Genomic DNA, 48091 nt, shown 5'->3' with positions numbered 1-48091 from the left:
TCCAGTCTGCGTAGGCGACAGTGTCTCAAACAGCTCTGCCATCAGGAAGGCAGGCTGGTGAAATAATCAGTGTTTCCTTAAAATTGTAAGTCAGGAGACTCAATTGCCATCGAGGATAATGAACGCATGAGCTTGCGCATCTCGGCCGTCGTAAAGACGAAGGTGATATGCGGTGCCACGCTCCACAATACTGATCTGACCAGTTTTGTGACATTGCGGGCCCAACAGACAGGCCGCCATAGATGCTTTGCGGGTGCGCACACTCGCAAACAGCCCGCCTTTGTTGCATTATGTCGGCATCTCGCGCGTAGCTGCCACTGTGGGCATGGACACTGCGTCCTTCATTCTTCTGCCTGACGGTCGTCATCTGGCGTTCAGCACCACTGGCGATCCTTCCAGCACACCAGTGGTGTTCCTTCATGGGGCACCTGGTTCGCGACTTCTGGGTGATCTGAATGCACTCGCGCAGCGTTGTCAGGCATACATCATCGCTCCCGATCGGCCCGGGTACGGAAAATCTGACCCTACCCACGCATCGTCCGTACTCGCCTACATCACCGACCTAATAGCCCTTGTCGATGCGCTCTCGCTTCACACCTTCCATGTGGCAGGTATATCGGCAGGTTGTGCCAGCGCATTAGCCGCCTGCTTCGCTATACCGAACCGTGTACGGTCAGCCACGCTGATTGCGGGCATTGTGCCAACGGACACGAGTCCTTGCACAACGCGACACAGTAGCCTTGAACTCACTATTGCCAGCGCCTGCCTCGCTGTACCCATCACCAGGGCCCTCGTCGACCGGCGTCTGCGGTCTTTCATTGCGCGGCCGGAAGCATTTATCAATACGCTGGCACCAGGGTTGAGCACCTGGGATCGCCAATGGCTCTCCGATCGTGCCGATCCGATCGTCAAGGCCCGCTTCCTCACGCATACGCTGGAAGGATTTCGACAGGGCTCCGCCGGCTTGCGTGGAGATCTGCCACAATTGTGCAAAGGATGGGGATTTGCCCCAGAAGCGGTATCGACATCGGTAACGATCTGGCACGGTACCGCGGATCGCATCGTGCCGCCCCGCAACGCGGAGGCGCTGGCCCGTAAACTGCCAGCGTGCAAACTTCAACTGCTAGACGGAGTCGGCCACTTCGTACTGCTAGATGAAACCCTCCTGGAGGCTGTGCTGCACGATACCGTACGGACACAACCGGACTAACACCCGCCGGAACGCTCAGGCTGCCACGCTCTTCAGCCACGTCAGGGCCGCAAGATAGATGAACACAGAAGCCGCCAGCGCCAGCATGGGGATCATTACCTTCCTCAAAGTGAAACCCTCGGCAATTTGCTTGTCATCAGATTCTCGTCGCCGAATCTCGCGGGCGATCTTGATGATGTCGTCGAGCAGTACTCCACCGACTACGGATAGGAGCACAAACACTTCCAACATCCAAATTTTGTCGAGCTCTGAACCACCCCGCTGAAACGCCGGCAGTAGTAGCTTATCGATGAGCCAAACAACTAGGATCGCCAGGCCCAGCGCGACAGCCGCAATAATGGCATCGTGATATTTCGGATTCATGATTACCCTCAGCCGAACACGATCGACAGCAGGATCAGCAACTCGTACAAAAGCAAGAGCCCCGCAAGATAGAGAAGCACTTTCTGCAAGGCGGAGCGGTTGTTCTTTCTTGATTCGCCAAGTATGGCCTGGATAGAAATGGCACCACAGGCAAGTGCTGCAACAAAAAGGGAATGCCGTGGAAATGCGATTAGCAACTGGGAAACAAGGAAGATGACCAGCGCAACCGCCAGCAAGACTGCCGCAAGCAAGCCGAACGATTCCGAGCCACTGGATTGAGTACATCCGCTCAACAAGCCCAAGCTCATGCAAGATAGTATCCGTTTGCACACTTTGACCTTCCTCCCTTGATCACTCGACAGATGTAGCCGGAGTAGCTTCAGAACGACTCCCATCTTTACACCATGACCACAGATCATTCCAGACGAATGGCGTAAGAAGCTCCATGCCCTAGTCTATCCAGCAGCAAGGGAAGCCATAACCTCTTCACTCTAAAACACTTGCTGAAATATTTCACGAGACTAGGAAAGTAGACCTGCCGCAAGTGATCTTGCCCCCGAATATCGGACTTCACCGCATCGGCAATGGCGGGCATCGCGCGGGCCGAGGACAGCACGCCGTCGAGCTGGCGGCCGCCCTGGTTGGAGACGATGATGCCGTCGGCGCCGAAGCGCACCGCGTCCTTGGCATCTTCGGGGTCGAGGATGCCCTTCTTCTCGGCGGCGACTGCGGCCAGGGTTTCGCCGCGGCGCATATGCTACTGGCGCCGAACTGGCTCAACCGAGCACGCCGGTCACGCCACCTGACCCGGCCCCTGCCCCTGCCCGCAGCATTCGCCCCAGCCGCGATGCTTGCTGGTGTGGCCGATGCCCGGGTTGAAGGTATTGGTGGGATCGAGCTTGCGGTAGAAACCCGCCAGCGCGGGCTTGGCCACATACAGATGGCCAACGTTGTGTTCCGCCGGATACTCGGCGCGGCGCGCGTCCAGCAGTTCCCACATGCGGTGCTCCATCGCCAGCGGATCGACGCCCTTCCTGACGATGTAGTCCTGATGGAAGACGTGGCAGAAGAAATGGCCGTAGTAGAGCTTGTGGAGGATCTCGCCCTCCAACTCGGCCGGCAACTGCTCGACCCAGTCACGATCGTTGCGGCGCAGCGCCACGTCCAGCGCGACGATATCCCCCACGCTGGCGGGGTGCGCCTCGCGGTAGCGGATCGCCGCGCCGGCGATGGCGAAGCGGTGCAGGAAGGCCTTGCGCCCTTCCTCGGCATCGCATTCGAAATAAGCACCCGAAGTCCGGCCGCCGAAATACTCGGCCAGGAAAGCCCGTGTGGCATCGGCGGTGTCGTTGGAGACACGCACCAGCAGATGGTGCTCGAAGCGCTGGCGCCATTCGCGCATTCGCGGCGGCAAGTGGCTGGGCAGCAGATTCATGCATGCCTGGATCACGCGGTCGGAGATGCCGCGCAGACCGAAGCGCTCGAAGAAGCCATCGACACGGCTCTTGAATGCGAACATCTTCGGCACCCTGACCGTGCCGAACCTGTCGATGAACAGGAAGGTGTCCTTGCCGTACTTCTCACCTATGTCGTAGGCGGCGCGGTGGATGTATTCACCGGCAATCGGCAGGCGCGGCAACTCCGTCAGCAGATGCCGGCGCACTGCCGTCAGGTCGTCGGGATCGTTGCTGCCGAGGTAGAACACGGTGCTGGCTTCCTTCGGGAAGGTGTCCAGCCGCACCGCGAACAGGCACAGCTTGCCGGCCGACCCCGAAGCCTCGAACAGCCGCGACGGGTCGGCGTTGAAGCGCGCCGGTGTGTCCGCATCGACGTCGCGCACGTGCGTGCCGTAGCCCGCGTCGGATGCGGCGCGCGCCGGATCGTTGGCGATGTCCGCCGCGCCGTACTCGCCCTTCTGCAAACGCGCGAGGATCTGCTCGGGCGTGTCGCCCAGCGCGATGCCCAGATGGTTGATCAGCTCGATCCGGCCATCCTCGGCCACGCGCGCGTACAGTGCCAGTTCGGTGTAGGCCGGGCCGCGCCGCACCAGCGCACCGCCGGAGTTGTTGCAGATCCCGCCCAGCACGGAAGCGCCGATGCAGGAGGAACCGATCACCGAGTGCGGCTCGCGACCGAACGGCGCCAGGGCCTGCTCGAGCCGGTCCAGCGTGGCGCCGGGCAGGCAGACCACCTGTGCGCCGTCGTTGATGACCCGGATGCCGTCGATGCGCAAGGTGTTGATGAGTACGATCTCGCGGTCGTAGGCATCGCCATCGGGCGTGGAACCGCCGGTCAGGCCCGTGTTGGCAGCCTGCATGATGACGATGCGGCCGGAGGCCACCACCGCCTGCAACACCTGCCATTGCTCCAGCAGCGTGCCCGGCCGCACCACGGCCAGCACCGGCCCTTCGCCGGTGCGGATGCCTTTGCGGAAGCGCCGCGTACTCTGCTCGTCGGTGAGCACATGACCATCGCCCACCAGTTGACGCAATTGCGCCAGCAATGCATCGCTGGTCACGGATGGAGAAGCTGCAGGGATTGCGGCGGCCGTGGTCATTGCTCAACCCTCCTGATCAGGCCTATTGGACCAGCAGATCGCCGGTGATTTCGGAAACGCTCTTGACGCTGGTCAGCGTCATGGCGACACGCATTTCCTTTTCCAGCAGATCGAGCAGGTTGGACACGCCAGCCTGGCCCTGGGCGGCCAGTGCGTAGATGAAGGCGCGGCCGATCATCGTGCAGTCGGCGCCGAGGGCGAGCATGCGCACCACGTCCAGGCCGTTGCGGATGCCGGAGTCGACCAGGATCTTGATCTGGCCTTTCACCGCATCGGCGATGGCGGGCATCGCGCGGGCCGAGGACAGCACGCCGTCGAGCTGGCGGCCGCCGTGGTTGGAGACGATGATGCCATCGGCGCCGAAACGCACCGCGTCCTTGGCGTCTTCGGGGTCGAGGATGCCCTTGATGACCATCGGGCCCTTCCAGAAGTCACGGATCCATTCCAGGTCCTTCCACGAGATCGAGGGGTCGAAGTTGGCCCCCAGATAGCCCATGTAGTCTTCCAGGTTGATGTCCTTGCCCTTGTAGGTGGAGATGTTGCCCAGCGTGTGCGGCTTGCCCTTGAGGCCGACGTCGATGGCCCAGTGCGGGTGCAGCACGGCCTGGATGTAGCGGCGCAGGGCGGCGTTGGGACCGCTCATGCCGGAGTGGGCGTCGCGGTAGCGGGCGCCCGGCACCGGCATGTCGACGGTGAACACCAGCGTCGAGCAGCCTGCGGCCTGGGCGCGCTCGAGCGCGTTCTGCATGAAACCGCGGTCCTTGAGCACATAGAGCTGGAACCACATCGGCCGCTTGAGCTTGGGCGCGACTTCCTCGATCGGGCACACCGACACGGTGGACATCGTGAAGGGGATGCCCTTCTTGTCGGCGGCGACCGCGGCCTGCACTTCGCCGCGGCGCGCGTACATGCCGGTGAGGCCGACCGGCGCCAGCGCGACCGGGATGGAGAGTTTTTCGCCGAACAGCTCGATGCTGGTGTCGAGCTGGCTCATGTCCTTGAGCACGCGCTGGCGCAGCGCGACTTCGGCGAGGTCGTCGACGTTGCGGCGCAGGGTCTTTTCGGCGTAGGCACCGCCGTCGATGTAGTGGAACAGGAAGGGCGGCAGGCGCTTTTGCGCGGCAGCCCGGTAATCACTGGCAGAAGAGATGATCATTGCGTTTGTCTTCCTTGATAGCTGGATCGGGCTGGCGAAGCATCAGCCCGGTTCATCGGGAATCAACGTGGGCACACGCGCTTCCTCGGGCAGGCGGCCGTAGCGGGCGCGCCTGGCGGCGTCGTCGTCGAAACGGCGAACGGTGTCGCGCACGAAATCGAGGTGGTTTTCGATCTGCGCACGCGCCTGCGGTGCGTCTCCGTCGAGGATGGCCTGCATCAGCGCGCGGTGCTGGTCGGTGAGTTCGTTGATGGTTTCCGCCGAACTCAGCGTGAACATGGTGCGCCGGCTGTGCATGACGTTGGAGAACACCAGTTCGAACAGGCTGTGCATCACGCGCAGCAGGACCACGTTGTGCGAGGCTTCGGCGATGGCGAGGTGGAACTGCGCATCGGCGCGCGCGGACAGCTCGGCGTGGCCGCTCTGCTGGTGGCGCACCATGACGTCGTAGCAGCGCCGGATGCGGTCCTTGTCGGCCTGCGTCGCGCGCAGCGCGGCATGCCAGGCAGTGCTGCTTTCGAGCGCATGGCGGGCTTCCAGCACGTCGTAGCGGTATTCGGGGTCCGCGGTGAGCAGGTTGGCCAGAGGCTCGAAGGTGCCCGACAGCAGAAAACCCCGGTTGCGCTCCTGGACGTAGGTGCCCGCGCCCCGCCGGCTGTGGAGCACGCCCTGGCTGACCAGCTTCTGGATGGCTTCCCGCAGGGAAGGCCGGGAAACCCCCAGTTGCTCGGCAAGCTGCCGTTCGGCCGGCAAGCGCTCGCCCGGCTGCCATTTGCCTTGCCGGACGAGGGTATGCAGTTGCTCGGCGATCTGATCAGCCAGGCGCATCACGTGCTTCCTATCCTACTCAGTGCGCCGCATGGACGACCGGGATCATCCACGGGAAGACGTAGGCCTGCAGCGTCGTCATCACACCGATGATGGCGGCGAAGATCAGGCTGTGCTTCACCGTGAAGCGGAACAGGTCGGACTCCTTGCCGGCCAGGCCCACTGCCGCGCACGCGATGGCGATGGATTGCGGCGAGATCATCTTGCCGGTCACGCCGCCCGTCGTGTTGGCCGCCACCGTCAGCACTTCGGGCAGGCCCAGCTGCTGCGCCGTGGTGGCCTGCAGCGCGCCGAACAAGGCGTTGGCGGAGGTGTCGGAACCGGTCAGGAACACGCCGATCCAGCCCAGGAAGGGCGAGAAGAACACGAAGGCATCGCCGGTGTGGGCCAGCGCCAGCGCCAGCGTGGCGGACAGGCCGGAGTAGTTGGCGATGAAGGCGAACGCCAGCACCATGCCGATGGAGTAGATCGGCCACGCCAGGCTCTTCAGCGTGTCGGCGAAGGTCTCGATCGCCTTGGCCGGCTTGAGGCGCAGGAAGATGATGGTCAGCAAGGCGCCGATCATGATCGCGGTACCGGTCGCGGAGAACCAGTTGAACGAGTACACCGCGCCATACGGCGTGGCTGCCCCGACCACCGGCGGCATCTTCTCGACCAGGTTGTGCAGCAGCGGCACCGGGATATTGACCACCCAGTCGGCCAGCGCGCCATTGGCGGCGAACAGCGCCTTGAAGGGCTTCAGGCTCCACAGCGTCACCATCGCGGTCAGGATGATGAAAGGCGACCATGCCTTGAGCACCGTGCCGAGGGTCAGTTGCACCTCGGGCTTGGCCAGGCCGGCTGCGCCGCCTGCCGCGCCCGGGGGCGGCGTGCCGTCCTCGAGTTCGAAGCGGAAGATGCGCTTGGGCTGCCACACCTTGAGGAAGGCGGTCAGCGCCACCAGCGAGACGATCGCCGAGGTGATGTCCGGCAGTTCGGGGCCGATGTAGTTGGCGGTCAGGAACTGCACGATCGCGAACGAACCGCCGCCCACCAGCACCGCGGGCCAGGTTTCCTTGATGCCGCGCCAGCCGTCCATGATGGCCATCAGCCAGAACAGCACGATGATGGTCATGAACGGCAGCTGGCGGCCGGCCATCTGGCCGATCGCGAACGCATCCACGCCCGACACCTGCCCGGCGACGATGATCGGAATGCCCATCGCGCCGAAAGCCACCGGCGCGGTGTTGCCGATCAGGCACAGGCCGGCGGCGTACAGCGGCTTGAAGCCCAGGCCGACCAGCAGCGCGGCGGTGATCGCCACCGGCGCGCCGAAACCGGCCGCACCTTCCAGGAAGGCACCGAAGCAGAAACCGACCAGGATCATCTGCAGGCGCTGGTCAGGGGTGACCGACAGGATCGAGGAACGGACGACGTCGAACTGTCCGGTCGCGATCGAGACCTTGTACAGGAACACCGCGGCAACGATGATCCAAGCGATCGGCCACAGGCCGTAGAAGAAGCCGTAAACGGCCGAGGCCAGCGCCGCCGAGACCGGCATCTGGTAGAAGATCAGGGCTACCGCCAGCGCCAGCAGCACGGTGATGGTGCCGGCCACATAGCCTTTCAATCGCAACTTCGTCAATGCCAGAAAGAAGAAGATGATCGGTATCAGCGCGATCAGCGCCGAAACCCATACGTTCCCGGCGGGATCGTAGTTTTGTTGCCAGATGTGTTCCATTTTTGCCTTGCCTTCCTTGGTCGATGAACACGGCCTCTGAAGTTATTGCTCTTCAGCTTGGCCCTTCTGCGCGCCAGCTACCGAGGGCAGTTCGCCGCATTGGGCAAAACCCGCTCCCGCGCCGATCATATTGGTCATACCAAAATCATGCCTATCGCGCTGCGCGATTATATGGAGCCAGTTCCCTGGCAGGCATATCGGCAAGGTCGAAAAATACAGTTATTGGCACCCATTAGCAATTATTATCGAATTGGTCTGACCAAACAGCTTACTGATTCGCCTTCTCATCACACTGGAGGCTGAAAAACGCAGGGCCGGCGCCGCTCGGTTCGAGCGGGCCGGCCCTGGTGGTCAGGCTGGCGGTGAAGCGGGAAGCGGGTGGTCAGCCCACCAGCGCGCGTCCGATCACCAGGCGCTGGATGTCGCTGGCGCCCTCATAGATCTGGCATACCCGCACGTCGCGGTAGATGCGCTCGACCGGGAAGTCGGTGACGTAGCCGTAGCCCCCATGCACCTGGATGGCGTCGGAGCACACGCGCTCGGCCATTTCCGAGGCGAACAGCTTGGCCATCGAGGCCTCCTTGAGGCAGGGCCGGCCGGCGTCCTTCAGGCTGGCGGCATGCCATACCAGTTGGCGCGCCGCTTCCAGCTGCGTCGCCATGTCGGCGAGGCGGAAGTTGACCGCCTGGTGCTCGAAGATCGGCTTGCCGAAGGTCTCGCGCTCCTGCGCGTACTTGATCGCCGCTTCCAGCGCGGCCCGCGCCATGCCGAGGCACTGGGCGGCGATGCCGATGCGGCCGGCTTCCAGATTGGACAGGGCAATCCTGTAACCTTCTCCTTCAGCGCCGATCACCGAGCCGGCCGGGATGCGGCAGTTCTCGAACAGGATCTGCGTGGTGTCCGAGGCCCGCTGGCCCATCTTCTCCTCGATGCGCCCGACCTGATAACCCGGCGCATCGGCCGGCACCAGGAAGCAGGTGATGCCTTTCTTGCCCGCCGCCTTGTCGGTGACGGCGAAGACGATGGCGACGTCGGCGTGCTTGCCGGTGGTGATGAACTGCTTGACGCCGTTCAGCACCCATTCATCCCCCTCCCGCACCGCGGTCGTGCGGATGGCGGCGGCGTCGGAACCGACATGCGGCTCGGTGAGGCAGAAGCAGCCGAGCTTTTCGCCGCGGGCCAGCGGCCTGAGCCAGGCTTCCTTCTGCGCCTCGGTGCCGAAGCGGTTGAGGATGCCGCAGGGCAGCGAGTTCTGCACACTGAGGATGGTCGAGGTGGCGCCGTCGCCGGCGGCGACTTCCTCCAGCGTCAGCACCAGGCTCATGTAGTCCATGCCAGCGCCGCCCCACTCCTCCGGCACCACCATGCCGAGCGCGCCGAGTTCGGCCAGCTCCTTCAGCGCCTCGCGCGGGAAGGTGTGCTTGCGGTCCCATTCGGCAGCGAAAGGCGCCAGGCGCTCCTGGGCAAAGGCGCGCATCGAGTCGCGGACGAGTTCCTGTTCCTGGGTCAGAATCATGGTCGATGCTCCTTTCAGCCGCCGCAGCCGACGGCCGCGTCGACTTCGATCGCAACCGCCGTCGCCTCGCCGCCGCCGATGCACAGGCTGGCGACGCCGCGCTTCAGCCCGCGCTTGCGCAGCGCGCCGATCAGCGTCACCAGGATGCGGGCGCCGGACGCGCCGATCGGGTGGCCCAGCGCGCAGGCGCCGCCATTGACGTTGACCCTGTCGTGCGGCAGCTTCATCTCGTGCATCGCCGCCATCGTCACCACGGCGAAGGCTTCGTTGATCTCCCACAGGTCGACTTCGTCGCTGCGCCAGCCGGCCTTGTCCAGCACTTTCTGCATCGCGCCCACCGGCGCGGTGGTGAACCAGGCCGGTTCCTGCGCATGGGTGGCATGACCGACGATGGTGGCGACCGGCTTCAGGCCGAGCCGGTCGGCAGTCGATCTGCGCATCAGCACCAGCGCCGCGGCGCCGTCCGAGATCGAGCTGGAGTTGGCCGGCGTGACCGTGCCGTCCTTGCGGAAAGCCGGCTTCAGCGACGCAATCTTGTCGATCTGCGCCTTCAGCGGCTGCTCGTCCTTGTCGACGACGACCTCGCCCTTGCGCCCGGACACCGTCACCGGCGCGACTTCCCAACTGAAATCGCCGTTGTTGATCGCGGCCTGGGCGCGAGTGGTCGAGGCGATGGCGAACTCGTCCTGCGCCTGGCGGCTGAAGCCGAAGTGGCCGGCGCAGTCCTCGGCGAACGTGCCCATCAGGCGGCCCTTGTTTTCCTTCGAATAGCTGTCTTCCAGGCCGTCGAGGAACATGTGGTCCAGCGTCTGGCCATGGCCGAGGCGGTAGCCGGCGCGCGCCTTGGGCAGCAGGTAGGGGGCGTTGGACATCGACTCCATGCCGCCCGCGACCATCACCTCGTTGGTACCGGCGAGGATCAGGTCGTGCGCCAGCATCGTGGCCTTCATGCCCGAGCCGCACACCTTGTTGATCGTGGTGCAGCCGGCCGACAGCGGCAGGCCGGCGCCGAGCGCGGCCTGGCGGGCCGGCGCCTGGCCTAGGCCGGCGGGCAGCACGCAGCCCATGATCACTTCCTGCACCTGCTCCGGCGCCAGGCCGGCGCGCGCGACCGCCGAGCTGATGGCGACGGCGCCGAGCTGCGGTGCGCTCAGGCCGGACAGATCGCCCTGGAAACCGCCCAGCGGCGTGCGGGCGACGGAAACGATGACGACGGGATCGGACATGCTGTTCTCCTCATTGATGTTTTGTTGCCGGCCGCGCTCAGTGGCGGAGCGCGTCGAGCGCCGCCATGTAGCGCGGCATCAGATCCTGCGGGCGACCGACGTTGAGGCCGAGATCGCGGATCAGGCCGTTCTTCAGGCCGTAGATCCAGCCATGCACGGTGAGCGGCTGGCCCTTGCTCCAGGCGTCCTGCACGACCACGGTCTGGGCGACGTTGACCACCTGTTCGAGCACGTTCAGTTCGCACAGGCGGTCATGGCGCAATTCGGGCGGCAGCGTATCGACCGCCTGCAAGTGGCGCAAATGCACGTCCTGCACGTGGCGCAGCCACAGGTCGACGAGGCCGACGCGGGCGCGGTCGAGCGCCGCCTTGACACCGCCGCAGCCGTAGTGGCCGACCACCATGATGTGCTTCACCTTCAGCACATCCACCGCGTACTGGATCACCGCCAGGCAGTTCAGGTCGGTGTGCACGACGACGTTGGCGACATTGCGGTGGACGAAGACTTCGCCCGGCAGCAGGCCGACGATCTGGTTGGCCGGCACACGCGAATCGGAACAACCGATCCACAGGTATTCCGGGCTCTGCAGATGGGACAGCTTCTCGAAGAAGCTCGGATCGAGCTGCTGCATCTGGCGCGACCAGGCCTGGTTGTAGTCGAACAGGTGCAGCAGGCTTTCGTTGTTCCCCTGCTCCTCGGACCACTGCGCGAGGTCGAGCGTCAGGAAGATCGTGCCTTCGATCGGGCTGGGGTAGTAGGCCGGCGCTTCGGTGAAGCCCAGCTCGCGGTACAGCTTCACGGCGATGCGCATCGCCGGCAGGGTGTCGAGCAGGATGCGGCGGTAGCCCAGCGCCTGCGCCGCCTTGATCGCCGCCAGCGCCAGCTTGCGGCCCACTCCGTGGCCGCGCGCCTCGGGGTCGACGTACAGCCGCTTCATCTCGCAGACACCGTCGGAAAAGCGCCGCACGCCGACACAGCCAGCCGGACGGCCGTCGAGTTCGGCGAAGAACAGGCGCCCGTCGGCCTCGCCGTAGGCACCCGGCAGGTTGGCGACTTCGTCGGCAAAGCCCTGATAGCTGAGATCGACGCCCAGCCAGGCGGCGTAGTTGCGGAAGAACTGGCGCACCTGCTCCAGTTCGGCCGTGTCGGACGGCGTCAATGCGCGCAGGCTCAGAGACATGTGAGTTCCTCGGGTCGTGGTGGCATCAGTCTTCGGACCCTCGACCCTGGCGCTCGTTCTTGCCCTGCATGGCCATGATGGTCTGCTGCATGATCGCGCACAGCGTCCAGCGCTCGTCGCGGATCGCGAACACTTCGGCCTTGGTGATGATCAGCGTGCGGCCGGGCTTGATGACTTCGCCGCGCGCCACCAGGCGCTGGCCGTCGGCAGGGGCGACGAGGTTGAGCTTGTACTCCACCGTCAGCACGCTGGTGTCGGCGGGCGTGAGCGTGTTGGCCGCATAGCCGGCAGCGGAATCCGCGATCATGCCGACCACGCCGCCGTGGATGTAGCCGTGCTGCTGGGTGATTTCCGGCTTGCTGGGCAGGTGGATCTCGGTATAGCCCGGCTCGATCACCGCCAGTTGCGCACCGATCAGGGCCATGGCCTGCTGCAGCTCGAAACTCGCCCGCACGCGGGCGGCGTAGCCGGGGTCCTTGGGCTGAAACTGCGGCATTTCCGGGCGCATGGCGGTCTCCTTGGCAGGGCTCTTGTGTTCCGGCGCGTATTTTCTTTGTTTTTACGTTTACGTCAACGTAATATTAAACCCGATGGAGCGGAAGCGCGGCATACCACTCAGTCGGCATCGGCACCGACACCGCCAGTACCGACACCGTCGATGTGCCTAACCAGCTTCGCCCTTGCCGCCGCGGCACCTGCGGCATTGTGGCCGAGCAGGGCATGGCATTGCTGTTCGAGCATGTCGATCTCGAGCAGCACCGCCTCGATGTCGAGCCGCTGCTGTTCCAGCGCCGCACGGCGCTCCTTCAGCACGTCGAGAAAGAGTTCGAGCTGCGAAGCGGAATTGTGCACGCCGCCGTACATGTCGAGCAGTTCGCGGATCTCGGCAAGCGACAGGCCCAGGCGCTTGCCGCGCAGCGTGAGCTTGAGGCGGGTGCGATCGGCCTTGGTGTAGATGCGGGCACGCCCGGCGCGGGCCGGGGTCAGCAAGCCCTGGTCTTCGTAGAAGCGAATCGCGCGGGGTGTGATGTCGAATTCGCGTGCGAGCTCGGTGATGGTGTAGGTTTGTTCGTCGCCCATGGGTCGTCCGGGTGGCCGCTGACACCGCATGAGGCGCGGCACAAACAGCAAGATATTGTTTTATAAACAAAAAATTATACAAAACAGCGAAAGTTAAGCAGATTTCGGCAGTTTGAGCAACGCCAGGCCGCCGCAAGCCGCTAAAGCACGAGCCCAACAGGAAGACAGACCGATGTCCCCACTGCACTACCCCTTTCCCGACCTCCCTGCCGCCACCCATGCCACCGAAGTCGCCCCCGGCGTGCACTGGGTGCGAATGCCCTTGCCCTTTGCGCTCGACCACATCAACCTGTGGCTGCTGGACGACGGCGACGAACGCGTGATCGTCGACTGCGGCTACGGCTCGGACGACACGCGTCAGGCCTGGACCGCCGTGCTCGATGCCGATCCGCGCCCGGTCACGCGCGTCGTCGTCACCCATCACCATCCGGATCACGTCGGCCTGGCGACCTGGCTGGCCGCGCGCAATGGCGCCAGCATACACATGACGCTGGGGGAGTATCTCCTCGGCCACGCCATCTGGCACCAGTTGCCGGGATACAACGTGCAGGACATGGTGGCCCAGTTCCGCGCCCACGGCCTCGACGATGCCCCGGCGACGGCCCTGGCAACGCGCGGCAACGCCTACCGCCGCGGCATCCCCGAATTGCCTTCGCGCTACGAGCGCCTGCGCCACGGCAGCATCCTACCGATCGACGGCCGGGAATGGCGCGTCATCGTCGGCTACGGCCACGCTCCCGAGCACGCCAGCCTGTACTGCGCCGAGCTCGGCGTGCTCATCTCCGGCGACATGCTGCTGCCGCGCATCTCGACCAACGTCAGCGTCCATGCTGCAACGCCGCATGACGACGCCCTCGGCTATTTTCTCGACTCGATTCAGGAACTTTGCAACTTGCCCGATGACACGCTCGTGCTACCATCGCACGGCAGGCCTTTCAAGGGTATCCGGTCAAGAGTGGAGCAACTCGTCGCCCACCACCGTGAGCGCTGCGCAGCACTGCAGGCCGAGTGCCGCAGCGCACGAACGGCGGGCGAAGTGCTGACGACACTGTTTCCGCGCGAGCTGGACACCCATCAGGTCATGTTCGCCATGGGGGAGGCCATTGCCCACCTCAACTACCTGGAGGAGCGGGGAGAGCTCCGCCGGGAAGTCGGCGCGGACGGCCTGATCCGTTTCATCGACAGCAAACAATGAAGAAACCAGCCGGAGAGACATTCCGGTCGCCAACCAGGAGTTCAAACTAAGATGGCTGCACCTTCCACCGAAACCCCTCGCGCCGAATTGCCCGATCCGCAGGAGGTCGCCAAGACCTACGCCGACGTTGCCCGCCGTGCCTCGCACCTGATCAGCGATCACGTGAACCGCCAGTTGAAGAAGGGCATCACCGCCCCCGCCGACGAACTGGGCATCGCCCAGGCCTTCATGGACATGATGGCCAAGCTGCTGTCGAACCCGTACAAGCTCGCCCAGGCCCAGATGAACCTGGTGTGGGACTACTTCTCGCTGTGGCAGCACTCGATGATGCGCTTCGCCGGCCTCAACGCCTCGCCGATCGCCGCCCCCGAGAAGACCGACAAGCGCTTCAAGGACGAGGAATGGGAGCAGCACTTCCTGTTCGACTTCATCAAGCAGTCCTACCTGATCGCCGCCCGCCACATCCATGACACCGTGTGCTGCGTCGACGGCCTGGACGAGCAGACCCAGAAGAAGGTCAACTTCTACACCCGCCAGTACATCGACGCGCTGTCGCCGTCGAACTTCGCCGTCACCAACCCCGAAGTCTTCCGCGAAACCGTCAAGAGCGGCGGCCAGAACCTGCTGAAGGGCCTGAACAACCTGCTGCGCGACGTCGAGGACGGCGGCGGCCAGTTGCGCGTCAAGATGACCGACACCACGGCCTTCGAGCTGGGCAAGAACGTCGCCACGACGCCGGGCAAGGTCGTGTTCCAGACCGACATGATGCAGCTGGTCCAGTACACGCCTAGCACCGACAAGGTGCTGAAGAAGCCGCTGCTGATCGTGCCGCCCTGGATCAACAAGTTCTACATCCTCGACCTGCGCGAGAAGAACTCCTACATCAAGTGGTGTGTCGACCAGGGCCACACCGTGTTCGTCATCTCGTGGGTGAACCCGGACGAGCGCCATGTGGACAAGCTGTTCGATTCCTACCTGCTCGAAGGCACGCTCGCCGCGCTCGACGCCATCGAGCAGCAGACCGGCGAGAAGTCGGTCAACGCCGCCGGCTACTGCCTGGGCGGCACCCTGCTCGCCACCACGCTGGCCTACCTGGCCGCCAAGAAGCAGTCCAGCCGGATCTCGGCCGCGACCTTCTTCACCACCATGACCGACTTCTCCGATCCGGGCGAACTCGGTGTCTTCATCGACGAAGGCCAGATCTCCAGCCTCGAGAAGAAGATGTTCGAACGCGGCTACCTGGAAGGCTCGGAAATGGCCGGCACCTTCAACATGCTGCGCGCCAACGACCTGATCTGGTCCTTCGTGGTCAACAACTACCTGCTCGGCAAGGACCCGTTCCCGTTCGACCTGCTGTACTGGAACTCGGACTCCACCCGCATGCCGGCCAAGATGCACAGCTTCTACCTGCGCAAGCTGTACATGGAAAACCGCCTCGTCGAGCCGGGCGGCATCAGCGTCGACGGCGTGCCGATCGACCTCGGCAAGATCAAGACGCCCTGCTACTTCATCTCGACCATCGAAGACCACATCGCGCCGTGGAAGAGCACCTACATGGGTGCGCGCAACTTCGGCGGCCCGGTCCGCTTCGTACTGGGTGGCTCGGGCCACATCGCCGGCATCGTCAACCCGCCGGCGGCCAACAAATACGGCTACTGGATCAATCCGGCCGCCAAGCTGCCCGGCAACGCCGACGACTGGCTGGCCGGCGCGCAGCAGCACCCGGGTTCGTGGTGGACCGACTGGCAGGCCTGGCTGACCGCCATCGACAGCGAGCAGGCCGAGCCGCGCGACCCCGCCAAGGGCAAGCTGAAGGTGCTGGAAGACGCACCGGGCTCCTTCGTCAAGATGCGCATCGACGCCACGCAAGCGGCCTGATCGCAGCAAAGCAGCCGGAAGCAAGCGGGGAGGGGCGACCCTCCCCGTTTTTGTTGCCGCCGCCCCCACGCCTTCCATGCCCCCCCGGCTCGTCCTCGATACCAATACCATCCTCGCGCTGTGGATGTTCCGTGATCCCCGCCTCGCTTCGCTGCGTGACTGGATCGAAGGCGGCGCCTGCACGCTCGTGTCGCGCGAGGACGCGCTGACCGAGTTGCGACACGTGCTCGCCTATTCCCAGTTCAGGCTCGGCGAGGATGCGCAGCATGCGCTGCTGGCGGACTATCGCAGCCGGGTCGAGATCCTGCCGGAAACGGCCGCAGGCGAAGCGCGCGCGCTCCCCGTCTGCCGCGACGGCGACGACCAGAAATTCCTCGAAATCGCCTTCGACGCCGGCGCCAGCCACCTGCTTACGCGCGACAAGCTGCTGCTCCGGGCCGGCCGGCACAGCCTGCTGCGCGGCCGCTCCCGGGTGACGACACCCGAGCGCTTCATCGCCGAAACGCTCGCCCCGGCAGCGCCACCGGAACGCTAGTCGGTCGCCAGGCCGGCCAGCCGACGGCGCAGCGCGATCAGGTAGCGCAGCCCGGCGACCGCCCGGTTGCCGTACCAGGACACCATCTCACCATCGATCAGCGTCGCGGGGCGCTTGCCGAGCGCCTCGACTTCCGCCAGATGGCTGTCGTTGAAGTGGTAGGGCTCGGACGACAGGAAGACCCGCGCAGCCTGCTCCGCCAGCGCCCACTCGAACTCCGGATAGCGTTTCTGCGCCTCCTCCGGCAAGCTGCGCCAGCCGACCGTCTCGAGCATCGCCGCGATATAGGTGTCGCGCGCCACCGTCATCCACGGCTGCCGCCAGATCAGGTACAGCACCGCCTCTTCGGCCAGGCTTGCACGCAGCGCGGCGGCATCGTCCAGCGCGGCCTGCAGTGCCGTGCACAGCCTTGCCGCCTCGGCGTCGCGGTCGAACACGCCGCCGAACAGGCGGTAGAGCTGAAGATTGTCGGCCGGCGTGCACGGATGCGTGACGATCACATGCGGCACGAATGCCGCCAGCTCATCGACCGTTTCCTTGCGGTTCTCGTCGATATTGACGATCAGGTGCGTCGGCGCGAGCGCCTTCAGCACGTCGAGCTTCACGTCCTTGGTGCCGCCGACCTTGGGCACCGCACGCAGGGCCTCGCGGGGATGGATGCAGAAGCCGGTGCGGCCCACCAGCCGCTCCCCCAGGCCCAGTTCGAAGATCAGCTCCGTCAGCGACGGCACCAGCGAGACGATGCGGGCATCGGGCCCTGCCGGCGGGTGCGCATGGCCGAGGGCGTCGATGTTGGTCCGGCAAGTGGCCACTCCTGCCCCGCCTAGATCAGCGACGGCCCCGACACGATCGCGGCCGCATCCTTTTCGGTGATGCGGACCGTCGCGGTCATCAGCACGTGGGCGATCAGCCAGTCGCGCAGGCGCTCGGCGCCATCGCCGTCGAGACTGGCGAAGGAACAACCGGCCTGCGCCGACGCCGCGAGGAAGTTCACGACCACGGCGCGGCCGCGGATTTCGTCCGGCACGCCCTCGCGTTGCAGCACGAAATCGAATGCCTCGCCGCTGGCAGGCGGCGTTGCCGACGGATACGAGAAACCGTCGGCGGACAGGTCGTTGAGCGGGATGCGCACCCCGTCCATCACCACCCAGAAGCAGGGCTCGCCCCGGCGCCGGGCGACGAAGCGCTGGCAGCCCCGGCGCTCGGCCGGAGCCTCGTCAACCCGGGACGGCACTGGCGCGGCGCGCGTCTCGCTCATTTCCCGCCGCGCTCCTTGCGGATCCGCTCGACCAGTTGGTCGACGACCTGCAGCGCGCCGTCGTGGCTGCCCGCCATCGAGGCCGAGGTCAGGAAGCGGCCATCGACGGCCACCGTCGGCACGCCCTGGATCTTCATCGCGCGCGCGAGCTGATCGGCCCGCTGCAGCTTGGAATTGACGCCGAAGGACTTGTAGGCCTCCATGAACTTGGCCGGATCGGCCACCTTGCCGTCGATCCACTCGCGCACGCCGTCCTCGGTATGCAGCGGCCGGCGCTCGTCCTGGACCGCGACGAACACCTTTTCATGCAGCGTCTTCAGGTCGCCCGAAGCTTCGGCGGCGTAGAACAGCCGCGCCAGCGCGGCGAGCTGCGGGTTGTTCCAGATCGCCGGCACGTGGCGGAAGCTGACATCCGCCGGCAGCTTCCTGCTCCAGGCCGCGACCAGCGGGTCGAAGTCGCGGCAGTGCGGGCAGCCGTAGTGGAAGAACTCGATGATCTCGATCTTCGACGGATCGTCGGTCGGCTGAGCTGGATTCAGGACCACGAACGGATCCTTGGCCCAGGCGAGATTGGCGAGCGGCAGGGCTGCGGATACGGCGGCAAGCTGCTTCAGGACATCACGGCGGTTCATTCAGGCTCACTCCAAGTTCGATAACGGCCTTCAGACGCCGGCAACGCCTTCGCGTTCCCGGCGATCCGGAAAGTATCGGGCATCACGGTGCGCTGCGGCTCACCGAGGCATTGAAGCCGGCTTCGGCCAGCCGCGCGCGGGTCGGGTTCATGTCCTCGGGCCGCGAGAACGGGCCGATACGCACCCGATGCACGACCCGGCCGTCGGCCAGTTGCGCGCGCTGGGCGCTGGCTTCGATGCCGGCCAGCGCCAGGCGCGCCTTCAGGTTGTCGGCCTCGCCCGGGTTCTCAAACGCACCCACCTGCAGGTACAGGCGCTCGGCCGGCTTCACCGACACTTCCTGCACCGGCGCCGGCGCCTGCTGCGCAGGCACGTTCACCACCGGCGGTCGCTGCGGGCGCGCCGGCGGCTCGGCCGGGGCGGGCACGTTGTCGCCGTCGGGCAGGATCTTGTAGAACTCGAAATCCTGCTTCGCCACCGGGCGGTCGCCCGGCTTGCCGGGCAGTGCGGCCGGCGCCTGGCGCTCGCTGGGCGGCATGCGCGAAGCCGTCGGTGCCGACTGGAAGGGATTGGCGCGGGTGAAATACCAGGCCGCGCCGGCGGCGATCAGCGCGCCGAACACCAGGCCGATGAAGATGCCGATCAGGGTGCTGCCGCCGCTGCGCGACGGTGCGCGCGCAGGCTTGCGGGCAGATTTGCGATCACGACTCACGAAACTCTCCGAAACTCACATCGATTCCGGCGCCGACACGCCGAGCAGCGCGAGGCCGCTGGCCAGCACCTGGCGCACCGCCCCGGCAAGCGCCAGGCGGGCGAGCTTGAGCGCCTCGTCCTCGACCAGCATGCGTTCGGCGTTGTACCAGCTGTGGAAATCGGCGGCGAGATCCTTCAGATAAAAAGCCACCTGGTGGGGCGCATGGTCGGCTGCGGCGTTCTGCACCAGTTCGGGGAAAGCCGCCAGGCGCGCGCACAGCGCCAGCTCGCGTTCGTGCTGCAGCAGGCCGAGGTCGGCACCTGCCAGCTCGGACGCTTCGCCGCCCCATTGGTTCAGCACCGAGCACACGCGGGCGTGGGCGTACTGCACGTAATAGACCGGGTTCTCGTTGCTCTGGCTCTTGGCCAGGTCGAGGTCGAAGTCCAGATGCTGGTCCGACTTGCGCAGCACGTAGAAAAAGCGGCAGGCGTCGTTGCCGACTTCCTGGCGCAGCTCGCGCAAGGTGACGAACTCGCCCGAGCGGGTCGACATCGAGGTTTTCTGGCCGTTGCGGTACAGCACCGCGAACTGCACCAGCGCGACTTCCAGCTTTTCCGGCGGCAGGCCGAGCGCGGCGATGGCGCCCTTCACGCGCGGGATGTAGCCGTGATGGTCGGCGCCCCAGATGTCGATGATGCGGTCGAAGCCGCGCTCGTACTTGTTGAAGTGGTAGGCGATGTCGGAGGCGAAATAGGTGTATAGCCCGTTCTCGCGCTGCACGACGCGGTCCTTCTCGTCGCCGAAGGCGCTGGAGCGGAACCACTTGGCGCCGTCCTGGACGTAGATGTGGCCCTGCTTCTCGAGCTGCTCGACGGCGCGCTCGACCAGGCCGGTGTCGAACAGGCTCTGCTCGGAGAACCACTTGTCGAAGCGCACGCCGAACTCGCCGAGGTCGTCGCGGCCATCGCCGAGCTGTTCGTTCAGCGCGAAGCCATGCACCCAGGCGTAGTCGTCGCCGAGCAGGCGCTTGGCATTGGCGATCAGCGCGTCGAGGTGCTCCTCGCGCTGCTGCTTGGCGTCGTCGTCGTTACGCTCGGCGGGTGGCAGGCCCGGCGTGCCGGCCAGCACCTGTTCGGCGCTCACGCGGGCAAAACGGTCCTGATGGGCATCGCGCATGTCGCGGCCCATTTCGGTGACGTAGTCGCCCTGGTAGGCATTGGGCGGAAAGGCGACCTCGATGCCGAACAGCGCCAGGTAGCGCAGCCAGGTCGACAGCGCCAGGATGTCCATCTGGCGGCCGGCGTCATTGACGTAGTACTCGCGCGTGACGTCGAAGCCGGCGAAGGCCAGCACGTCCGACAGCGAGGCGCCGTAGGCCGCGCCGCGGCCGTGGCCGACGTGCAGCGGCCCGGTCGGGTTGGCGGAGACGAACTCCACCTGCACCTTCACGCCCTTGGCCGCGCCGCGGCCGAAGTCCGCGCCCCTGGCCAGCACGTCGGCGACGACCGCGGTCTTGGCATCGGCGGCGAGGGTGAAGTTGATGAAGCCCGCGCCCGCCACTTCGGCCTTGGCCACCAGCTTCGACGCCGGCAGTTCGGCCAGCAGCATCGCCGCCAGATCGCGCGGGTTGCGCTTCAGCGGCTTGGCGAGCTGCAGCGCGAGATTGGTGGCGAAGTCGCCATGGCTCGCCTGTTTCGGGCGCTCCAGCAGGATGGGGGTGTCGGTGTGATCCGGTGCCACGCTCTTCAGCGCGGTTTTCAGCAGGTCGGTCAGCAGGGCTTTGGGATCGGCGCTCATGGCACTCGGCTGGAAATCTAAACCTTGGATTATAGCGGATCGCCTTCCACGCTCCGCGGCAGGCATGTGAGCGCGAATTACAGGAAGCCGGAAGCATAATTCGTCACTATCGCAACAATGTTGCAAATAAAGCGCAACCCCCATAAAATCCAGCCATGCCTCCCGCCTCGGCCATTCCACCCCACATCCGCTGCGCCGCCGCACCACCGCGCAGTGCCGCTTCGTGGGCATGCGCGGGCAGCGTCATGGCCCGGCTGACATGGGCACTGGCATTGGCGCTGGCCCTGCTTGCGGTGCAAGGCGAGGCCCGGATCCACCTCATCGGCCATGCCGGAGAACTGCTGCAAGGCGGGAACGCCGGCAGCATGCCCGGCACATCCGGCGAGGCCGAAAGCGACGGCGAGCACGTCGCCGGTGCCTGCCTCGAATGCCTGGCGCTGAGCGGCATCGACATGCCGCTGGGCGGCCCTTCTCCCGCCCGCACCCATCACGCCGCGATGCTGCGGCCGCCGGAGGCCGCAGCACTCCCCGTCCCCGACGCTTCCCCGCTCCGGCCGCGCTGCCGCGCGCCGCCGACATCTTCCCCGTCCGCCCTGCTGGCTTGAACCGCCACTCCGCTTGAACGCCCGCCGCGCCTGCATACCGCCGGGCCGCGGCATTTCCACTGCCGGCACCGCCGGCCGGTGGGGTTCGCTGCCGCCCGCCGGCCCCGTCGGGGGCAGGCGCACGCCCCGCCCGGACCACAAGGGAACTCCGATGTCCACCACGCTTCACCCCAAGCCCCGCTCCGCTTTCCCCGCCCGCCGCCCCCTCGCCGCCGGCCTGCTGCTCGCCGTCGCCCAGGCGCCGGCCTTCGCCGACGAGGCGAGCGACGGCAGCACCACGCTCGCGCCGGTCACCGTCTCCGCCAGCGCGCTCGCCCTCGGCACCGACGCCATGAGCACGCCGACCAGCGTGCTCGCAGGCGACGCACTCGTCCTGCGCCGCGGCGCCACGCTGGGCGACACCCTGATCAGCGAACCCGGCATCGCCGCCAGCCACTTCGGCGCCGGCGCCAGCCGGCCGATCATCCGCGGCATGGACGGCCCGCGCGTCAAGGTGCTGTCCGACGGCGCCGAGATCATGGATGCCTCCAGCATCAGCCCCGACCATGCCGTCGCGCTGGAGCCGATGCTGAGCCGCCAGATCGAGGTGCTGCGCGGCCCGTCGGCGCTCGCCTACGGCGGTGGCGCCATCGGCGGCGTGGTCAATGTGCTCGACGACCGGGTGCCGACCGCGGTGCCGGAAAAAGGCGTCGAAGGCAGCATCGAGCTGCGCGCCGGCAGCGCTGCCCGCGAGGGCGCCGGCGCCTTCGCGATCACCGCCGGATCGGGCAACGTCGCCGTCCACGCCGAGGGCCTGAAGCGAGACGCCAACGAATACCGCGTCGGCGACGGCTGGCACGACGGCCGCCGCGTCGACGGCAGCTACAACACCACCGACAGCGGCAGCCTGGGCCTGTCCTGGGTCGGCGAACGCGGCTACCTCGGTGTCGCCTGGAGCCGCCAGCGCAACGACTACGGCCTGCCCGGCCACAACCACGAATACGAGGACTGCCACCCGCACGGCGACCACCTGCATTGCGGCGGACACGGGCACGGCCACGACGACGATGACCATGGGCATGACCACGACCATGAGCACGCGCACGGCATTCCCTACGTCGAGCTCGACAGCAAGCGCTGGGACCTGCGTGGCGAGCTGTTCGACCCGCTGCCCGGCTTCACCCGGCTGCGGCTGCGGGCCGCGCACACCGACTACGTGCATGACGAAATCGAGAAGGAAGACGGCGAGCGCCACGTCTCGACCCGCTTCCGCAGCAAGGCGCACGACGGCCGCCTCGAGCTCGAACACGCACCGCTCGCCGGCTGGCGCGGCGTCGTCGGCCTGCAGACCTCGCGCCGCGACTTCAGCGCCAATGGCGAAGAAGCCTATGTCCCGCCGACGCTGACGAAGAAGCACGCCGTCTTCCTGATCGAGGAATACGCGCTCGGCGACTGGCGCTTCGAAGCCGGCCTGCGCCACGAATGGCAGGACATCGACGTCGACTCGGCACAGCGCGACCGCAGCCACCGCGGTAATTCGCTGTCGCTCGGCGCAGTGTGGAACTTCGCCCCGCAGTACGCGCTGGGCCTGTCGCTGTCGCGCACCCAGCGGCTGCCGAGCGCCGAGGAGCTCTACGCCAACGGCATCCACCTGGCGACCAACACCTGGGAAGTGGGCAACCCCGACCTGAAGGCGGAGACTTCGCGCAACATCGATCTGTCGCTGCGCAAGACCGAAGGCGCCACCACTTTCTCGGTCGGCATCTTCCACAACCGGGTCAAGGACTACATCTACGCCAACACCCTGGACGTGCACGAAGGCTTCCAGCTGATCGAGTACGCCCAGCGCGACGCCCGCTTCACCGGCATCGAAGGCCGGCTTCGCCAGCAGTTGAACCCGATCTTCGGCGCCACCGTGTTCGGTGACTATGTCCGCGCCCGCCTCGACAGCGGTGGCAACCGCGACCTGCCGCGCATTCCCGCCCACCGCATCGGCCTGCGGCTGGACGCCGACTGGAACGCATGGAGCGGCGAAGCCGAGATCTACCGCGTCGGCCGCCAGAACAAAGTCGCCGAGTTCGAGAGCGAAACCGCCGGCTACACGATGCTGAACCTCGGTGCCAGCTACCGCGGCAAATACGAAGGCATGCCCTGGCTGCTTTACGTCAAGGCCAACAACCTGACCGACAAGCTGGCCTACAATCACAGCTCCTTCATCAAGCACGTCGCGCCGCTGATGGGGCGCAACGTCACGGTCGGCGTCAAGCTGGACTTCTGACCGCCGCACGGCCCGCCGCTCACGGGCGGCGGGTGACCGTCTTCACTCCGCTGCCCGCGCCGCTCAGGTGCCCAGCCAGGCCCTGAGATTCATCGCCATGTGCGTCGCCCACAGCACGGGAAACGCCAGGCCCGGCAAGACGCCATCGACCGTCTCCAGCACACCGATGCAGATGAACAGGCACACGAAGCCGCCACCCGCAAACACGGCAGTGATGGCCAGCAGGCCGAGGGCGAAGAGCAGGAACGCCTGGCGCTCGACCCGTCCGCCCCTGCTCACCGACAACACCCAGCGCCAGACCAGAAAGTGCCCGAGCCTGACGACCGCGTCGGGGTCGCTGCCACACTCGTCGAGCACACGATCCATTCGCGGGCAAGTCACGACGTCCTTCAGGCGGTACCGCCCGAAATCGAGATAGGTCCGGCGGCGCCAGTGCCCTTCCCACGCCATCTCTTCCGTAACGGTCCTCACCGTCCCCCGGAAAGCCACCCTGAAGTAGGGGGGCCGCTGCTTGCCTGCCATCGTCGCCGCTTCCTTGACATCCGCGCCCGTCGCGGCGCTGCCGCGATCAAGCATTCCGCATATGCAGCCGCACTATACTTCCGGTCGACGAAAAAACATATACCTTCAGACGGTACCGTGATTGCTAGCGTTGCGTTCATGCAACCCTACCTCGAACGCGATGCCTTCAGCACCCGCCTGCGGGAAGCCCTCGCGCGCGTCGCGCCCGATGTCGCACGGCCGACGGCACTGGCTCGGGAATTCAACCGCCGCTACGCCGGAGAGCCGGTGACACTGCATGCCACCCGCAAGTGGCTGAGCGGCGATGCCATCCCGGCCCAGGACAAGCTGCGCGTGCTGGCCGACTGGCTCGGCGTCAGCGCCGAATGGCTGCGCTTCGGTGCGGGAAACGCGGCTTTCGTCGCCAGGGAAGCGGAAGCCGTGTTCGACTACCAGTTGATGCGCGACATCGCGGCGCTCAGCGACGCCCATCAGCAGGTCGTCAGGGATCTGGTCAAGTCGCTGCACCAGGCGGAAACCCGCTAGAACACGGCCGTCGCGTGCCCGCGCTGCGCCTGCGCCCACCCCCACCCGTTCCCCGCCCGGCGCTTTCCGGCTAAAGTCCGGCCTTTGCCGCCGTTTCCCCTCCCGCCGTGCGCCTCTTCCGCCTCATCAAGATCGTTTCCGTCAGCCTGCGCTTCGGCCTGGACCGCCTGATCCTCGACGCCGACAGCAGTGGCCGGCTGGCGCGGGTCTGGCAGGCCGTGTTCTTCTGGCGCAGCTTTGCCGAACCGCGCGGCGTGCGGCTGCGCCAGGCGCTGGAGTCGCTCGGGCCGATCTTCGTCAAGTTCGGCCAGATGCTGTCCACCCGCCGCGACCTGCTGCCCCCCGATCTCGCCGACGAACTGGCGCTGCTGCAGGACCGCGTGCCGCCGATCCCGATCGAGCAGGCGCTCGGCGTGCTGGAAGGCTTCTACGGCCGGCCGATCGACGAGGTGTTCCGCAACTTCGAGCGCACGCCGGTGGCGTCGGCCTCGGTCGCGCAGGTGCATTTCGCCTGCCTGCCGGACGGCACCGAAGTGGCGGTCAAGGTGCTGCGGCCGGGCATCGACCGCGTCATCGCCCACGACCTCGCCCTGCTCGAAGCGGCGGCGATGCTGCTGGAAAAGATCTGGCCGGAAGGCCGGCGGCTGAAGCCGCGCGAAGTGGTGGCCGAGTTCGACAAGCACCTGCACGACGAGCTCGACCTGATGCGCGAGGCGGCCAACTGCTCGCAGCTGCGGCGCAACTTCAAGGATTCCTCGCTGCTGCTGGTGCCCGAAGTGCATTGGGACTGGTGCGGCAGCCGGGTCATGGTGATGGAGCGGATGCACGGCGTGCCGATCTCGCAGACGCCGGCGCTGATCGCCCAGGGCAACGACCTGAAGGCGCTGTCGCGCGCCGGCGTCGAGATCTTCTTCACCCAGGTGTTCCGCGACGGCTTCTTCCATGCCGACATGCACCCGGGCAACATCTTCGTGCACCGGGACGGCCGCTACATCGCGCTCGACTTCGGCATCATGGGCACGCTCAACGAGGTGGACAAGAACTACCTCGCGCAGAACTTCCTCGCCTTCTTCAAGCGCGACTACCGGCGCGTGGCGCTGGCCCACATCGAAGCCGGCTGGGTGCCGGCGAAGACCCGGGTGGATGAGTTCGAGGCGGCGATCCGCACCGTCTGCGAACCGATCTTCGACAAGCCGCTGAAGGACATCTCCTTCGGCAAGACCCTGCTGCGCCTGTTCCAGACCGCACGCCGCTTCGAGATGGAAGTGCAGCCGCAACTGGTGCTGCTGCAGAAGACCCTGCTCAACATCGAAGGCCTGGGCCGCCAGCTCGACCCGGAGCTGGACCTGTGGAAGACCGCCAAGCCCTTCCTCGAACGCTGGATGGACGAGCGCATGGGCTGGCGCGCCCTGGTGCACGGCGTCAAGGAAGAAGCGCCCGCCTGGGCCGGCGCGCTGCCGCAGCTGCCGCGCCTGATCCACCAGAACCTGAGCGACGCCGGCAGGCAGCAGGCCGCCCAGCAGCAGCGCCTCGACCAGCTCGCCGCCGGCCAGCGCCTGCAGGGACGCATGCTGGCCGTGATCGGCGCGCTGGCCGCGGCCCTGCTCGGCCTGGAGCTGTACCGCCTGTTCGGCTGAACGAATCCCCCTCGCCCCCGTCCAATTTCGCAAAACGGCCTGCCAGAACAATCCAGCGGCGCCCGCGCCAAAGCGGGACGGGAGGTGTGCAATGGAGAAGACAGCGCTGCGGCCGTCCGCGCCGCGTTCCCCACTGAAGATCATCGGCGCCGGCTCCGCGCTCGGCGCCCCCCACCCCGGCAGCGCCGCCGCGCCCGAAGCATTGCGCCAGGGCGGGCTGGCCGAACACCTGGCCTCGATCGGGCTCAGCGTCGAATGGAACACGACGCTCGAAGCACCCGCCGCCGCGTCGGCCGCTGCTGGCATGGCGGCGCGCCTGCAGGCCAACGGCGACTTCGCCCGCCGCCTCGCCGACCAGGTCGCGGCGCTGCCGGCCGATGCCACCGCGCTGGTGGTCGGCGGCGACCACGCCGTCGCCACCGGCACCTGGCGCGGCATCGCCCGGCGCGCCGGCCATGCGCCCGGCCTGATCTGGGTCGATGCCCATCTCGACAGCCATACCGCCGCCACCACCCATTCCGGCAACATCCACGGCATGCCGCTGGCGGCGCTGCTGGGCGAAGGCGATCCGGCCCTGGCCGGCATCCCGGGCCCGCGGCTCGAGCCGGCACGGGTCTGCATCGTCGGCGCACGCGCCTGGGAAATGGAAGAATTGCAATTGCTGCAAGGGCTCGGCGTGCGCATCTTCGACATCATGGAAGTCCGGCGGCGCGGCCTGGCGGCAGTGTTCCGCGACGCGCTAGGCATCGCGCGCGCAGGTGGCGGTGGTTTCGGCCTCAGCCTCGATCTCGACGCCCTCGACCCGCAGGCCGTGCCCGCCGTCACTTGTCCCGAAGCCGATGGCCTCGACGCCCGCGAACTGGCCGACGCACTGCTGGCGCTGCGCGCCTGCGACGATTTCCTCGCCCTCGAGATCGTCGAGTACCGCCCCGATCTCGATGCCGACGGCCGCAGCGCGCACTGGGCGCTCGAATTCGCCGCGGCGGCGCTGGGCCCGGACGGCAGCGATCTGCGCGAGCGCGAACGGCGTCATGGCGCCGCCAACTATGCGCCGCTGCCGGTGGTGTTCCAGCGCGGCGAGGGCGTGTGGCTGTGGGACGTGGAAGGACGGCGCTACCTCGACATGATGAGCGCCTATTCGGCGGTCAGCTTCGGCCACGGCCACCCGCGCCTGCTGCGCGCGCTGACCGAGCAGGCGCAGCGCCTGGCGCTGACTTCGCGCGCGTTTTCGAGCGACCGCCTGCCGGTCTTCCTCGAACGCCTGTGCGCCACCTTCGGCTACGAGCGCGCGCTGCCGGTCAATACCGGCCTGGAAGCGGTCGAGACGGCGCTGAAGGCGGCGCGCAAATGGGGCTACAAGGTCAAGGGCATCGCCGAGGACGAAGCCGAGATCATCGCCTGCGACGGCAATTTCCACGGCCGTTCGATCATCATCGTCGGCTTTTCCTCTCATCACCAGTACCGCGACGGCTTCGGCCCTTTCCCGCCCGGCCTGCGCCGCATCCCCTACGGCGACGCGGATGCGCTGGAAGCGGCGATCACGCCGCGCACCGCGGCTTTCCTGGTCGAGCCGATCCAGGGCGAAGGCGGCATCGTCGTGCCGCCGGCCGGCTACCTGGCCCGCTGTGCCGAGATCTGCCGCCGTCACGGCGTGCTGCTGATCGCCGACGAAGTCCAGACCGGACTCGGCCGTACCGGCCGCTTGCTGGCCTGCGAACATGAAGGCGTGCGGCCCGACGGCCTGATCCTGGGCAAGGCGCTGGGCGGCGGCCTGCTGCCGGTCTCGGCCTTCCTCGCCGATAACGCGGTCATGGACGTGTTCCGCCCCGGCGACCACGGCTCGACTTTCGGCGGCAACCCGCTGGCGGCGGCGGTCGGCACCGAAGTGCTCGCGCTGCTGGCCGAAACCCGGCCCTGGGAGGCGGCCGAACGGCTGGGTGAAACGCTGCGCGCGCAGTTGAGCGCCGCCGCGCTGCCCTGCGTGCGCGAGGTGCGCGGCAGCGGCCTGCTGGTCGGCATCGAGCTCGACCCCGCCTTCAGCGCCGCCCATGCGGCCGAATGCCTGCTGGCGCGCGGCATCGCCACCCGCGACACCAACCGCAACGTGCTGCGGCTGGCGCCGCCGCTGGTCATCGACGAAGCGGTGCTGCGCGAAGGCGCGAACGTCGTCATCGACACGCTGGCCGGCCTGACGGGCTGACGGCGCCGGCACCGCCATGAGGGGTCCGGCGCGGCATGCCGGGCCCGCTCGGGGGCCGTTTCGGCGCCGCCGTCCGCGCATCCATCGCCGCCCCCTCCTGAACTCCGCTGCACGACAGCCGGAACAGAGGCAAATTGCACTGCAACACACGCCCGATTCATTGCTAGAATCCGCCGGTTTTGCCGTCGCCCCATCGGATTCGCCCCCCTTTTCCCCTGGCCCCTCTACCCGCCGCCTGGAGACGCCCAACATGATGCTCTGGCTCGTTGCCGCCTACCTGGTCGTGTCCATCGCGATCGGGCTCATCGCCGCCACCCGGGTGCACAACACCCAGGACTACGTCAATGCCGGCCGCAACCTGCCGATGGCGGTGGTGCTGGCCATGGTGTTCGCGACCTGGTTCGGCGCCGAAACGGTGCTCGGCATCTCGGCCACCTTCCTCGAGGAAGGTTTTCGCGGCCTGATTTCCGATCCGCTCGGCGCCTCGGCCTGCCTGGTGCTGTTCGGCCTCGTCTTCGCCCGCCCGCTGTACCGGCTCAACCTGCTGACGCTGGGCGACTTCTTCCGCATGCGCTACAACCGCACGACCGAGCTGGTGCTGTCGATCTGCATCGTGCTGTCCTACCTGGGCTGGGTCGCGGCACAGATCACCGCGCTGGGGCTGGTGTTCAGCGTGCTGTCGGACGACGCCGTGTCGATGAACCAGGGGATCATGATCGGCTCGGCGGTGATCCTGGTCTACACCCTGTTCGGCGGCATGTGGTCGGTGGCGGTGACCACTTTCGTGCAGATGATCATCATCGTGCTCGGCCTGCTCTACGTCACCTGGCTCGCCGGCGACATGGCGGGCGGCTTCGGCCCGGTGATCGCGCGGGCAGCGGCGGAAGGCAAGTTCGAATTCCTGCCCTCGCTCGACATGCTCGACATGCTGGCCTGGATCGCCGCGTTCGCCACCATGGCGCTCGGCTCGATCCCGCAGCAGGACGTGTTCCAGCGAGTCAATTCGTCCAAGTCCGAGAACATCGCGGTGTGGGCGACGGCCCTCGGCGGCGTCAGCTATTTCTTCTTCGCCGCGGTGCCGCTGTTCCTGGCCTACACCGCCAACATCATCGACCCGGCGATGGTCGAACGCCTGATGGAACAGGACTCCCAGCTCATCCTGCCGACGCTGGTGCTGCAGTACATGCCCTTCTACGCCCAGGTGATCTTCTTCGGCGCACTGCTGTCGGTGATCATGAGCACGGCTTCCGGCACGCTGCTGGCGCCGTCGGTGACCTTTGCCGAGAACGTGCTGCGCGGCTTCATTCCGGACATAAAGGATCGCCAGTTCCTGTGGTGCACCCGCGTCACCATCATCGTGTTCACCGCGCTGGTGGCCTGGTACGCGACCAGCACCGACGCGTCGATCCACCACATGGTCGAGAGCGCCTACCGCGTGACGCTGGCCGGCGCCTTCGTGCCGCTGGCCGCCGGCCTGTTCTGGAAACGGGCGAACAACCTGGGGGCGGCACTGTCGATCGGCTTCGGCCTGGGGACCTGGCTCCTGCTGGAACTCTTCGTCGCCGAAGGCGACATCGAGCCGCAGCTCTACGGCCTGTTCGCCAGCGCCCTGGGCATGCTGATCGGCGGCTATCTCGGCCCGCGCCCGGCGTCCGGCGTGCATCGCACCACGCACTGAGCGAAACCGCGGGCAGCGCCGGCGAGCGCCGCCCCTCCCGGCGCCCGGCTTTGATGGTGATCAACGAACGGCTCGCCCCCCTCGTCTAAGGTGGCGGAGTTTTTCCCGTTCCGGACACCATCATCGTGCCTGCCCCGATCGAGCTCGTCTGCCCCGCCGGCAGCCTGCCGGCCCTCAAGACCGCCGTCGACCACGGCGCCGACTGCGTCTATCTCGGCTTCAAGGATGCGACCAACGCGCGCAACTTCACCGGCCTGAACTTCGACCCGCCGCAGATGCGCGAAGGCGTCGCCTATGCTCACGCCCGCGGCCGCAAGGTGCTGCTGGCGCTCAACACCTACCCGCAGGCAAACAACTGGCCGAGCTGGACGCAGGCGATCGACCGCGCCGCCGAATTCGGCGTCGATGCGCTGATCCTGGCCGACCCCGGTCTGATGGACTACGCCACCCGCACGCATCCGCAACTGCGCCTGCATCTGTCGGTGCAGGGCTCGGCCACCAGCTACGAGGCGATCAACTGGTACGCCGAGCGTTTCGACATCCGCCGCGCGGTACTGCCGCGGGTGCTGTCGCTGCCCCAGGTCGCCCACGTCGTCGCCAACACCGCGGTGGAGATCGAAGTCTTCGGCTTCGGCGGCCTGTGCGTGATGGTCGAAGGCCGCTGCGCGCTGTCGGCCTACGCCACCGGCGAATCACCCAACTGCAACGGCGCCTGCTCGCCCGGCAAGCACGTGCGCTGGGAAGAGACCCCGAAAGGCATGGAAACCCGCCTCAACGGCATCCTGATCGACCGCTTCGCCGACGGCGAACGCGCCGGCTACCCGACGCTGTGCAAGGGCCGCTTCGAGGTCAACGACGAGACCTACTACGCGCTCGAGGAGCCGACCAGCCTCAACACGCTGGAACTGCTGCCCGAGTTGGCGCGCATCGGCATCCGCGCGATCAAGATCGAAGGCCGCCAGCGCAGCCCGGCCTACGTCGCCCAGGTCACCCAGGTGTGGCGCGCCGCGCTCGACAAACTCGCCGCCGGCGGCGCCGACGCCTTCAGCGTGCTGCCGGGCTGGATGGCCGAACTCAACAAGGTATCCGAAGGCCAGAGCCACACGCTCGGCGCCTACTACCGTCCGTGGAAATGATGGGAACCCACCCGATGAAACTCGCCCTTGGCCCCCTGCTCTACTATTGGCCGCGCCAGAGCGTGCTCGACTTCTACGCCGACATCGCCGACAGCCCGGTCGACAGTGTCTATCTCGGCGAAACCGTCTGCTCGCGCCGCCACGAGCTGCGCCTCGACGACTGGCTCGAAGTCGGCGACATGCTGAACGCCGCCGGCAAGGAAGTGGTGATCAGCACCCAGGGCCTGATCGAATCCGAATCCGACCTCAAGGTGCTGCGCCGCATCGTCCGCCAAAGCGCCGAAGACCGGCCCGGCTTCCGCGTCGAAGCCAACGACATGGGCGCGGTACGGCTGCTCGGCGAAGCCGGCGCCACTGATTGGGTCGCCGGCCCGACGCTGAACATCTTCAACCCGGCGACGCTGCAACTGATGATCGACGCCGGCGCCACGCGCTGGGCGGTCGCGCCCGAGATGTCGGGCACGGCACTCGCCGCCGTGCGCGCCGCGCTCGCCGCAGCGATCGAGACCGAAGTCTTCGCCTACGGCCGCCTGCCGCTGGCGCATTCGGCACGCTGCTTCACCGCCCGCCACTTCAACCTGCAGAAGGACACCTGCGAATTCCGCTGCCTGGCCATCATGGACGGCATCACGCTGCGCACCCGCGAGGGCGAGCCCTTCCTGACCCTGAACGGCGTGCAGACGCAGTCCGCCCGCGTGCACAACCTGCTCGGCGACCTGCCGGCGGTACGGCAGAACGCCGAAGTGCTGCGCATCAGCCCGCAGGGTTCGGACACCCGCCGTGTCGTCGAGCTGTTCCGCGCCGCCCTCGACGATGCACAGACACCGGCCGCCGCGCTCGCCGCCAGCCGCGAACTGATGGTGGAAGCGCCGTGCAACGGCTTCTGGCACGGCCGCGCCGGCGCCGAGCAGTACGTGGCGGCGTGAGCGCAGCAGCCCGAATCGGCCCGCTTTCTGCCGCATATCCGCCCTGAGAACATCCGGAGCCCGAACATGCCCGCCCTGCCTTCCCTGCCCTTCCCGCCGCCGGCCGTGTTGCTGCCCGGCAACCTGCGCCGCCGCATCGGCGAGCGCCTGGAGCACTTCCGCGTGCCGGATTTCACCGTGCCCGCCGCACTGGCGAAGCTGGCCGGCCGCCTGCCGCAGCAGCCGCCCACGATGGCGCTGACGCTGGCGCTGAACCTGGCGCTCGACCGCATCCTGCCGCGCGACACACTGGCGCCGCTGAGCGGCCGCCACCTGCAGATACGAGTGCTCGATGCCGGCCTCAGGCTCGACTTCACGCTGGGCGACAAGGGCTTCCAGCGCGCCGCGCCGGCGGCCGGCGACGGCAAGCCCGATCTGGTCATTTCCGCCACCACGCGCGACTTCATCGCCCTGGCCCTGCGCGAGGAAGACCCCGACACGCTGTTCTTCAGCCGCCGCCTGCGCATGGAAGGCGACACCGAACTGGGCCTGCTGGTCAAGAACACGCTCGATGCGGTCGATTGGGATGCACTGAAGGCCAGGCTGGGCCTCGGCCGCTGACATCGCAGCCGCCGGGGCGGCGGTCACCGCCTTGCCGTGCGGCAACCCCGGCACGGCCTGCGGCTTCGCCCCTCCTTCCCGCTTCGAGGGCAGGCCGGCATGGCACGCCGGCGAGGGCGGCGGACGGAGCGGCGGCATCTGCGTTAAGCTTGCGCCCCCGTCTCGCTGCCGTAGCCGCTCGCTGCACCATGCCCTCCGCCTCGCCTCCACAGCCCGCCACCGCCTCCGAGTTCGACCTGATCCGGCGGCATTTCAGCCGCGGCACACGGCATACCGATCTCGCCGGCGGCGACGATGCGGCGCTGCTACGCGCACGGCCGGGCATGCAACTGGCCGTGTCGACCGACATGCTGGTGTCCGGCACGCACTTCTTCGCCGGCACCGACCCGCAGGACCTCGGCTGGAAGACGCTGGCGGTCAATGTGTCGGACCTCGCCGCGATGGGCGCGGAACCGCGCTGGGCCTTCCTCGCGCTGGCGCTCCCGTCGGCCGACGAGGACTGGATCGCCGCCTTCGCGCGCGGCTTCTACGCCTGCGCCGACGCTTTCGGCGTGGACCTGGCCGGCGGCGACACCACCCGCGGGCCGCTGAACCTGTCCGTCACGATCATCGGCGAAGTGCCGGCGGGCGCAGCGATCGGCCGCGCCGGCGCCCGCGCCGGCGACGATTTGTGGGTTTCTGGCCAGCCCGGCCTGGCTGCGCTCGGCCTCGCCGCGCTGCGCTGCGAAGTCGATCTGAACCTGCCCGGCCGCCAAGGCTGCATCGCCGCGCTGCAGCGCCCGCAGCCGCGCATGGCGCTGGGGCTGGCGCTGCGCGGGCTCGCCAGTGCGATGCTCGACGTCTCCGACGGCCTGCTCGGCGACCTGGCCCACATCCTGGCGCAGTCGGGCGCCGGCGCTGTCATCGATAGCGCGGCCCTGCCGCTGGCGGCGCTGCTCGCGACCGGCGCGTCCGAGGACAAGGCCCGCGCCTGCCTGCTGGCGGGCGGCGACGACTACGAGCTGCTATTCACCGCAGCGGCCGCCGCGCGCACCGACATCGACGCGCTGTCGCGCCGGCTCGCGCTGCCGCTGCACCGCATCGGCCGGATCACCGACCGGGCGGGCGAATGCCTGCTGCGCACGGCCGACGGCGAGGAGCAGGTCCTGCACCCGGGCGGCTACGATCACTTCACATGAACATCGCTGCCGCCGTCACGCCCGTTCTTCCGCACACCCTATCTTCCGGAGCGAGCCGATGCGCCCCACTCTGAAACTGATGATGAGCCACCCTGCCCACTTCATCTCGCTCGGCTTCGGCTCCGGCCTGTCGCCATGGGCGCCGGGCACGGTGGGTACGCTGCTGGGCTGGGCGCTGTATCCGCTGCTCAGCGCGCCGCTGTCGGAATTCGTCTTCCTGGCCTTTCTTGCCAGCCTGTTCATCGTCGGCGTGCTCGCCGCCGAACGCACCGGCCGCACGCTCGGTGTGCCCGACCACGGCGGCATCGTCTGGGACGAGATGGTGGCAATCTGGCTGGTGCTGGCATTCACGCCGGCAACGCTGGGCTGGCAGGCGGCCGCCGTGGCGCTGTTCCGCTTCTTCGACATCGTCAAGCCGCCGCCGGTGCGCTGGGCCGACCGCAGCTTCAAGGGCGGCTTCGGCGTGATGTTCGACGACATCATCGCCGCCGGCTACACCCTGCTCGTGCTGGCCATCCTGGTCCAGCTGTTCGGCCGCTGACCGGCCCCAATCCCCCTCCGGCACACATGCGAACGATGGATAGCGAACTGAACGAACTCTCGGCCGCGGCCGGTGCCGCACTGGCCGCACGGGGCTGGCTGCTGGCCACCGCGGAATCCTGCACCGGCGGCTGGATCGCGGCGACCGTCACCGCCACCAGCGGCAGCTCGGCCTGGTTCGACCGCGGCTTCGTCACCTATTCCAACGCGGCCAAGACCGACATGCTGGGGGTCCGCGCTAAGACGCTCGAAGCGTACGGTGCCGTCAGCGAGGCGACCGTCACCGAAATGGCGGAAGGCGCGCTGGCCCACAGCACGGCAAACGTCGCGATCGCCGTTTCCGGCGTCGCCGGCCCGGGCGGCGGCACGCCGGCAAAGCCCGTCGGCATGGTGTGCGTGGCCTGGGCACGGCGCGGCGCGGCCACGCTGGTGCAGACGCTGCAACTGGCCGGCGACCGCGAGGCAGTGCGGCGCCAGACCGTCATCCAGGCGCTGCGCCGCTTGATCGAACTGGCTGGCGCGGATATTGCGTGACATATTTGCTGTATATAAATACAGATGCTAAGCTGAGGCCGTCAGAGACCTTGTTCACGGCTGCGGCAGCTCGCCGCCGAAAATCCCTGCAAGCTCTGTGCCATAATCAGCCCATCACTCAGGAAAAGTTTTCATGGACGACAACAAGGCCAAGGCACTCGCCGCCGCGCTCTCGCAGATCGAAAAGCAGTTCGGCAAGGGTTCGATCATGCGCATGGGCGACGGCAACGTCGAGCGCGACATCCAGACCGTCTCCACCGGCTCGCTCGGCCTCGACATCGCGCTCGGCCTCGGCGGCCTGCCGCGCGGCCGCGTGGTCGAGATCTACGGTCCTGAATCCTCCGGCAAGACCACGCTGACGCTGCAGGTCATCGCCGAGATGCAGAAGCTCGGCGGCACCGCCGCCTTCATCGACGCCGAGCACGCGCTCGACGTCGGCTATGCCGAGAAGCTCGGCGTCAACATCGAGGACCTGCTGATCTCGCAGCCCGACACCGGCGAACAGGCGCTCGAGATCGCCGACATGCTGGTGCGCTCGGGCGGCGTCGACATCGTCGTCATCGACTCGGTCGCCGCGCTGACGCCCAAGGCCGAAATCGAAGGCGAGATGGGCGATCAGTTGCCCGGCCTGCAGGCCCGCCTGATGTCGCAGGCTCTGCGCAAGCTGACCGCCAACATCAAGCGCACCAACACGCTGGTGATTTTCATCAACCAGATCCGCATGAAGATCGGCGTCATGTTCGGCAGCCCCGAGACCACCACCGGCGGCAACGCGCTGAAGTTCTACGCCTCGGTGCGCATGGACATCCGCCGCACCGGCACGATCAAGAAGGGCGACGAAGTGGTCGGCTCCGAGACCCGCGTCAAGGTCGTCAAGAACAAGGTCTCGCCGCCGTTCAAGGAAGCGCACTTCGACATCCTGTACGGCGAAGGCATCTCGCGCGAAGGCGAGATCATCGACCTCGGCGTGGTGCACAAGATCGTCGACAAGTCCGGCGCCTGGTATTCCTACAACGGCGACAAGATCGGCCAGGGCAAGGACAACTCGCGCGAGTTCCTGCGCAACAACCCGGCGCTGGCGCGCGAGATCGAGAACAAGGTCCGTGCCGCCGTCAGCCTGCCCGAGATGCCGTCGGGCGGCGCAGCCCCGGCCGTCGCGGCGGACGAGGTCTGATCGGCTGCCATGGCCGAACCGAGCCTGCGCGAACGCGCCCTGCGCCACCTCGCCCGCCGCGACCACTCTCGTGCCGAACTGGCGAAGAAGCTCGCGGCCCACGGCGACGAGGACGAGATCCGTGCGGTGATCGAAAGCCTGGGCGAGCTCGGCCTGCAGTCCGACGAGCGCTTCGCCCAGGCTTTCGTGCGCAGCAAGGCGGCGCGCTTCGGCGCCAGCCGCCTGCGCAGCGAAATGGCGCGGCGTGGCCTCGACCGTGACCTGGTCGACGAGGCAACCGCCGGCGAATGTGCAGAATCGGAATCAGAGCGTGCGCGCAGCGTGCTGCGCAGCCGCTTCACCGCGCCGCCCGCCGACGCCCGCGAATGGGCGCGGCAGGCGCGCTTCCTGCAAACCCGCGGCTTCGCACCCGACCTGATCCGCAAGCTGCTGAAAGAGCCCCACGATGAGTCTGCTTAAGGTCGCTGGCCTGCAAAAGCGCTACAAGGCACGCACCGTCGTACATGACGTCGGCTTCGAAGTCGGCTCGGGCGAGGTCGTCGGCCTGCTCGGCCCCAACGGCGCGGGCAAGACCACCTGTTTCTACATGATCGTCGGCCTGGTGCGCGCCGACGGCGGCCAGATCGGCCTCGACGGCAAGGACCTGACCCACCTGCCGATCCACGCCCGGGCGCGGCTGGGCCTGTCCTACCTGCCGCAGGAAATGAGCGTGTTCCGCAAGCTCACGGTGGCCGAGAACATCCGCGCCGTGCTGGAGCTTCAGGGGCTGGAGAACCGCCAGGTGGACGAGCGCCTGCAGGAACTGCTCGAAGAGCTCGGCATCGGCCATCTGCGCGACAACACCGCCATCTCGCTGTCGGGCGGCGAGCGCCGCCGCTGCGAGATCGCCCGCGCGCTGGCCACCGACCCGCGCCTGATCCTGCTCGACGAGCCTTTCGCCGGCGTCGATCCGATCGCGGTGATCGACATCCAGAAGATCATCCGCTTCCTCAAGGAACGCGGCATCGGCGTGCTGATCACCGACCACAATGTCCGCGAGACGCTCGGCATCTGCGACCGTGCCTACATCATCAGCGAAGGCCGCGTGCTCGCAAGCGGCCAGCCGGGCGAGATCATCGCCAACGAAAAAGTCCGCCAGGTCTACCTCGGCGAGCATTTCCGCCTCTAGTCCAGGATGAAACCCAGTCTCCAGCTCAAGCTCTCCCAGCATCTCACGCTGACGCCGCAACTGCAGCAGTCGATCAAGCTGCTGCAGTTGTCGACGATCGAGCTGAACCAGGAGATCGAGCGCTTCCTGCTCGAGAATCCGATGCTGGAACGCGAGGAATTCGACGAGCCGCCGCCCAGGCTCGAGCCCTCGACCAGCACCTCTCCGGCCGAGCGCGAACGTGAGCAGCAGCGCGAAGCCGACACCAACGCGGGCGGCGACGCCGACGCCGGCAGCGCAGCCGAGCACGAAGGCGGCGACGAAGGCATCGACTGGTCGAACGTCGGCACCGGCGCATCGGCCAAGCGCGACGATGACGACGACGTCGACTTCCAGGAAATCCAGGCCGCCGAGCTGTCGCTGCGCGAACACCTCGACCAGCAGGTCGCGCTGTCGCCGCTGAACGATCTCGACCGTGCGCTGGTGCGCTTCATCATCGAAGCGCTCGACGACGACGGCTACCTGTACCAGCCGCTAGAAGAGCTGCTCGAACTGCTGCCGCCCGAGCTCGAGATCGACCTCGACGATCTGTCGATCGCGCTGCGCCACGTGCAGAACCTCGATCCGGCAGGCATCGGCGCCCGCACGCCGCAGGAATGTCTGGCGCTGCAGCTGCGCGCGATGCCCGAAAGCTCGATCCAGATGCTGGCGCTCGAGATCGTCGATGCGCACCTCGAACTGCTGGCCGAACGCAACTTCGTCCGCCTGAAGAAGCTGACCGGCTGCAACGACGACGAACTGCGCGCCGCGCACGCCCTGATCTGCAGCCTGGACCCGCACCCCGGCCTGCGCCACTCGGCTTCCGAGACGCGCTACGTGCTGCCCGACGTCGTCGTGCGCAAGGTTCGCGGCCGCTGGACCGTCAGCCTGAACCAGGAAGCGATGCCGCGCCTGCGCGTCAATCGCCTGTACGCCAGCCTGCTGCAGCAGAACAGGGGACAGGGCGGCGGGCTCACCGGCCAGCTCCAGGAAGCGCGCTGGCTGATCAAGAACGTGCAGCAGCGCTTCGACACCATCCTGCGCGTGTCCCAGGCCATCGTTGACCAGCAAAGACAGTTCTTCGATCATGGTGATGTGGCGATGAGGCCACTGACCCTCCGGGAGATCGCAGACCAGCTCGAACTGCACTAATCCACCGTATCGCGCGTCACGACGCAGAAGTACATGGCGACACCGCGTGGCGTCTTCGAACTCAAGTATTTCTTCGGCAGCCACGTTTCCACCGACACCGGCGGAGCAGCTTCCTCAACGGCAATCCGCGCACTGATCCGCCAGCTGGTGGACGCAGAGGACAGGAAGAAGCCCCTGTCCGACGCACGAATTGCAGAAGTTCTGGGCCAGCAGGGTATCGTGGTCGCACGTCGCACCATCGCGAAATACCGCGAATCACTCAATATCCCGCCGGTCAGTTTGCGCAAATCGATCTGACAACAACAGGAGTTAGCATGAATCTCAACATCACCGGGCGCCACGTCGAAGTCACGCCGGCCATTCGCGACTACGTCGGCGCCAAGCTCGACCGCGTCATCCGCCACTTCGACAACGTCACCAGCGTGGCGGTGATCCTCTCCGTCGAGAAGCTGCAGCAGAAGGCCGAAGTCACGCTGCACGTGCGTGGCAAGGACATCTTCGTCGAAAGCGAGGATACCGACCTGTACGCCGCCATCGACGCGATGGCCGACAAGCTCGACCGCCAGGTCCAGAAGTACAAGCAGAAAATGACCGACCACAACCACGAAGCCCTGAAGCACCAGGCGCCGCCCGAGGCCTGATCGCCTATTGCGGTTTTCCTTCCGGGGTGTGGTTATAATGCGCGCGTTTTCAAGACGCGGCTTCAACGCACCCCGGTCCAACCCCCGTCGCCCAGCGTGGCGCCAGCGGTAACGGCGCTGCGCAAGCTCCATAGCGAATGAGCCTGATATCTCAACTCCTGCCACTGTCGAACGTGGTGGTCGATCTGGACGCCAGCAGCAAGAAGCGCGTCTTCGAACAAGCGGGCCTGCTGTTCGAGAACCACCAGGGCATCGCCCAGAGCCTGGTGTTCGACAGCCTGTTCGCCCGCGAACGGCTCGGTTCCACCGGCCTCGGCCAGGGTATCGCGATTCCCCACGGCCGCATCAAGGGCCTCAAGGACGCGGCAGGCGCCTTCCTCCGCCTGGCGGCACCGGTGCAGTTCGACTCGCCCGACGGCAAGCCGGTCAATCTGCTGTTCGTGCTGCTCGTGCCCGAGCAGGCCAACGAGACCCACCTGCAGCTGCTGTCCGAACTGGCGCAGATGTTCAGCGACCGCGAGTTCCGCGAAGCCCTGCTCGACGCGCCCGACGCCGCGCACATCCACAAGCTGTTCGTGAACTGGGGCGCCGATGAATGAGGCAGACCAGCGTCGCGCGGCTGTTCGAGGCTGAACGGGAGCTCCTTCAGCTCAGCCATGTCAGCGGACGGCTGGATGCCGTGCTGGCCGTGGCCGAAGAGCGGATCTGGCCGGCCGACCTCGTCGGCCACCTGAACCTGATCCACCCCACCCGCCTGCAGATCGTCGGCGCCGCCGAACTGGCCTGGGCCCAGCGCCAGACCACCGACAAGGTCACCCACCACCTCAACGAGATCCTGTCCAGCCAGCCGCCGGCGATCATCGTCGCCGACGGCTGCACGGTATCGAACATCATCCGCGGCGTCTGCGAAGCGCACGACGTCGCGCTATTCACCACACCCCAGCCATCGGCCAGCGTCATCGACCAGTTGCGGCTCTACCTGTCGCGCGAACTGGCCGAGAAAGCCTCGCTGCACGGCGTCTTCATGGACGTGCTCGGCGTCGGCGTACTGATCACCGGCGACTCCGGCGCCGGCAAGTCCGAGCTCGCGCTCGAACTGATCTCGCGTGGCCACGGCCTGGTCGCCGACGACGTCGTCGAGTTCGCGCGCATCGCCCCGACCGTGCTGGAAGGCCGCTGCCCGCCGATGCTGCAGGATTTCATCGAAGTCCGCGGCCTCGGCATCCTCAACATCCGCACCATCTTCGGCGAGACCGCCTGCCGCCGGAAAATGCGCCTGCGCCTGGTCTGCCACCTCGAACGCCGCTTGCCCGGCGACGGCGACCCGAGCCGGCTGCCGGTGCAGCAGGAAGTGAAGGACATCCTCGGCGTCAAGGTCATGCGCGTGGTGCTGCCCGTCGCCGCAGGCCGCAACCTCGCAGTGCTGCTCGAAGCCGCCGTGCGCTCGACCATCCTGCAGTTGCGCGGCATCGACGCGATGCAGGAATTCATCGACCGTCAGATGCAGGCGATGAGCGCCGCCGACAGCGACGGCACGGTGTAAGCACGCTCCGGCCGGCAAGCAGCCCACCAGCGGCGCTATTGCCGCAGTGCCGCATCGGCTGCTACCCTCGACGGCTTTGCTGCCCCGCGAGCCTTCGATGAGCACCCCCACGGATTACCTCGAGCGCATTCTCAACGCCCACGTCTACGACGTCGCCGTCGAGACGCCGCTCGATCTCGCCGCCAACCTGTCCGCACGCGTGCACAACCGCATCCATCTCAAGCGCGAGGACATGCAGCCGGTGTTCAGCTTCAAGATCCGCGGCGCCTACAACAAGATGGCGCGGCTGTCGCCGCAGGCCCTGAAGCGCGGCGTGATCTGCGCCTCGGCCGGCAACCACGCCCAGGGCGTCGCCTTGTCGGCGGCGCGGCTCGGCACCCGCGCCGTCATCGTGATGCCCAGCACCACGCCCCAGATCAAGATCGACGCGGTCAAGGCGCGCGGCGGCGAAGTCGTGCTCGCCGGCGAGTCCTATTCCGACGCCTACGCCCATGCGCAGGAACTGGAAAAGAGCGAGAAGCTGACTTTCGTCCACCCCTACGACGACCCGGACGTCATCGCCGGCCAGGGCACGATCGGCATGGAGATCCTGCGCGCCCATGCCAAGCCCATCCATGCCATCTTCTGTGCGGTCGGCGGCGGCGGGCTGCTCGCCGGCGTGGCGGCCTACGTCAAGCGGGTGCGCCCGGAGACGAAGATCATCGGCGTCGAGACCGTCGACGCCGACGCGATGACGCAGTCGCTCGCCACCGGCAAGCGCGTGGCGCTGGAACAGGTCGGCCTGTTCGCCGACGGCACCGCGGTCAAGCAGGTCGGCGCCGAGACCTTCCGCCTGTGCCAACAGTACGTGGACGAGATGATCGTCGTCGACAACGACGCCATCTGCGCCGCGATCAAGGACGTCTTCGAGGACACCCGCTCGATCCTCGAACCCTCGGGCGCGCTCGCCATCGCCGGCGCCAAGGAATACGCCAAGCGCCACAGGCTGCGCGACAAGAACCTGGTCGCCGTCGCCTCCGGCGCCAACATGAACTTCGACCGCCTGCGCTTCGTCGCCGAACGCGCCGAACTCGGCGAACAGCGCGAAGCCGTGCTGGCGGTGACGATTCCGGAGCGGCCGGGCGCCTTCCGCAAGTTCATCAGCCTGCTGGGCAACCGCAACATCACCGAGTTCAACTATCGCTACGCCGACCCCGAGCAGGCCCACATCTTCGTCGGCGTGACGGTGCATAACCGCAACGAAGTCGGCCGCCTGGTGGAAATGCTCGAACGCCACGAACTGCCGGCGATCGACCTGACCGACGACGAACTGGCCAAGACCCACGGCCGCTACATGGTCGGCGGCCGCTCGCCGCAGGCCGAGAACGAGGTGCTCTACCGCTTCGTCTTCCCCGAACGGCCGGGCGCGCTGATGAATTTCCTCTCCAAGCTGCATTCGGACTGGAACATCTCACTGTTCCACTACCGCAACCACGGTTCGGACTACGGCCGCGTGCTGATCGGCATGCAGGTTCCGCCCGAGGACACGCAAGCCTTCGAGGACTTCCTGCAACGGCTCGGCTACGAGTACGTGGCCGAGACCGGCAACCCCGCCTACCGGCTGTTCCTCGCTGCCTGAGCCCTTCCGTCGGGTTCCCGGCGGCGTATTGCACGCGTCTCAGCGGCTGGCGCGGGCCGCGCCGGTGGGTACCGCGCCAGCACGGGCTGCCCCAGCATGGGCCGCCCCAGCTTCCGTGACGATCCAGTCCATCGGCCGGTCGTGCGGCTGCGGCAGCACGCTCGGCACCCGGCCCAGCTCGAAGCCGGCGCCGATCGCGACCACGTCCATCCCCGCCAGCGTGCGGTCGAAGTAGCCGCCGCCGTAGCCCAGGCGGTAACCGGCCGCATCGAAGGCGTTCAGCGGCACGATCACGACCTCGGGCGCCACCTCCTCCGGCGTCGCCGGATGCGGGATGCCATGGCGGTCGAGCACCATCCCGGCCCCCGGCGTCCAGCGGCGGAAATGCATCGCCGCTCCTGCTGCGACGACCACCGGCAAGGCCGCCACGCGCTGCGCATCGCCGGCCAGCCAGTCCCGGACCCAGTCCCTGAGATCGGGCTCGGCACGGAAAGGCCAGCAGAAACCCAGCGTGCGCGGTGCCAGTTCGTCGATCACGCCGCCGAGATGGCCTGCCAGGCGCGCGGTGAGCCATGCCCGCTTCGCCTCGTCCAGCGCCTCACGCGCCTGGATTGCCTGCTGCCGCAGGAATCTGCGGCGTTTCTCGATGTCATCGGCGGGGTCGGAAACAGGCTTCGTCACTGTGGTATGGTTGCTTGCAATGAAGAGCAGGGGAAGTATGAAAACGGGCTTGATGGCGGCCGCGCTCTGCGCGGCCGGGATGTTGCTGCCGGCAGCGGCGCCGGCCCAGGTGTCGCGGGCTTTCGGCGACGACCGCATCGTCGCCGCTCACGAGGCCGTGCGCAAGGGGGACCGCGACACGCTCGACGTGCTCGCCGCCGAGTCCAGCCCGCACGTACTGGATGCCTACGTCCGCTACTGGCGCTTCGTCAATGTGCTGGCGCGCCCCGAACTGCCTCCCCCGGCGCAGGAACTCGACGCGTTCCTGCAGCGGGAAGCCGGTACCGTGCTGGCCGAGCGCCTGCGTGCCGAATGGCTGCGCCGCCTGGCGACGGACGGCGACTGGACACGCTTCGCGGCGCTCTACCCCGGCCTGCAGAATCCCGACCGCGAAATGCGCTGCACGGCCTGGACCGCCCGCCTGATGACCGGCGACACCCGCGCGCTCGACGAAGTCGCGCTGGAATGGCGCACACTGGACAATGCGCCGGCGGCCTGCGACACCGCGCTGCGCGCCACCCATGCCACCGGCCGGGTCGATGACGACGCGCTCTGGCGCCGTGCGCGCCATCAGGCCGACACGCGCAAACCCGACGATGCGCTGCTGAGCTGGAGCTGGCTACCTACCGAAATCGCGCCGGCCGCCGCCGATGCCGAACAGGCCTTGCGCTCTTCCGCCGCCTGGCTCGACCGCCTGCCGGCCAATTTCGCCGTCACCCGCGCCGGCCGGGAGCTCGTCCTCGCCGCGCTGACGCGCATCGCCTGGCAGGACGCCCGCCTCGCCCACGCCTGCCTGCTGCAGTTGCAGGACCGCCTCGGCAGCGAGGAGCGCGGCGACATCCAGGCCGTCATCGCCATGCATGCCGCCATCGACCAGATGCCCGAGGCGATGGCCTTCTATCGTGCGGTGGGCAATGCCGAGCTGACGCCGCTGCAGCGCGCCTGGCGCGTGCGCGCCGCGCTGCGGGCCGGAGACTGGGCCGCCGTCCGCACGGCCATCGAAGCGCTGCCGGAATCCGAGCGCCAGCAGCCCGAATGGACCTACTGGCTCGGGCGCGCGCATGCCGCGACCGGCCGCGCCGGCGACGCCGAGGCGCTGTTCAGCCATATTGCCGCCGAACCGCATTTCTACGGCATCCTCGCCGCCGAGGAACTCGGCCGGCCCTTTGCGCTTCCGGCGAGCGGGGACTCGCTTGCCGTGCCCCCGCTCGACGAGGCCGAAAACGATCCCGCCCTGCGCCGCGCCCTCGCACTGTACCGGCTCGGCCTGCGCACCGAAGCGACCCGTGAATGGAGCTGGGCCCTACGCGGCCGCGACGAAACCTTCCGCCTTGCCGCCGCCCACCTCGCGCTGCGCAACGAGCTCTACGACCGCGCCATCAACAGCGCCGAACTGTCCAACCCGCGCGCAAACTATGCGCTGCGCTTCCTGACCCCCTATCGCGAGCTGATCGAGCCGCAAGTGCATATGCAGGGCCTCGACCTGGGCTGGGTGTACGGCCTGATGCGGCAGGAAAGCCGCTTCGTCGTCCCGGCCCGCTCCAGCGCCGGCGCCCAGGGCCTGATGCAGGTGATGCCGGCAACCGGGAAATGGGTGGCGAACAAGATCGGCCTGCGCGGCTACCATCCCCGCCAGTTGAACGACCCCAACACCAACGTGCTGCTCGGCACCAGCTACATGCGCCTGATCCTGAACGACCTGGACGATCATCCGGTGCTGGCCAGCGCCGGCTACAACGCCGGCCCGGGGCGTGCCCGCCGCTGGCGCGACGACAAGCCGCTCGAAGCGGCCATCTACATCGAGACCATTCCCTTCAACGAGACGCGCGACTACGTCAAGAAGGTGATGGTCAATGCAATCATCTACGGCGCGATGTTCGAGCACCGGCCCCAGTCGCTGAAAACACGGCTGGGCGTGATCGGCCCGCGTCCGGCCAGCGAATGAACACAGCTTTTCCGATCGAGCAACAACAGCGAGTCCCTGCCATGAACATCAAACGCGTCGTCCTCATCGGCGGCACCGGCTTCGTCGGTCATGCCGTCGCCAACCGCCTCGTCGAAGCCGGCGTCCAGGTCGTCGTCCCCACCCGCCGCCGCAGCCGTGCCGGCCACGTCGTGCTGCTGCCGACGGTCGAGGCCGTCGAAGCCAATGTGCATGATCCCGCCACGCTGGAACGCCTGCTCGCCGGCGCCGACGCGGTGGTCAATCTGGTCGGCATCCTGCACTCGCGCGGCGGCGAGCCTTATGGCGCCGATTTCGCCCAGGCCCACGTCGAACTGCCGAAGAAGATCGTCACCGCCTGTCGCAATACCGGCGTGCGCCGGCTGGTGCACATCAGCGCGCTCGGCGCCAGCGCCGACGGCCCGTCCGGCTACCAGCGCTCCAAGGCCGCAGGCGAAGCGGCGATCCGCAGCACCGGCGCCGACCTCGACTGGGTCATCCTGCGGCCCTCGGTGATCTTCGGCCGCGACGACCGCTTCCTGAACCTGTTCGCCGATCTCGCCTCGACTTTCCCGATACTGCCGCTGGCCGGCGCCGATACCCGCTTCCAGCCGGTCTACGTCGAAGACGTCGCCGAAGTCGTCTGGCGCAGCCTGGACACGCCGGGCGCGGCCGGCCAGATCTTCGACGTCGCCGGCCCCCGGGTTTACACCCTGCGCCAGCTCGTCGAATACGTTTCCGCCCAGATCGGCAAGCCGCGCCCGGTGATCGGCCTGCCGGAAGGCCTGGCGATGCTGCAGGCCAGCCTGCTGGAGCTCGCCCCCCAGCCGCTGATGAGCCGCGACAACGTCCGCTCGATGCGCGTCGACAACGTCACCGACGGCGCGCCGCTGCCTTTCGGCCTGCAGCCGACCGCCATCGAAGCGGTGGTGCCGAGCTGGCTGGGCGATGGAACCGTCCGCTCGCGCTACTATCCCTTCCGGCGCCACGCGCGACGCTGACGCGCGTAGCTGACACGCATCGCAGCCCACCACCCTCACCACCCGGAGTCGGCCATGAAACTCATCATCGGCAACAAGAACTACTCGTCCTGGTCCCTGCGCGCCTGGCTCGCCGCGCGCGAAGGCGGCTTCAGCTTCGGGGAAATCGACATCCCGCTGTTCATCCCGGGCAGCCGCGAGCGCATCCTGGCGCACTCGCCCTCGGGCAAGGTGCCCTGCCTCAACGACAACGGCGTGCTGGTATGGGATTCGCTGGCGATCGGCGAATACCTCGCCGAGAAGCAGCCCGCGCTGCTGCCCGCCGACGCTACCGCGCGTGCCACCGCCCGTTCGGTCACCGCGGAAATGCACTCCGGCTTCCAGGCCCTGCGCAGCAAGATGCCGATGAACATCCGCAAGGACTACCGCGGCTTCGGCCACACGCCGGAAGTCGATGCCGACATCGCCCGCATCACCGCGATCTGGAACGACTGCCGCGCCCGCTTCGGCCAGGGCGGCCCCTACCTGTTCGGCCGCTTCAGCCTCGCCGACGCCGCCTTCGCGCCGGTCTGCTTCCGCTTCCAGACCTATGGCGTGCAGCCGGACGGCGCCGCCGGCGAATACCTCGCCACGATGCTGGCCAACCCGCACATGCAGGACTGGGCGGCGGCGGCACGCGCCGAAACCGAATCGATCCCGGCCGAGGACCTGTACGACTGATGCAGTGCTACGTGGTGGGCGGCGCGGTGCGCGACGCCCTGCTCGGGCTGCCGGTCACCGACCATGACTGGGTGGTAGTCGGCGCCACTCCCGAGGACATGCTGACCCGGGGCTTCCGCCCGGTGGGCAAGGATTTCCCGGTCTTCCTGCATCCGCAGACCCAGGAGGAATACGCCCTCGCCCGCACCGAACGCAAGTCAGGCAAGGGCTATGCCGGCTTCGTCTGCCATGCTTCGCCCGAGGTCACGCTCGAAGAGGATCTGCTGCGCCGCGACCTGACGATCAACGCCATCGCGCGCGACGCCGACGGCAGCCTGATCGACCCCTACGGCGGCGTCCGCGATCTCGAAGCCCGGGTGTTCCGCCACGTCTCGCCGGCCTTCGCCGAGGACCCGCTGCGCATCCTGCGGGTGGCGCGCTTCGCCGCACGCTACGCCGACTTCGACACCGCGCCGGAAACGCTCGCGCTGATGCGCCGGATGGTCGAGGCCGGCGAAGTCGACCACCTCGTCGCCGAGCGGGTGTGGCAGGAGTTCGCCCGCGGCCTGATGGAGGACAAGCCTTCGCGCATGATCCGCAGCCTGCGCGACTGCGGCGCCCTCGCCCACATCCTGCCGGAAGTGGACAAGCTGTTCGGCGTGCCCCAGCCCGCCCAGCACCACCCCGAGATCGACACCGGCGAGCACGTCATGATGGTCATCGACCATGCCGCCGCCACCCGGCAGCCGCTCGCCGTGCGCTGGGCCTGCCTGCTGCACGATCTCGGCAAGGGCGACACGCCGGCCGGCATCCTGCCGCACCACTACGGCCACGAGCAGGCCAGCGCGCGGCGCGCGCGTGAAGTGTCGATACGGCTGAAAGCGCCGGCCGACTGCCGCGACCTTGCGGAAATGGTCGCGCGCGAGCACGGCATCTTCGGCCAGGCGGCGATCCTGCGGCCCGAGACCATGGTCAAGGTGCTGGAGCGCTGCGACGCCTTGCGGCGCCCCGAACGCTTCGCGCTCGCGCTCGATGCGGCGGCTTGCGATTACTTCGGCCGCGGCGGCGGCCCGCGGCCGGAATGGGCGCCGCGCGCGGCCTGGCTGGCGGCGCTGGACGCGGTGCGCCGCCTCGACGCCGGCGCGATCGCGCGCGGCTGCGCCAACAAGGAACGGATACCGCAGGCGATCCACGCCGCCCGGGTCGACGCGGTGCGCGCGCTCGGCCTCCGCGCTTCTGCCGCCAGCCCGAATCCGGCAAACATTACGCGAAC

General features: G+C 67.4%; 45 protein-coding genes and 2 pseudogenes (1 of these 47 only partly in view). 28 read left to right on the top strand and 19 right to left on the bottom strand.

All coding sequences use genetic code 11. The features are described 5' to 3' along the window. Positions 1-325: 325 nt before the first annotated feature. On the top strand, positions 326-1210 hold the full coding sequence (locus NX068_RS07360; RefSeq protein ID WP_263460632.1) for an alpha/beta fold hydrolase: 885 nt from the start codon (positions 326-328) through the stop codon (positions 1208-1210). Positions 1211-1225: 15 nt separating this feature from the next. On the opposite strand, the gene NX068_RS07355 is transcribed toward NX068_RS07360, so the two are convergent. From NX068_RS07355 to NX068_RS07300, 12 genes and pseudogenes are all read right to left on the bottom strand, one after another. Beyond that, a complete protein-coding gene (locus NX068_RS07355) occupies positions 1226-1573 on the bottom strand; it encodes a hypothetical protein (RefSeq protein WP_263460631.1) in 348 nt (115 codons plus the stop codon). Between the two features lie 8 nt (positions 1574-1581). Further along, positions 1582-1881 carry a hypothetical protein gene (locus tag NX068_RS07350; protein WP_263460630.1) on the bottom strand — a complete coding sequence of 100 codons (300 nt, stop codon included), beginning with the start codon at positions 1879-1881 and terminating at the stop codon, positions 1582-1584. 251 nt (positions 1882-2132) lie between these two features. Beyond that, positions 2133-2285: pseudogene (locus tag NX068_RS07345) on the bottom strand (alpha-hydroxy-acid oxidizing protein); the annotation flags it as partial. A gap of 81 nt (positions 2286-2366) precedes the next feature. Next, positions 2367-4130, bottom strand: a complete 1764-nt coding sequence (gene dld, locus NX068_RS07340; RefSeq protein WP_263460629.1) for a D-lactate dehydrogenase — start codon at positions 4128-4130, stop codon at positions 2367-2369. Between the two features lie 22 nt (positions 4131-4152). Beyond that, positions 4153-5286: an FMN-dependent L-lactate dehydrogenase LldD gene (lldD, locus tag NX068_RS07335; RefSeq protein ID WP_263460628.1), complete on the bottom strand. Its 1134-nt coding sequence runs from the start codon at positions 5284-5286 to the stop codon at positions 4153-4155. 42 nt (positions 5287-5328) lie between these two features. Then, complete coding sequence (gene lldR, locus NX068_RS07330; RefSeq protein WP_263460627.1) at positions 5329-6114, bottom strand: transcriptional regulator LldR; 786 nt, start codon at positions 6112-6114, stop codon at positions 5329-5331. Positions 6115-6133: 19 nt separating this feature from the next. Next, positions 6134-7834, bottom strand: coding sequence for an L-lactate permease (lldP, locus tag NX068_RS07325; RefSeq protein ID WP_263460626.1), 1701 nt, complete (start codon positions 7832-7834; stop codon positions 6134-6136). A gap of 382 nt (positions 7835-8216) precedes the next feature. Next, a complete protein-coding gene (locus NX068_RS07320) occupies positions 8217-9350 on the bottom strand; it encodes an acyl-CoA dehydrogenase (RefSeq protein WP_263460625.1) in 1134 nt (377 codons plus the stop codon). 14 nt (positions 9351-9364) lie between these two features. After that, entirely contained in the window at positions 9365-10576 is a 1212-nt protein-coding gene (locus NX068_RS07315) for an acetyl-CoA C-acetyltransferase (RefSeq protein WP_263460624.1), read from the bottom strand. A 37-nt stretch (positions 10577-10613) separates the two neighbouring features. Further along, positions 10614-11756, bottom strand: coding sequence for a carbonate dehydratase (gene can / locus NX068_RS07310; RefSeq protein WP_263460623.1), 1143 nt, complete (start codon positions 11754-11756; stop codon positions 10614-10616). Positions 11757-11781: 25 nt separating this feature from the next. Next, the gene (locus NX068_RS07305) at positions 11782-12264 is read right to left on the bottom strand and encodes a PaaI family thioesterase (RefSeq protein ID WP_263460622.1); all 483 of its coding nucleotides are present in this window, start codon (positions 12262-12264) and stop codon (positions 11782-11784) included. Positions 12265-12371: 107 nt separating this feature from the next. Next, the gene (locus tag NX068_RS07300; RefSeq protein WP_263460621.1) at positions 12372-12836 is read right to left on the bottom strand and encodes a MerR family transcriptional regulator; all 465 of its coding nucleotides are present in this window, start codon (positions 12834-12836) and stop codon (positions 12372-12374) included. A gap of 172 nt (positions 12837-13008) precedes the next feature. Here NX068_RS07300 and NX068_RS07295 point away from each other — a divergent pair, with 172 nt between their 5' ends. The 3 genes from NX068_RS07295 (at position 13009) to NX068_RS07285 (ending at position 16444) form a co-directional block, all read left to right on the top strand. Next, positions 13009-14031, top strand: a complete 1023-nt coding sequence (locus NX068_RS07295) for an MBL fold metallo-hydrolase (protein WP_263460620.1) — start codon at positions 13009-13011, stop codon at positions 14029-14031. Between the two features lie 51 nt (positions 14032-14082). Continuing rightward, positions 14083-15909 carry a class I poly(R)-hydroxyalkanoic acid synthase gene (gene phaC / locus NX068_RS07290; RefSeq protein WP_263460619.1) on the top strand — a complete coding sequence of 609 codons (1827 nt, stop codon included), beginning with the start codon at positions 14083-14085 and terminating at the stop codon, positions 15907-15909. A 76-nt stretch (positions 15910-15985) separates the two neighbouring features. Beyond that, positions 15986-16444 (top strand): putative toxin-antitoxin system toxin component, PIN family, encoded by a 459-nt coding sequence (locus NX068_RS07285; RefSeq protein WP_263460618.1) that lies wholly within the window; start codon positions 15986-15988, stop codon positions 16442-16444. Here NX068_RS07285 and NX068_RS07280 read toward each other — a convergent pair. The 5 genes from NX068_RS07280 to argS all read right to left on the bottom strand — a co-directional run bounded on the left by NX068_RS07280 (position 16441) and on the right by argS (position 20825). Then, positions 16441-17256, bottom strand: coding sequence for a helical backbone metal receptor (locus NX068_RS07280; RefSeq protein ID WP_442806703.1), 816 nt, complete (start codon positions 17254-17256; stop codon positions 16441-16443). The genes NX068_RS07285 and NX068_RS07280 overlap by 4 nt on opposite strands. 11 nt (positions 17257-17267) lie before the next feature. Further along, positions 17268-17702 (bottom strand): PilZ domain-containing protein, encoded by a 435-nt coding sequence (locus NX068_RS07275; protein WP_263460617.1) that lies wholly within the window; start codon positions 17700-17702, stop codon positions 17268-17270. Continuing rightward, positions 17699-18334, bottom strand: coding sequence for a thiol:disulfide interchange protein DsbA/DsbL (locus NX068_RS07270; protein ID WP_263460616.1), 636 nt, complete (start codon positions 18332-18334; stop codon positions 17699-17701). The genes NX068_RS07275 and NX068_RS07270 overlap by 4 nt, the downstream gene beginning before the upstream one ends. Before the next feature lie 82 nt (positions 18335-18416). Beyond that, the gene (locus NX068_RS07265) at positions 18417-19046 is read right to left on the bottom strand and encodes an SPOR domain-containing protein (protein ID WP_068636267.1); all 630 of its coding nucleotides are present in this window, start codon (positions 19044-19046) and stop codon (positions 18417-18419) included. 15 nt (positions 19047-19061) lie between these two features. Then, positions 19062-20825: an arginine--tRNA ligase gene (argS, locus tag NX068_RS07260; RefSeq protein ID WP_263460615.1), complete on the bottom strand. Its 1764-nt coding sequence runs from the start codon at positions 20823-20825 to the stop codon at positions 19062-19064. Between the two features lie 245 nt (positions 20826-21070). Between argS and NX068_RS07255 the strand changes: the two genes are divergently transcribed. Both NX068_RS07255 and NX068_RS07250 read left to right on the top strand, forming a co-directional pair. Beyond that, positions 21071-21430, top strand: coding sequence for a hypothetical protein (locus NX068_RS07255; RefSeq protein WP_263460614.1), 360 nt, complete (start codon positions 21071-21073; stop codon positions 21428-21430). A gap of 151 nt (positions 21431-21581) precedes the next feature. Next, positions 21582-23687, top strand: coding sequence for a TonB-dependent receptor domain-containing protein (locus NX068_RS07250; protein WP_263460613.1), 2106 nt, complete (start codon positions 21582-21584; stop codon positions 23685-23687). A gap of 63 nt (positions 23688-23750) precedes the next feature. Here the strand turns inward: NX068_RS07250 and NX068_RS07245 are convergent, their stop codons facing one another. Continuing rightward, a complete protein-coding gene (locus tag NX068_RS07245; protein ID WP_263460612.1) occupies positions 23751-24263 on the bottom strand; it encodes a hypothetical protein in 513 nt (170 codons plus the stop codon). Between the two features lie 84 nt (positions 24264-24347). On the opposite strand from NX068_RS07245, the gene NX068_RS07240 reads away from it, so the two are divergent. From NX068_RS07240 to ilvA, 18 genes and pseudogenes are all read left to right on the top strand, one after another. Further along, positions 24348-24734, top strand: a complete 387-nt coding sequence (locus NX068_RS07240) for a hypothetical protein (protein ID WP_263460611.1) — start codon at positions 24348-24350, stop codon at positions 24732-24734. A 107-nt stretch (positions 24735-24841) separates the two neighbouring features. After that, positions 24842-26371, top strand: a complete 1530-nt coding sequence (ubiB, locus tag NX068_RS07235; protein WP_263460610.1) for a ubiquinone biosynthesis regulatory protein kinase UbiB — start codon at positions 24842-24844, stop codon at positions 26369-26371. Between the two features lie 91 nt (positions 26372-26462). Continuing rightward, a complete protein-coding gene (gene rocD, locus NX068_RS21190; RefSeq protein ID WP_327084806.1) occupies positions 26463-28571 on the top strand; it encodes an ornithine--oxo-acid transaminase in 2109 nt (702 codons plus the stop codon). 250 nt (positions 28572-28821) lie between these two features. Continuing rightward, positions 28822-30249, top strand: a complete 1428-nt coding sequence (locus NX068_RS07220; RefSeq protein WP_263460609.1) for a high affinity choline transporter 1 — start codon at positions 28822-28824, stop codon at positions 30247-30249. A gap of 119 nt (positions 30250-30368) precedes the next feature. Next, positions 30369-31385, top strand: a complete 1017-nt coding sequence (gene ubiU, locus NX068_RS07215) for a ubiquinone anaerobic biosynthesis protein UbiU (protein WP_263460645.1) — start codon at positions 30369-30371, stop codon at positions 31383-31385. 14 nt (positions 31386-31399) lie between these two features. Continuing rightward, positions 31400-32311 carry a U32 family peptidase gene (locus NX068_RS07210; RefSeq protein WP_263460608.1) on the top strand — a complete coding sequence of 304 codons (912 nt, stop codon included), beginning with the start codon at positions 31400-31402 and terminating at the stop codon, positions 32309-32311. A gap of 66 nt (positions 32312-32377) precedes the next feature. Further along, the gene (ubiT, locus tag NX068_RS07205; RefSeq protein WP_263460607.1) at positions 32378-32911 is read left to right on the top strand and encodes a ubiquinone anaerobic biosynthesis accessory factor UbiT; all 534 of its coding nucleotides are present in this window, start codon (positions 32378-32380) and stop codon (positions 32909-32911) included. A 188-nt stretch (positions 32912-33099) separates the two neighbouring features. Then, positions 33100-34089 carry a thiamine-phosphate kinase gene (thiL, locus tag NX068_RS07200; protein WP_263460606.1) on the top strand — a complete coding sequence of 330 codons (990 nt, stop codon included), beginning with the start codon at positions 33100-33102 and terminating at the stop codon, positions 34087-34089. 58 nt (positions 34090-34147) lie between these two features. Next, positions 34148-34630, top strand: coding sequence for a phosphatidylglycerophosphatase A family protein (locus NX068_RS07195; protein WP_263460605.1), 483 nt, complete (start codon positions 34148-34150; stop codon positions 34628-34630). 35 nt (positions 34631-34665) lie between these two features. Next, positions 34666-35163: a CinA family protein gene (locus NX068_RS07190; RefSeq protein ID WP_263460604.1), complete on the top strand. Its 498-nt coding sequence runs from the start codon at positions 34666-34668 to the stop codon at positions 35161-35163. Between the two features lie 133 nt (positions 35164-35296). Beyond that, entirely contained in the window at positions 35297-36337 is a 1041-nt protein-coding gene (recA, locus tag NX068_RS07185; protein WP_263460603.1) for a recombinase RecA, read from the top strand. Positions 36338-36346: 9 nt separating this feature from the next. Next, positions 36347-36796: a recombination regulator RecX gene (gene recX / locus NX068_RS07180; protein ID WP_263460602.1), complete on the top strand. Its 450-nt coding sequence runs from the start codon at positions 36347-36349 to the stop codon at positions 36794-36796. Further along, a complete protein-coding gene (gene lptB / locus NX068_RS07175) occupies positions 36783-37505 on the top strand; it encodes an LPS export ABC transporter ATP-binding protein (RefSeq protein ID WP_263460601.1) in 723 nt (240 codons plus the stop codon). Before recX ends, lptB begins: the two co-directional genes overlap by 14 nt. Before the next feature lie 6 nt (positions 37506-37511). Then, positions 37512-38972, top strand: a pseudogene (locus tag NX068_RS07170) (RNA polymerase factor sigma-54). 17 nt (positions 38973-38989) lie between these two features. Beyond that, positions 38990-39316 carry a ribosome hibernation-promoting factor, HPF/YfiA family gene (gene hpf / locus NX068_RS07165; protein WP_263460600.1) on the top strand — a complete coding sequence of 109 codons (327 nt, stop codon included), beginning with the start codon at positions 38990-38992 and terminating at the stop codon, positions 39314-39316. 137 nt (positions 39317-39453) lie between these two features. Next, positions 39454-39915 carry a PTS IIA-like nitrogen regulatory protein PtsN gene (gene ptsN / locus NX068_RS07160; protein ID WP_263460599.1) on the top strand — a complete coding sequence of 154 codons (462 nt, stop codon included), beginning with the start codon at positions 39454-39456 and terminating at the stop codon, positions 39913-39915. Further along, entirely contained in the window at positions 39912-40859 is a 948-nt protein-coding gene (gene hprK, locus NX068_RS07155; protein ID WP_263460598.1) for an HPr(Ser) kinase/phosphatase, read from the top strand. The genes ptsN and hprK overlap by 4 nt, the downstream gene beginning before the upstream one ends. 97 nt (positions 40860-40956) lie before the next feature. Beyond that, complete coding sequence (ilvA, locus tag NX068_RS07150; protein ID WP_263460597.1) at positions 40957-42477, top strand: threonine ammonia-lyase, biosynthetic; 1521 nt, start codon at positions 40957-40959, stop codon at positions 42475-42477. Positions 42478-42516: 39 nt separating this feature from the next. Here the strand turns inward: ilvA and NX068_RS07145 are convergent, their stop codons facing one another. Then, entirely contained in the window at positions 42517-43158 is a 642-nt protein-coding gene (locus tag NX068_RS07145; RefSeq protein WP_263460596.1) for a 5-formyltetrahydrofolate cyclo-ligase, read from the bottom strand. A 37-nt stretch (positions 43159-43195) separates the two neighbouring features. Here NX068_RS07145 and NX068_RS07140 point away from each other — a divergent pair, with 37 nt between their 5' ends. The 4 genes in view from NX068_RS07140 to NX068_RS07125 are tightly spaced (at most 54 nt apart) and all read left to right on the top strand, a layout consistent with a single transcriptional unit that may run on beyond the window. After that, on the top strand, positions 43196-45142 hold the full coding sequence (locus NX068_RS07140) for a lytic transglycosylase domain-containing protein (protein ID WP_263460595.1): 1947 nt from the start codon (positions 43196-43198) through the stop codon (positions 45140-45142). 41 nt (positions 45143-45183) lie between these two features. Then, a complete protein-coding gene (locus NX068_RS07135) occupies positions 45184-46140 on the top strand; it encodes a complex I NDUFA9 subunit family protein (RefSeq protein ID WP_263460594.1) in 957 nt (318 codons plus the stop codon). Positions 46141-46194: 54 nt separating this feature from the next. Next, positions 46195-46839, top strand: a complete 645-nt coding sequence (locus NX068_RS07130) for a glutathione S-transferase family protein (protein WP_263460593.1) — start codon at positions 46195-46197, stop codon at positions 46837-46839. Then, positions 46839-48091 carry the 5' portion of a multifunctional CCA addition/repair protein gene (locus tag NX068_RS07125; RefSeq protein WP_263460592.1) on the top strand. It continues 4 nt past the right edge of the window, so only the first 1253 of its 1257 coding nucleotides appear in the window; the start codon lies at positions 46839-46841; the stop codon falls past the right edge of the window. Before NX068_RS07130 ends, NX068_RS07125 begins: the two co-directional genes overlap by 1 nt.

The organism is Thauera carbonicopians (genome assembly GCF_025699485.1).
Classification (GTDB): domain Bacteria; phylum Pseudomonadota; class Gammaproteobacteria; order Burkholderiales; family Rhodocyclaceae; genus Thauera.
Note: the sequence above shows the minus strand (reverse complement) of the source record. Positions and strands in the feature narration are given on the sequence as shown.

Coding starts and splice junctions, on each gene's coding strand:
- NX068_RS07360 (WP_263460632.1), top strand. CDS start 326: ATGGACACTGCGTCCTTCATTCTTCTGCCTGACGGTCGTCATCTGGCG.
- NX068_RS07355 (WP_263460631.1), bottom strand. CDS start 1,573: ATGAATCCGAAATATCACGATGCCATTATTGCGGCTGTCGCGCTGGGC.
- NX068_RS07350 (WP_263460630.1), bottom strand. CDS start 1,881: ATGAGCTTGGGCTTGTTGAGCGGATGTACTCAATCCAGTGGCTCGGAA.
- dld (WP_263460629.1), bottom strand. CDS start 4,130: ATGACCACGGCCGCCGCAATCCCTGCAGCTTCTCCATCCGTGACCAGC.
- lldD (WP_263460628.1), bottom strand. CDS start 5,286: ATGATCATCTCTTCTGCCAGTGATTACCGGGCTGCCGCGCAAAAGCGC.
- lldR (WP_263460627.1), bottom strand. CDS start 6,114: ATGCGCCTGGCTGATCAGATCGCCGAGCAACTGCATACCCTCGTCCGG.
- lldP (WP_263460626.1), bottom strand. CDS start 7,834: ATGGAACACATCTGGCAACAAAACTACGATCCCGCCGGGAACGTATGG.
- NX068_RS07320 (WP_263460625.1), bottom strand. CDS start 9,350: ATGATTCTGACCCAGGAACAGGAACTCGTCCGCGACTCGATGCGCGCC.
- NX068_RS07315 (WP_263460624.1), bottom strand. CDS start 10,576: ATGTCCGATCCCGTCGTCATCGTTTCCGTCGCCCGCACGCCGCTGGGC.
- can (WP_263460623.1), bottom strand. CDS start 11,756: ATGTCTCTGAGCCTGCGCGCATTGACGCCGTCCGACACGGCCGAACTG.
- NX068_RS07305 (WP_263460622.1), bottom strand. CDS start 12,264: ATGCGCCCGGAAATGCCGCAGTTTCAGCCCAAGGACCCCGGCTACGCC.
- NX068_RS07300 (WP_263460621.1), bottom strand. CDS start 12,836: ATGGGCGACGAACAAACCTACACCATCACCGAGCTCGCACGCGAATTC.
- NX068_RS07295 (WP_263460620.1), top strand. CDS start 13,009: ATGTCCCCACTGCACTACCCCTTTCCCGACCTCCCTGCCGCCACCCAT.
- phaC (WP_263460619.1), top strand. CDS start 14,083: ATGGCTGCACCTTCCACCGAAACCCCTCGCGCCGAATTGCCCGATCCG.
- NX068_RS07285 (WP_263460618.1), top strand. CDS start 15,986: ATGCCCCCCCGGCTCGTCCTCGATACCAATACCATCCTCGCGCTGTGG.
- NX068_RS07275 (WP_263460617.1), bottom strand. CDS start 17,702: ATGAGCGAGACGCGCGCCGCGCCAGTGCCGTCCCGGGTTGACGAGGCT.
- NX068_RS07270 (WP_263460616.1), bottom strand. CDS start 18,334: ATGAACCGCCGTGATGTCCTGAAGCAGCTTGCCGCCGTATCCGCAGCC.
- argS (WP_263460615.1), bottom strand. CDS start 20,825: ATGAGCGCCGATCCCAAAGCCCTGCTGACCGACCTGCTGAAAACCGCG.
- NX068_RS07255 (WP_263460614.1), top strand. CDS start 21,071: ATGGCCCGGCTGACATGGGCACTGGCATTGGCGCTGGCCCTGCTTGCG.
- NX068_RS07250 (WP_263460613.1), top strand. CDS start 21,582: ATGTCCACCACGCTTCACCCCAAGCCCCGCTCCGCTTTCCCCGCCCGC.
- NX068_RS07245 (WP_263460612.1), bottom strand. CDS start 24,263: ATGCTTGATCGCGGCAGCGCCGCGACGGGCGCGGATGTCAAGGAAGCG.
- NX068_RS07240 (WP_263460611.1), top strand. CDS start 24,348: ATGCAACCCTACCTCGAACGCGATGCCTTCAGCACCCGCCTGCGGGAA.
- rocD (WP_327084806.1), top strand. CDS start 26,463: ATGGAGAAGACAGCGCTGCGGCCGTCCGCGCCGCGTTCCCCACTGAAG.
- NX068_RS07220 (WP_263460609.1), top strand. CDS start 28,822: ATGATGCTCTGGCTCGTTGCCGCCTACCTGGTCGTGTCCATCGCGATC.
- NX068_RS07210 (WP_263460608.1), top strand. CDS start 31,400: ATGAAACTCGCCCTTGGCCCCCTGCTCTACTATTGGCCGCGCCAGAGC.
- ubiT (WP_263460607.1), top strand. CDS start 32,378: ATGCCCGCCCTGCCTTCCCTGCCCTTCCCGCCGCCGGCCGTGTTGCTG.
- thiL (WP_263460606.1), top strand. CDS start 33,100: ATGCCCTCCGCCTCGCCTCCACAGCCCGCCACCGCCTCCGAGTTCGAC.
- NX068_RS07195 (WP_263460605.1), top strand. CDS start 34,148: ATGCGCCCCACTCTGAAACTGATGATGAGCCACCCTGCCCACTTCATC.
- NX068_RS07190 (WP_263460604.1), top strand. CDS start 34,666: ATGGATAGCGAACTGAACGAACTCTCGGCCGCGGCCGGTGCCGCACTG.
- recA (WP_263460603.1), top strand. CDS start 35,297: ATGGACGACAACAAGGCCAAGGCACTCGCCGCCGCGCTCTCGCAGATC.
- recX (WP_263460602.1), top strand. CDS start 36,347: ATGGCCGAACCGAGCCTGCGCGAACGCGCCCTGCGCCACCTCGCCCGC.
- lptB (WP_263460601.1), top strand. CDS start 36,783: ATGAGTCTGCTTAAGGTCGCTGGCCTGCAAAAGCGCTACAAGGCACGC.
- hpf (WP_263460600.1), top strand. CDS start 38,990: ATGAATCTCAACATCACCGGGCGCCACGTCGAAGTCACGCCGGCCATT.
- ptsN (WP_263460599.1), top strand. CDS start 39,454: ATGAGCCTGATATCTCAACTCCTGCCACTGTCGAACGTGGTGGTCGAT.
- hprK (WP_263460598.1), top strand. CDS start 39,912: ATGAGGCAGACCAGCGTCGCGCGGCTGTTCGAGGCTGAACGGGAGCTC.
- ilvA (WP_263460597.1), top strand. CDS start 40,957: ATGAGCACCCCCACGGATTACCTCGAGCGCATTCTCAACGCCCACGTC.
- NX068_RS07140 (WP_263460595.1), top strand. CDS start 43,196: ATGAAAACGGGCTTGATGGCGGCCGCGCTCTGCGCGGCCGGGATGTTG.
- NX068_RS07135 (WP_263460594.1), top strand. CDS start 45,184: ATGAACATCAAACGCGTCGTCCTCATCGGCGGCACCGGCTTCGTCGGT.
- NX068_RS07130 (WP_263460593.1), top strand. CDS start 46,195: ATGAAACTCATCATCGGCAACAAGAACTACTCGTCCTGGTCCCTGCGC.